Raw genomic sequence first — 57671 nt, 5'->3', positions numbered from 1 at the left:
GGCCGACAAGGCGCTCAAGCGCGCGCTCCAGATCACTCCGGACAACGACCAGGCACTGGCCGGCCAGGCCGCGCTGGCCGCCGCCCGGCACCAGTTCGCTCAGGCGCTCACCTACGCGGACCGGGCTCTCCAGCAGAACCCGTACAACGCGGGCGCCCTGTCCTCCCGTATCGATGCCCTGGTCGAACTCGGCCGCTACGCCGACGCGGCGAAGGCGGCCGACCTGGCCGACCAACGCAAGCCGGGCGTACCGGTGTTCACCCGGTACGCGTATGTGCGGGAGCTGCGGGGTGATGTGAAGACGGCCCGGCAGGTGCTGGAACAGGCGCTGTCCACGGCCACCTCGAAGGGCGACATCGCCTATGTGGCCGCGCAGCTCGGTCTGCTCGCCTGGAACCAGGGCGACTACAAGAGCGCGCTCGACTACTACGCCCGCGCGCTGGCCGCCGACGAGAACTACCTCCCCGCGTTGGAGGGCCGGGCCCGCGCCCAGGCGGCGAGCGGCGACCGGGCCGCCGCCATCAAGGGCATGGAACTGGTCGTCTCCCGCTACCCCCTGCCCCAGCCCCTGGTCGAACTCGGTGAGTTGTACGAGGACCGGGGCGCCGAGGGCGACAAGGCGAAGGCCGAGGACCAGTACGCGCTCGTCGAGGCCTGGATCGCGCTCGCCCGCGCCAACGGCGTCAACGCCGACCTCGACACCGCCCTCGCCGCCGCCGACCACGGTGACAAGGCCGAGGCGCTGAAGGCCGCCCGCGCCGAGTGGGCCCGCCGCCACACCGTGCACACGGCGGACGCGCTGGCCTGGGCGCTGCACGTGAACGGCAAGGACAAGGAAGCGCTGCCGTACGCCCGCCGGGCCACCGCCACCGGCTACCGCAACGCCTCCTTCATCTACCACCTGGGCATGATCGAGCTGGCGAACGGCGACAGGCCGGCCGGCCGGGCCGCCCTTGCCAAGGCCCTCAAGCTCAACCCCGGCTTCTCCCCGCTGGGCGCCCGTACGGCCCGTAAGGCGCTGGAGGCCTCGAAGTGAACCTCCGCCGCGCCGCCGCGGTCTTCGTCATGGCCGCCGGCCTCACGCTCCTGCCGGCCACGGCCGCGAGCGCCCACCCGCTCGGCAACTTCACCGTCAACAAGTACGACGGTCTCGTCGCCGCCCCCGGACAGCTCCGCGTCGACCATGTCGAGGACCTTGCCGAGATCCCGGCGACCCAGGCCAAGCCCGACCTGAAGCGGCTGGGCACGGCCAAATGGGCCGAGCGGCGCTGCGCGACCGCGGCGGACGGCAGCAGGCTCACCGTCGACGGCAGGGCGACCACGCTCACCGTCGCGACCAGCCACGCCGAACTGCGTCCCGGCCAGGCCGGTCTGAACACCCTCCGCGTGGAGTGCCGCCTCACCGCGCCGCTCCCCGAGGGCAGCACGGCCACCCTCTCCTTCCACAGCGCGGGCACCGACACCGGTCCCGGCTGGCGGGAGATCACGGCTCGCGGCGACCGGATGACGCTGACGAGAACGGACGTGCCGAAGACGTCCGTCTCCCACGAACTCACCAGCTACCCCAAGGACCTGCTCTCCTCCCCGGCGGACACCACGACCGCCGCCGTCCGCGTACGGCCGGGCGGGCCGGCCCTCGCCGAGGAACGGCAGGACGCCCCGGGCGCCGCGATCCTCCCCCGGGGCGTCGACCACTGGACCCAGGCCCTCACCGACCTGGTCGCCCGCAACCACCTCAGCGTCGGCTTCGCGGCTCTCGCGCTGTTCATCGCGATCGGCCTCGGCGCGATGCACGCGCTGGCGCCGGGCCACGGCAAGACGCTGATGGCGGCGACAGCGGCGGCCCGCGGCGGCCGCGCCCGCCTCCGCGACGTCCTCCCGCTGGCCGCGTCGGTCACGGTCACCCACACGCTGGGCGTGGTGGCCCTGGGCGTCCTGGTCACGGCGGGCTCGGCGGCCACCCCGTCGGTGATCGCCTGGCTGGGCATCGCGAGCGGCCTGATGGTCCTGGCGGCGGGCGCCAACCTGACCCGGAGGGCGTGGCGGAACCGGGCCCACGAGCAGGCGCACGCCCACGGCCATCACCACGAGCACGACCATCAGCACGAGGTGGCCGAGAAGCGAGAGCTCGCCTTGGTCGGAGCACCCGAGCAGGGCCATGTACACGCCCGCGCTCACGACCACGGCGACGACCACAGTCACGTACACGCCCTCACGCACGACCACGGCGACGTACACGCCCTCACGCACGGCCACGGCCACGGCCACGGCCACGGCCACGGCCACGGCCACGGCGATAGTCACGCACACGGTCACGGTCATGCGCACGACCACGACCACGGCCACACCCACAGCCACGCTGACGGCCCCAGCCACACCCACAGCCACGTTGAGGGCCACACCCACGCTGAGGGCCACGGCCATGGTCACGGCGCCCAGTCACCCGCATTCGCCGCCACGACGGCTGAGGCCGACGACCGGTCCGCACCCCTCACAGCCCGTCCGGCGCTTGAGGACGAGGCCGTTCGGGCCGAAGGGGGGTCCGGGGGCGCAGCCCCCGAGAGCGGCCACACCAACATGCCGCACAGCCACGGCGGGTTCACCCACACCCACGACACGGCCCCCACCCTCCGCGGCACCCTCCTCCTGGGCTTCGCAGGGGGCCTGGTCCCCAGCCCCTCCGCCGTGGTCGTGCTCGTCGGTGCCGCGGCCCTCGGGCAGGCCTGGTTCGGACTGCTCCTGGTCGTCGCCTACGGCGTCGGTCTCGCGCTGACCCTGACCGCCGCCGGATTCGCCGTCGTCAAGCTGGGTACGGGAATGACCCGGGTGTTGGACAAACGCCCTCGCTGGACCACCCATCCCATGGCCACACTGGTCCGCAGGACCACCCCGCTCGCCTCGGCGCTCGTGGTCGTGGCCCTGGGCGCCGGATTGGTGCTCAAGGGCGCCGCATCCGCACTGCTCTGAGTTACGTTTGTGATGAATAGCGCGAGCTGCCGTGGGGAGCACCCGTGACCGAAGAGCCGGGCCGTGAGCGAGTGATCGCGGGCCGCTACAGACTGTTGTCCCCGCTCGGCGAGGGCGGCATGGGCACCGTGTGGCGGGCCCGCGACGAGGTGCTGGGCCGCGAGGTCGCGGTCAAGGAGGTGCGGGCGCCGGCCGGGCTGCCCGGCCCCGACGTCGAGCGGATGTACGCCCGTCTGGAGCGCGAGGCCTGGGCCGCGGCCCGGGTCGCGAACCGCAATGTGGTGACGGTGTACGACGTGGCGATGGAGGGCGGACGGCCCTGGATCGTCATGGAGTTGATCCGCGGGGTGTCCCTCGCCGACGTACTGGACACCGAGGGCCCGATGTCCCCGCAGCGGGCCGCCGGCATCGGCGCCGAGGTGCTGTCCGCGCTGCGGGCCGCGCACGCCGCCGGCGTGCTGCACCGGGATGTGAAGCCGGCCAACGTGCTGCTGTCGAACGACGGACGGGTGGTGCTCACCGACTTCGGGATCGCCACCGTCGAGGGCAGTTCGGCGCTGACCATGACCGGAGAGGTGATCGGCTCACCCGAGTTCCTCGCCCCGGAACGGGCGTTGGGGCGCGCGTTCGGCCCCGAGTCGGACCTCTGGTCGCTCGGGGTGCTGCTGTACGCGGCGGTGGAGGGCACCTCCCCGTTCCGGCTGGACACCCCGCTGAACACGCTGCGTGCCGTGGTGGACGAGGAACTGCCGCCGCCGTACCGGGCGGGGCCGCTCGCGCCCGTCATCGAGGGGCTGCTCCGCAAGAACCCGGCCGACCGGCTGTCGGCCGATCAGGCCGAGCAGGACCTGCGGTCGGTCGCGGCGGGCGGTACCCCCGCTGTCGGGGGCCCGCCCGGCACCGCCGCCACCGTGCCGGTCCCGGGGCGGTACGATGCTCCGACCCGCGTCGCCCACCAGGCTCAGCCTCCGTCTCCCACACCGCCGTTGCCCACTACCACCCCCACGGACACCCGGCCGCCCGTGTCCGACCGCGACGGCAACCGCAGGGCCGGTACCGTGCTGGTCATCGGGCTGGTGCTGGTCGTCCTCGCGCTCGGCGGGCTGACGTACGCCCTCCTCAACCGTGACAACGGCGATGACGGCGACAACAACGCCGGCGCCGGACAGTCGGCCAGTAACCTCAACTCCCCGGCGCCCAGTAAGAGCAGCAAGGCGGAGTCCAGGACCCCGTCGCCGTCCGCGAGCAGCAGCGCGCCCGCGCAGAGTGTGAAGGTCGGCGTGGCCGGATCCCGCACCGACTACTCGGGGAGCTGTCCGCCGTCGACCGCGCAGGCCCCCTCCTTCACGGCGACGTTCACGGTCGCGAGCGTGCCCGCGGAGGTGCAGTACCGCTGGGTGCTGAAGAAGGGGTCGCTCGACGACCAGGGGTGGAAGACGCTGTCCTTCCCGGACGGCGGCGGGAAGACCCGGCAGACCGGGGTGACCGTGACGACCTGGTCCGACAGCGGGACGCTGAAGGACGCGATCGCCGTCGAGGTGCGCAGCCCGGTGACGGGCACGTCCAACTCGGTGCCGTTCTCGGTGACCTGTACGAAAACGACGGAGACCCCGACCGGCGGGGCCTCCTCTTCGCCTTCACCTTCGAGTTCGTACTGAGTTCCGGCAAGCCGCCGCTGACGTACCGAAGGTCACGCGTTGCTGGTCATGACCGGCAGATAACCGCCGGAGTGGCCGCCCGCGGTGGGGTGGTACGACTCGCCGATGTCCAGCCAGTTGACGCTGTGCAGCCAGGAGCTGCCTGAGCAGATCTCGTGGCCGGAGAACGTGGTGCGGACGTCGCCGAAGACGAAGCCGTGGTCGGCGGCGCGCTTGGCGATCGCGGTGTCGATGTAGTCGGCGGCGTTGTTGATGGCGGAGCGCTTGGCCGCGGAGAGGCCGAGGCAGGTGGTGCCCAGCTTGTAGAAGCGGGGGTAGCCGATGACGACGACCTTGGCGTTGGGGGCCTTGGCACTGATCGCGTCGTACACGTTGTCGAGCTTGCCGGGGAGTGTGGAGTCCACGTAGGACTCGGCGTTGCTGATCCGGGACAGGCAGGTGCTGTCGGAGCTGAGCACACAGGTCGTCATGACGTCGGCGAAGCCCGCGTCGTTGCCGCCGATGGTGATCGAGACCAGGGCGGTCGAGGAGCTGAGCGAGCCCAGCTGGCCGGAGAGCACGTCGTCCGTGGTCGCGCCCGAGCAGGCGAGGAACGAGAACGAGGACGGACTGTGGGCGGCGTTCCACAGGTACGGGTAGGCGTTCGTGCTGCGGTCGCAGCTGCCGCTCGAGCTGATGTAGCTGCCGGCGCCGACACCGGACGAGTACGAGTCGCCGAGCGCCACATAGCCCCCGGTCGCGGCCTGGGCTTCGGTTGCGGCCCCGGCGAGAGCGAGACCGGTGGCGAGGAGGAGTGAAGTCACGTATGCCGTAATTCGGGAACGTCTCATGGAACCTCCCTTTAGCAGGATCTCTGCCACAACTGTCGTACCAACTACGCGTGTTGACGGGAAGTGTCCATGCCAAAACTTTTCGGGGCCTCAACCAGTCCTCACCGGACCGATCCTGTGAGTTACCGGTGCGTTTGATTGCGTGTCCATGACAGCTCCGTGACAGGTCGTCAACTCCCTTGTCCTTTGCCTCGGGAAAACTGATTCTTTACTCGGTCCGGGAGCGGAACGCGACGCTCCAGGGCCGTGTGCGCGAAGCCGCGCGCACACCCCCACATCCGCGCGCGTCTGACCCGGACGCGCGCTGCCTGGAGGAGGACTCCCTCGTAATGGCACATCTGCGTACCCAGAAGCTGCGGTTCGCCGCCGTCACCACCGTGGCGGCCGCCGCCCTCGTCGGCGGACTCACCGCACTCCCCGCCCAGGCCGCACCCGCCACCGGCAGGGTGCTGCACGCCGGCTCCCCCACGGCCGTCAAGGGCAGCTACATCGTCACCCTGAAGAACAGCGCCGGCTTCAAGGCCTCCTCGACCGAGGGCAAGGGCCTGATCAAGGAGTACGGCGGCACGGTCCGCAAGACGTTCGGCAAGGCGCTGAACGGCTACTCCGCCAAGCTCTCGGCGACCCAGGCCGCGAGACTCGCCGCCGACCCGTCGGTGGCCGCGGTCGAGCAGGACCAGACGGTCCACCTCACCGACACCACCCAGTCCAGTGCCCCCTGGGGCCTGGACCGCATCGACCAGGCGAGCCTTCCGCTGTCCGGCACCTACACCTACCCGGACACCGCGGGCAGTGGAGTGACCGCCTATGTGATCGACACCGGTGTGCGCATCACCCACACCCAGATCAGCGGACGTGCGTCCTACGGCTATGACGCGGTCGACGGTGACACCACCGCCTCCGACGGCAACGGCCACGGCACCCATGTGGCGACCACCATCGCCGGCTCGACCTACGGTGTGGCCAAGAAGGCCAACATCGTGGCGGTGCGGGTGCTGGACAACAGCGGCTCGGGCACCACGGCCGGCGTGATCGCGGGCATCGACTGGGTGACCTCGAACCACACCACCCCGGCGGTCGCCAACATGTCGCTGGGAGGCTCGGCCTCCACCTCACTCGACACCGCGGTCGCCAACTCCATAGCCAGCGGGGTGACCTACGCGATCGCGGCCGGCAACAGCAGCGCCAACGCCTCCTCGTACTCCCCGGCCCGGGTCGCGACCGCGATCACGGTCGGCGCCACCACCAGCTCCGACGCCAAGGCCAGCTACTCCAACTACGGCTCTGTCCTGGACATCTTCGCGCCCGGTTCCTCGATCCTGGCGGGCTACAACACCAGCGACACCGCCACCGCCACCCTGTCGGGCACCTCGATGGCCACCCCGCACGTGGCGGGGGCGGCAGCCGTATACCTCGCGGGCCACACCTCGGCCACCCCGGCCCAGGTCGCCACGGCACTGGTCAACGGAGCGACGTCCAACGTGCTCACCAGCGTGGGCACCGGCTCGCCGAACAAGCTCCTGAAGGTCGTGTCGTAGAGAAATCCGAACGACTTGTTCCCCGGAGACAACAGGTGTCTCCGGGGAACGGTCATGTCCGGAGACCCGCTTGACGCCCCCCGTTCTCCTGCGCGACATTGAAGCCCGGCATCCGACGCCTTGGGGGGCAAAGTCGGCCATGCAGACCATACGACTCAAGACACCATCGCCAGCGGGCGACGAACGGGCACGGCCAGGACCGGGGAGGGACCTGGGACCGCTGCTCGCGGGCGCCGCGACCGCCGTCGCCGGTACCGGCGCGCTGCTCGCGCTGACCGACTCGGGCTCGCCCCTGCGCGGCCCGTTCACGCTGCTCTTCCTGATCGCCGCGCCGGCCGCGGCGATCGGTCTGGCGCTGCGCGGGCTCGATCCGTTCGCCCGGGTGCTCACCGCACTGGCGGGCGCGGTCGCCCTGGACATGCTGATCGCACAGGGCATGCTCGCCACCCACCACTGGTCCTGGCGCGGCGGAGTCGTCGCCGTGACCGCGTTCAGCGTTCTGCTGCTTCTGCTGGTACGGCTGCGACCAGTGGAACGAATTCTCAAACGGACATCCCGACGGACCGGGAAAATCCGTTCGAGTTGAAGAACAAGGTCGGCCAAAGTTTCGTAACGGCCAAACCAACAAAAACGTGAGGCTCACTTCCAGGCCTTGCCATACTGGTCCAATCATCAATACCGTCGTACATCTCACCCGCATCGGATCGTCAGCAAGCGGCTCTAGGGGAGGGCTCAAGGACCGCGATGTTCCGGGGCGGGGCGCGGTAGGGGGGTGCCGTGCTCGGTGACCGCAATGACCACCGTCGTTTCGAGTGTGACCACTGTTGTTTCCGAGCCGTGCCGCGCGACCGGCTGCCGTTTTCCGGCAGACCGGCCAGCTTTGCCAGCTCACCTGCGGATACGGAGATCCGTTTTCCGTGCCACGGGTGAGAACCCCCCTTTCGAACCGGACACAGAAGCGGGCCGCCCAGGGGCGGGCGGTCCACCGGACGAGAGGGACAAGACTCATGAGTTCTGTTCTGCGCCAGCCGGCCTCGGACCAAGATCCGTTAATGGCTGCCGAATACCGACCGATCTCCTCTCACCTGGCGATCACACCGCCGGTGAGCGTGGTGATCCCCGCCATGAATGAGGCGGAGAATCTCCCGTACGTCTTCAAGACACTTCCCGGCTGGATACACGAAGTGGTTCTTGTGGACGGCAATTCCACCGACGACACCGTGGAAGTGGCCCGCGAGTTGTGGCCCGGCGTGAAAGTCGTCGAACAGAGCGGCAAGGGCAAGGGGGATGCCCTGATCACCGGGTTCGAGGCGTGCACCGGCGACATCATCGTCATGGTGGACGCGGACGGCTCGGCCGACGGCCACGAGATCGTGTCGTACGTCTCCGCCCTGGTCTCGGGCGCCGACTTCGCCAAGGGCTCACGCTTCGCCAACGGCGGCGGCACGGACGACATGACCTTCATCCGCAAGCTCGGCAACTGGGCGCTGTGCACGATCGTCAACCGCAAGTTCGGCGCCCGCTACACCGACCTCTGCTACGGGTACAACGCCTTCTGGCGGCACTGCCTCGACAAGATCGACCTCGACTGCACCGGCTTCGAGATCGAGACTCTGATCAACGTCCGGGTGGTCAAGGCGGGCCTGAAGGTGCAGGAGATACCCAGCTACGAGTACCTCCGCATCCACGGCACCAGCAACCTGCGCGCCGTGCGGGACGGGTTCCGGGTCCTCAAGGTGATCCTCGGGGAACGCTCCAACCGGCGTGCGCTGCGCCGGCGGGTGCGGCACTCCCCGATGCTCACCACGGGCCGGGGAGAGTCGTCTTGAGCGATCCCGACATCTCCGTCGTGATCTGCGTGTACACCGAGGACCGCTGGGAGGACATCCTCGCGGCGGTCTCCTCGGTGCGCGCCCAGTCGTATCCGGCGCTGGAGACCCTGCTGGTCGTCGACCACAACCCGGCGCTCCTGGAACGGCTCACGAAGGAGTACAAGGAGGCCACTCAGGTGCGGGTGCTCGCCAACGCGGGCCCCCGCGGCCTGTCCGCGGGCCGCAACACCGGTATCGCCTGCTCCTACGGCGAGGTGATCGCCTTCCTCGACGACGACGCCGTGGCCGAACGGGACTGGCTGCGCCGCTTCGCCGAGGGGTACACCGACCCGAAGGTGATGGCGGTCGGTGGCCGGACCATGCCCGTCTGGGCGTCCGGGCGCCGACCGGACTGGTTCCCGGAGGAGTTCGACTGGGTCGTCGGCTGCACCTACCGGGGCCTGCCACCGGGCCGGGTCCGGGTCCGCAACGTCCTCGGCGGAAACGCTTCTTTCCGGCGTACGGCCTTCGACGCGGCGGGCGGCTTCGCCACCGGCATCGGACGCGACGGCGACAAGCGCCCGCTGGGCTGCGAGGAGACCGAGCTGTGCATCCGGCTCAGCCGGGCCCGCCCGGACGCCGTGCTGCTCATCGACGACCGCGCGGTGATCCACCACCGGGTACCGGAAGCCCGTGAGCACTTCGGTTACTTCCGCACCCGCGCCTACGCCGAGGGCCTCTCCAAGGCCCTGGTCGCCCGGAGTGTGGGCGCCGGCAGGGGACTCGAGTCCGAACGCCGGTACACCACACGCGTGCTGCCCGCGGGGGTCGCTCGTGGCCTGCGGGACGCACTCCTGGCCCGGCCGGGGGGCGCCGGCCGGGCCGGGGCGATCGTCACCGGGGTACTGACGGCGGCGGGCGGCTACGTGGTGGGGAGCGTGCGGGCGCGGCGGGGCGGGGCGACCTTCACCGTCGCCGCGATCGAGGGGGATCTCATGACTGAGACGGAGGGGGGACCTCATGGCTGAGGCGCCGGTGCCGATCCTCATGTACCACTCGGTCGCGACCGCGCCGAACGAGGCCACCCGCGCGCTGTCGGTGGCCCCGGAGGCGTTCGCCGAGCAGATGGCACTCATCGGCGACCTGGGCCTGACCCCCGTCAGCACGGCCGACCTGGCCGCGGGCTGGCGATCCGGCGGCCCGCTCCCCGACCGGCCCGTCCTGATCACCTTCGACGACGGCTACGAGGGCGTGCACCGGCACGCGCTGCCCGTCCTCGCCAAGCACGGTTTCGCGTCCACCCTGTTCGTCTCGACGGGCTGGATCAGGGGCGCGTACGACACCGGAGGCGGCCTGGACGCCATGCTCGACTGGGACCAGGTGCGCGAACTCGCCGACGCCGGCTGCGAGATCGGCGGCCACAGCCACACCCATCCGCAGCTCGACCAGCTGGCCGACGACCGGCTGCGCGAGGAGCTGGTGCGGTGCCGGGAGATCGTCACCGAGCAACTGGGCACCGATCCGGCCTCGTTCGCCTACCCGTACGGCTACTCCAGCCGCCGGGTCCGGCAGGCCGTACGGGACACCGGGTACGCCCAGGCGCTCGCCGTCGAGAACGGCCTCGCCCGCCGCCGCCAGGGTCCGTACGCGCTGCACCGCGTCACCGTACGCCGCAGCACGGACGCCACGGAGTTCGCACAACTGCTCGAAGGCCGTGCGATCGCCCGCACCTTCGCCAAGGACCGTGCCCTCACCAAGGGGTACGCCGTTCTCCGCAGAGCCCGCCAGGTCCGCCGGAAGGCCATCCGTTCCCGTGTCTGACACGACGACCACCACAACCGAGGCCACGACCCACGACACCGCGGCGCCCGAGCAGTCGGGGCGCCGCCTTCGGCTGCCCGGCAGAGGCAGCTCGTCCGGCGGCAGCCCGCTCTTCCGGAACGCCTACGCGCTCATGCTCAACACCGGCATCTCCGCCGTGCTGGGCCTGGGCTTCTGGCTGGCGGCGGCCCGCTACTACTCCGAGTCGGCGGTCGGCCAGGGCTCCGCCGCGATCGCGGCCATGAAGTTCCTCGCCGGGCTGACCGCGGTCACCCTGACCGGCGCGCTGGCCCGCTTCATCCCGGTGGCCGGACGCCGTACCGGACAGCTCATCTTCCGTACCTACGTGGGCAGTTCGCTGATCGTGGCGATGGCGGCCGGCGTCTTCCTGATGACGCTCGGGGTGTGGGGGCCGTCGTACCGCTTCCTGCACGGGCCGGTCAACGGGCTCGGGTTCGTCGTGGCGGTGATCGCCTGGAACGTGCTCACGCTCCAGGACGGCGTGCTGACCGGACTGCGCAACGCGCCCTGGGTACCGGTGGGCAACACCCTGTTCTCGGCGGTCAAGCTGGGTCTGCTCGTCGCCTTCTCGGTGGCGATCCCACTGACCGGTGTCTTCGTCTCCTGGGTCGCCGCCATCGCCACCTCGGTGGTGCCGCTCGGCTGGCTGGTGTTCCGGCGCCTGGTGCCCCGGCACATCAAGGCGACCGAGGAGCACGCCAAGCCGCCCACACTGAAGGAGATCGGCAGGTTCCTGGCCGGCGACTACACCGGCTCGCTGTTCTCCCTCGCCGTGGTCTACCTGATCCCGGTGATCATCGCCTCCCAGGTCAGCTCCGAGGACAACGCGTACTTCTACATCACCACCACCATCGGCGGCACCACCAACCTGCTCGCCATCAACATGGGCGCCTCGCTGACCGTCGAGGGCTCGCACGACCCGGCCCGGCTGGCCGCCAACACCCGGGCCGCGCTGAAGCGGATGGCCCGGATCATGATCCCCATCTGCTCGCTGCTGTTCTTCGGGGCGCCCTGGATCCTCGGGGTGTTCGGCGCCGGCTACGCGGACGCGGCGACCCCGCTGCTGCGCTGGTTCGCGGTCGGCGCGCTGCTCAGGGTCGTGATGGAGACGTACTTCGCGGTGCTGCGCGCGCAGAGCCGCACGTCCGGACTGGCCTGGCTGCAGGGCCTGCTGTGTGTGCTGGTGCTCGGGCTGACCCTGCTGCTCCTGCCCCGGATGGGGCTGACCGGCGCGGGCGTGGCCGAGATCTCCAGCCTCGCGGTGATCGTGACGATCGCGGCGCCCAAGCTGTGGCGGACCCTCCGGGCGGCCCCGGCCGACGTCCCGGAGGACGCGGCACCGGACGGGGACCTCGCCGACCTGGGGGCTCGCGAGGTCCCGCCCGCCACCGCGGCACCGCGCAGGCGGGGTCCGGCCTGGGCGCTGGACTCCGACACCCTCGCCCTCGGCATCCATGTGGACTTCGACCATGTGGAGCGGCGGCCGGACGTCCGCCCGGGGCCGGGAACCCCGCCCACGGGCACGCCCGTCGTCCTCCCGGACGACCGGCCCACCCGGGCGCTGCGGCCACCGCGGAACCTGGGGCTGCCGGTGGAGGAGAGGGAGCCGGGCGCGGAGGCCTCGCTCGGGCCGGCCGAGGCCTCGCTGCTGAAGGAGGCGGAGGTCGACGCGCCGTTCGGGGAGGCGGTCGTACCACAAGAACCGGCAGAGGAACGGGAAGAGGTGCCGGCCGAACCTCCGGCGGAGCCCGCGCCGTCGCTGCGGGAACGGCTGGTCCCGACCCGCCAGGGAGTCGTCCTCGGCTGTCTTCTGATCGCCGCCCTCCTGCTCTACTGGGTGCCGGCCGCCCGGCTCGACGACGCCGACCTGGACCGGATGGGCGGGCTCGGGCTGATCTCGGTGCTGCCGCTGCCGACGCTGGTCGGGGCGGCGCTGCTGGTCACGGTGTTCGCCGCGCTGCTCTGGCTGCGCCGGGAGCACAAGGCGCTCCTCCTGGTCACCCTGGTGGCGACGGTCGTGTCGCTGCACGCGCTGCCCGCCGTGATCGAGACGGAACCCCGCTTCCCGACGGCCTGGCAGCACCTCGGGTTCATCGACTACATCGACCGCACCGGGTCGGCCGTACCGGACCTGGACGCCCGCTGGAGCTGGCCGGGCTTCTTCGCGGCGGCCGCGTTCATCGGCCGGGCGTGCGGGGTCACGGACTTCACCGAGGTCATCCGCTGGTGGCCGACGTTCGTGCAACTCGCCTATCTGGCCCCGATGTTCCTGCTCGTACGGTCGCTGCGGGCGAGCTGGCGGGCGAAGTGGACCGGCATCTGGATCTTCGTGCTGTGCGGCTGGGTCGGCCAGGACTACTTCTCCCCGCAGGGTTTCACGTACCTCCTCTATCTGATGTTCGTGGCGATCCTGCTCGTCTGGTTCCGCGCCCCGCATGTCGTCTGGACGAGGTTCCGTCCGGGCGAGGCGGAGGTCGAGCCGACCGACCGACGCCAGCAGGCCGTGCTGCTGATGGTGCTGATCGGCCTGTACGCGGCGACCGTCCCGGCGCACCAGCTGACCCCGTTCGTGATGCTGGGCGTGCTGGCGGCCCTGGTCCTGATCGGCAGGTCCGAACTGCGCGGCCTGCCCCTCCTGTTCGGGGTGGTCGCGGCCGTCTGGCTGGGCTTCATGGCCGAGCCGTACTGGTCGGGTCACTTCAACGACCTGTTCGGCGGGGTCGGCGGGGTCGGCAGCAATGTCTCGACCTCGGTCTCCGGCCGTATCCAGGGCGGCAGTTCGACCCACAAGCTGGTCCTGTACGTCCGGGTCCTGCTGGCCGGCAGCATGATGGCCTTCGCCGTCTGGGGCTGGTGGCGCCGCCGCTTCCACAGGTACCGCGAGCGGTCCCTGCTGGTCCTGACCTTCGTCCCGTTCCTGGGCTTCGGCATGCAGTCGTACGGCGGCGAGATGGCCCTGCGGGTCTTCATGTTCGCCCTGCCGGGCGCGGCCCTGCTGACGGCTCTCGCCCTGTTCCCGCGTACCGGCGCCACGGCGAAGGAGCGCGAGAAGGACCGGGTCAGCCTGGCTCCGGTGGCCGCGCTGCTGGCGGGGCTGCTGCTCATGGGCGGCTTCCTGGTGGCCCGCTGGGGCAACGAGTCCTTCGAGCGGGTCCGGCCCGGCGAGGTCGCCGCGATGGACTATGTCTACGCCCATGACAAGCCGACCGTACGGCTGCTGTGGCTGAGCAACGACACCGTCAACGACGTGACCCCGGCGATTCCGTGGGGCGCGAAGGACATGGAGCGGGTCGACTACGTGCCGACACTGGCGCCGACCGACCCGGTGCTGGTGTCAGGGCTGGTCAAGGGGTTGAAGGACGCCGGCCCGAACTCGTATCTGATGATCAACAGGAGTCAGGTCGTCTCTCTCCAGATGGACGCCGGTTACTCGGCGACCTGGGAGAGCCGGCTCATCCAGAACCTGGACGACCGGCAGGATCTGACGAAGGTCCTGGTCAACGACGACGTGACCATGTACAGGCTGCGGACGCAGCCCGCGGGCGCGGTGGCGAATCCGGATCCGGGGCCGATCGGGCCGCGGATCACCTGGACGCCGTGGTCGGTGGTCGGCGGTCTCGCCGCGGTGGTCCTGATCCTGCTGCTGACGGCACGCGAGGTGGTCCGGGTCGCGGTCCGGCCGGGGGTACGTCAGCTGCGGTGGCTGCAGGGCAGCTTCTGGTTCTCGCTGCCCCTGCTCGCGGTGCTGCTGGCGTCGCTGGCGCAGCGGTTCCTGACGCTCAAGTAGGAGAGGTGAAGTGGCTCACCGGGCTCTCCGGGTTCACCCGGCGCATCCGGCTCACCCGGGTCACTCGGGTCATCCGGCTCACCTGGTTAGCCACTTCACCTCGTACCCCTTCAGGTCGAACCGCTTCCCGTCCACCTGAGCGCTGATCGTCCGGCCGAGGGTGTTGACGACGAGCACGGTCCTGTCGCTGGCGAGGACGCGCACGTTGGGCGCGTCGTCCTTGGCGACGGAGACGGTCTCGTACCGGGTCCCCGGCGGGAACGCCTTCCCGAACCTCGACACCAGGTCGTACATGGGGAGTTGCCGTCCCCCGCCGGCGCTGTCGGTCGTGGTCCACAGACAGCCGGCGCAGTCGCCGCCCTTCTCGTCCTCCGGGTTCCAGTAGAAGCCGGAGTCGGCGCCGCCCCTGACCATGGCGATCATGCCGGTGGCCTGGACGGCGACCCGGTGCGGTTCGGTCCAGCCGTCGCGTTCGTCGCTGCCGTCGGCGGGCTCGACGTAGTACTCGGCCCACCACAGCGGCAGGTCGTGCGTCTGCTTCCGTACCCACTCGCTCACGTACGTCAGTTTCTCGGTGGCCGCGAACTCGTCGGGCAGCAGGTCGTCGTCGTTGGTGTAGCTGGACCCGTCGACGACCACGAAGTCGGCGCCCGCCTTGTGGGTGTTCCAGTAGTCGAAGGCGTCGATCACCCGCTGGTCCATGACTCCCCAGGGGCCCTTGAGGGTGGGTGAGGCGTTCTCGGTCTGGCGCGGGTCGAAGCTGTCCATGACCAGATATGGCCCGCCGACCATGATGTCCTTGTTCACGGCCTTCAACGCCTTGTAGACGAGGTTGTAGAGCCGGGTGTAGCCCTCGTAGTCCCAGCGGGCCTCGTCGTTGTTCCAGAAGCCCTTGAACTCGTTCCAGACGAGGAAGTGCCGTACGTCGGGATAGCGCCTGGCGACGGTCGCGGCGAGGTTCGCGTAGTCCTGGTAGTGGTCGGGGGTGGGGGCGGTCTCCAGGGCGGCCTGGCTCCAGTCGGTGTTGTTCACCCCGGCCTTGCCGCCCTTCATCCAGTCCGGCGAGCAGCACAGGGTGATCACCGGGGTGCCGCCCGACCTGCGCATGAAGTCGACCCGGCGGTCCAGGGCGCCGAAGTCGTAACGGCCCCTCACCGGCTCGGGGTTGTCGGCGCCCCAGCCCATGACGGCCTGGTCCTGGGGCAGCCCGCCGCCCTCGGCCAGCAGGTTCTCGACCCGGTCGGTGGCGGCCGTACTGCCCTCGTCGGCGCTGTACTGGGTGTGGGTGAAGCCCCAGCCCACGTAGGGCTCGGTCGTGGCCGGCGGGGTGGCCGGGGTGCCGTGCACCTTGTCGCCGTCGCGGGTCGTGCCCGCGGTGCCGCCACCGCCCCCGGGCAGCGTGTTGATCAGTGTCACGATCAGGGCGAGAGCGGCCACGCCCACACCGAGCAGGGCGGTGAGCCGCCACCGCCGAGCCCCCGAATTCCACTCATGACGTCCCATCAAGGACAACAGTAATGGCGGAAATCGCCCCGGGGGCAGGTATCGGGGAGCGACAGCTGTGTAACAGGGCCAGGGGGGCACTCCGGATACTCCGGAAGCTCGGCGCACACCCGACACTCTGCGCCCACTTCGGAAAACGGGTGCGCGGCGGGCCCCGGTGTCGGATCATGGCGGCATGTCTGCCAAGCCGCACGAGTCGCTGCCGATCCGGCTCAACGTCGACGACTCCGACTCACCGTCCGACGTCGTCGACGCGCTGTTCCTCGGCCGCTTCGCGACGGGCGAGCAGCCGTACTCGCACGCGGCCAACATCGACCGGGTGCGCTCCGGGGCGACCCTGCTGCCGAAGGAGGCGCGGGTGCTGCGGGTGGCCCGCGACGACGACCGCAGCGCGACGCTGGCGGAGGGCGACGGCTGGACGCTGCTGGTCTCCCGCTGGAACCGGGGCGCGGACGTCACCGTCACCGCGACCACCGCCGAACTGGCCGCGAAGGTACTGAACGAGACGACGGACGGCGCGGCGGACGAGCCGGAGCCCCAGCCGGACAACGTGACCATGGGGTTCTGGTACGTCTCCCCCCGGCGCGGCCCGCACCGCACCACCCGGCAGATCTCCGCCGGTACCTGGGACGAGGTCCGTGCCAACTACACGGCACCGGTGGCGGACGCGATGGACCGTCTGATGAAGACGACGCCCGAGGACATCGCCGGCCGTCTCCTGCTGCTGCACGGGCCGCCGGGCACCGGCAAGACCTCCGCCCTGCGCACGCTGGCCCGTTCCTGGCGGGACTGGTGCCAGGTGGACTGCGTCCTCGACCCCGAACGCCTCTTCTCCGACGTCGGCTATCTGATGGACATCGCGATCGGCGAGGAGGACGGCGCCGGCAAGGGCCGCTGGCGGCTGCTCCTCCTCGAGGACTGCGACGAGCTGATCCGCGGCGAGGCCAAGCACACGGCGGGCCAGGCCCTGTCGCGGCTGCTGAACCTCACCGACGGGCTGCTCGGCCAGGGCCGCAACGTCCTGGTGGGCGTCACCACCAACGAGGACCTGGAGCGCCTGCACCCCGCCGTGGTCCGCCCCGGCCGCTGTCTCGCCCGTATCGAGGTGGGCGCGCTGACCCGCCCCGAGGCGGTGAACTGGCTCGGCACGGAAGAGGGCGTGGCCCGCGAGGGAGCGACCCTGGCGGAGCTGTACGCACTACGCCGGGGCACGACGCCGACGTCGGTACCGGGCGCACGGGAGGACGCGGACGCGGGGCTGTACCTGTAGTGCTTTGATGGGGGTATGCCCCTGTTCATCGGGACCTCGGGCTGGCAGTACAAGGACTGGCGGAACGTCCTGTACCCGGCCGACGTGCCCATGCGCCGATGGCTGGAGGAGTACGCGGCGCACTTCACGACCGTCGAGCTGAACAACGCGTTCTACCGCCTGCCGAGCCGCGAGAACTTCGCATCCTGGCGGGACCGGGTCCCCGCGGACTTCGTGATCGCGGTCAAGGCGAGCCGCTATCTCACGCACATCAGACGCCTGAAGGATCCCGCCGAGCCGGTCGACCGCCTGATGACCCACGCGGCGGGCCTCGGCGACCGGCTGGGCCCGGTCCTTCTCCAGCTCCCGCCGACCCTCAAGGCCGACCCGGCCCTGCTGGACGCCTGTCTGGCGTGCTTCCCGCGCGGTACGAGGGTGGCGGTGGAACCCCGCCACGACTCCTGGTGGACGCGGGAGACCCGCGAGGTCCTGGAATCCCGGAGCGCGGCCCTGTGCTGGTCGGACATCCAGGCCCACCCCATGACCCCGCTGTGGCGCACCACCGACTGGGCCTACGTCCGCTTCCACGAGGGCCGGGCCGCCCCCTGGCCCCGCTACGGCCGCCGCTCCCTGGAAACCTGGGCCGACCGCATCGCCACGGCGTATCCCAAGAAGGCCGACGTCTACACGTACTTCAACAACGACCCGGGCGGAGCGGCGGTGCGGGACGCGGCGGCGTTCGCGAGGGTCGCGGAAAGGGCGGAGTTGCCGGTGACGAGAACGCCGCAGCTGAACACGACCGGCTGACGCCAGGCTGCGTCTCTTTTCTCCGCCGCAACGGCGATCGGCCGCCACGGCGCCTCTCGGCGGTGCCGAGCCCCGCCCTGCCGAAGCCCGAAACCTCCTACTCCCCGTAAGCCGCCCGCAGGGCGTCCCGCACCGCGGCCAGCGCCGCCTTCTCCCCCAACCCCAGCCGGCGCACCCGCTCCGCGTACGCCTGTGCGGCCGACGACGCCTCGCGCTCGGCGGCCGACCCGGCGGCAGCGACGAACGTTCCGTTGCGCCCCCGCGTCTCGATCACCCCGTCCGTCTCCAGCGCCCGGTACGCCTTGGCCACCGTGTTCACCGCCAGCCCCAGCGACTCGGCCAGCCCCCGTACCGTCGGCAGCCGGTACCCCACCGGCAGCACCCCGCTCCGCGCCTGCCCGGAAATCTGCGCCCTTACCTGCTCGTACGGCGGCGCGCTGTCATCGATGTGGATCTTCAGAGTCACGGCCCGATTCTCCCGTATCCGCCGGAAAATGAGAGGCATCCCGCACTCGCCCCCGCATAGCGTGCGCCCCATGACAGTGACCGTGCGCGATCTGCGCCCCGACGCCCGGTCGGATGCCGAAGGCTTCGCCCGAGTCCGGCAGCTGGCCCTCCCCTACATGCTGTTCACCCCGGAGTCCCTGGTCCACGACCTGACGCACACCCACCCCGACGCCCGCTTCCGCCAGCTGATCGCGGAGGAGGACGGTGAGATCATCGGCACGGCCCAGGTCGGCCTCGCCCACGAGAGCGCCGAGCCGGGCCAGGGCGTCGCCAACGTGTACGTGCATCCGGAGCGCACCGGCCGGGGCGCCGGCACCCTCCTCGTCCGTACGGCGGAGGCACACCTGTCGGACGCCGGCGCGACCACGTCGTACGCCTGGGTGCTGGACGCCCCGCCCCACCGGGCCTTCGCCGAGCACCGCGGTTACAGGGCGAGCCGCTCCGCCCACTTCCTGCGCCTCGACCTCGCACACGGCGCACTCCCCCCGCTCCGGACCCCACCCCCCGGCGTCGAGCTCCGTACGGCCGCCGACTTCGCCGACGACCCGCGTCCGCTCTTCGCCCTCGACGCGGAGACGATGCGGGACGAACCCAGCGACATCGACACCGAGTTCGCCGACTACGAGGCCTGGCTGGACGGGACCTGGCGGCATCCGCTGTTCAGCCACCAGCTGACCTCGGTCGTCCTGGTGGACGGCCGGCCGGCGGCGTTCAGCGCGGCGCGCACCGACGGCGGCACCCGCTATGGCACCGTCATGACCGGCACGGCCCGTGCCTTCCGTGGCCGGGGCCTGGCCAAGCTCGCCAAGAACGACTCCCTGCACCGCGCCCGCGCCGCCGGCTGCACGGAGGCGTTCACGGGCAACGACAGCGGCAACGGCCCGATGCTGGCGATCAACAAGTGGTTCGGGTACGACATCTGCGCGACGGAGGTCAGATATGTCCGCGAACTCGGCTGAGCCGACGGCCACGGTGGACGTCGTCCTGGTCAAGGCGGGCCGCACGAAGATCCGTTACCCCGCCGAGCTGCTGCACGACGACGGCACCCGGATCGCCGTACGCGCGCCGTGGGCCGGTGACGTGGCCCGTGACTTCGGCTTCGTCCGCTTCGAACAGGGCGATGTCTTCACCGAGTTCTACTGGCGCGACCGCTGGTACGCGGTCAAGGAGGTCCGCGCCGCCGACGGCACGCTGAAGGGCTGGTACTGCGACATCACCCGTCCGGCGACGCTCACCGGCGGCGAGCTGGTCGTCGAGGACCTCGACCTGGACCTGTGGCGGTCCGCCGACGGCACGGACGTCCGCCGGCTGGACGAGGACGAGTTCGCCGAGAGCGGGCTGGCGGCACGGGACCCGGCGGCCGCCGCGGCCGCCGTCGCCGCGCTCGACACGCTGGAGACGCTGGCCCGCGAGCCGGACTTCACCGCCCTGCTGTCCTGAGGCGCCCCTCACATGTCCTGAGGCATCCCCTCACACCGTCGCCACCACCGCGTACCGCTCGTCGTCCACCTCCTTGCCCCACAGCACCGCCCGCGCCGACAGCCGCTCCACCCGCACGTCCGCGGCGAGCGGCGCCAGGAGGCCGGTGAGCCGGTCGGCGGATATACCGACCGGGGTCACGGTCCCCCACACCCCCTCCACCAGCACGAACCGCCCTCCGGGGCGCAGGAGGCCGCGCCAGTGCCGCAGCACGCGTGCGGGGTCGGGCAGCGCCCACAGCACATGCCGTACGAGCACGGCGTCGAAAAGCCGCTCGCCCACCGGTGGTGCCGCCGCGTCACCGAGGAGGAACACCGCGTCACGGCCGGCGAGCTTGGCGCGGGCCCGCTCCACCATCGCCGGGGAGCTGTCGACCCCGGTGACGTGATGGCCCTGCTCGGCGGCGAGGAGGGCCAGGCTGCCGGTACCGCAGCCGAGGTCCAGGAGGTCGGCGGGGCGTCCGGGCAGCCACGTCCGGAGCCGCTCCGCCCAGGCCGCGCGTACCTCGGGCGAGCGCAGCCCATGATCCGGCTCGGCGTCGAAGGTGGCGGCCTGCGCATCCCAGTCGACACTCGCCGCAACTGTCCGGTCACTCTCGTTCGTCATGCCCCCAGCGTGACACCCACCACTGACACTCGGTCCGTGTGACAGCGACCACTGACAGACCCGCACCGATGAGGAACTCTCGCCCAAAGGGTCTACCTCCGTGACACCACGGATCTCGGTAGGCACTGAAGGAGGCAGCCATGCGCCGCACAACCGTGCAGAAGCCCCTGAAGAAGACGGACAGCCGCCGGATCCGCAAGGAGGCCGACGAGCGCCCCGCCGGACGCCCTGAGGTGCGCAAGGACATCGCACGCACCTGGTGGCCGGACGGCTGACCACGCCGGCTCCCCCGCGCGTTCTTCAGCCCGGCCGCCTGCGGTAGTGGACGCGGTCGTACGGCGCGTCCACGCACCGCCCGACGACCTCGTAGCCGCACTTCGGGCAGAACTCCTGGTTCTCCCGCATCAGCGCGTTCGTGCAGAGTCTGACCTCGGGCAGGCCGAGGGCACGTGCGCATGCGTCCACGAACTCCAGCAGCCGCCGTCCCCCCTGCCCGCGGCCCCATTCGCCATGTGGTCCGCCTCCATGGGCTGCGGCACCACCGCTACGCGCGCGATGTAGTGGTGGTACGCCATGTCCGTCACGGCCTTCACAGCCGTTGCGTCGGCGGACCGGGCGGGCCGGATCCCGTCGTTCGCCATGGCGGGAACGCCGGCTTCCTCAGCTCAGCCTGAGCACTCCCTTAAGGCGACCATAAGGATCTCCTCCGCCCCCTCCCAGCAGGCGATTTCACGGTTTCTTGGGGCTAGCTTTCTGATCGCCCCCACGGGATCCGGCCGGGCGGTACCGAGCCCTCCCCGAGGACCGTTCCGAGGAGTTTCCGCATGTTCGCAGCACGCCGTGAGGCCGGGGCTGGTCCCGCATGACTCCGGGGCCTGACCGGCGGCTCAGGCCGGACAGGCCCCGGCGGCGTTCAGTTGGGCGGGCCGCTCAGCTGAACGCCGACGCACAGCTGGTGGCGGTGGCGTGTGCCGGGTCGAGCGCGTTGGCCACCTCGTGGAAGGCGATCCGGTCGAAGAGCCCGATCGCCACGTGCTCGGAGAGGTCGAGCGAGCAGAGGTCCTGGAGCAGCACGTTGTGGACGTCGGAGCCGCTCAGGTACTGGCTCTGCCAGGGGGTGGCCACCTCGTCGTACTTGGTGGCGATGACCGTGTAGTGCACGCCGGGGACGGTGTCGCCGCCCGCGTTGAGCTTGGTGAGGAAGGCGGAGCCGGGGATCTGGTCGGCGAGTCCGGCGGTGGTGGCCTTGATCAGGTCCGCGGCACCGGGGAAGTACGGCAGCAGGTTGGTGAGGCCGCTGAGGGTGGCGCCGTGGTTGTCGGGGGCGAGGCCGACGAGGGCGTTCACCTTGGCGGCGCCGCCGAGGAACCTGAGGTAGTAGCGGGGCATCATGCCGCCCTGGGAGTGGCCGACGAGGTCGGCCTTGGCGGCGCCGGTCGCGCTCAGCACCTTGTCGACGTAGGCGGAGAGTTGCTCTGCCGACTTGTCGATGGGGCCGAGGCCGTAGAAGAGCGGGACGCCGGACAGCTGGCCGTAGTCGAGGGAGAAGACGCAGTATCCGCGGTCCTCCAGGTACGGGGCGAGGGAGAGCCAGTTGTCGACGGAGTTGCCCAGTGTGCCGTGGACCAGGATCACGGGGCGGGGGTGGGCGGCGGAGGGGCGGCAGGAGTAGTCGTTCCAGCCGGTGCTGGGGGCGCTCGACGCGTGGGCGGTGGCGGCGGGGACGGTGGCGACGGCGGCGGCGAAGAGAAGTGCGGTCAGGGGTCTGAGCACTCGTTTCCAGGGCAGCATCGTGTGATCTCCTTGCGGCTCAAGGGAGTTGCGACGGCCTTACGCCCTGTGATCCGGATCACGAGGATGCTGTTCACTCATCAAGTTACGGACGAGTAGTGCAACCGTGAAGTTACGCGTCGGTAAAACTTCCGGGTAACCGGTCGCGCGCCACCTGCCTGACGGGGTGTCACCAGCTGGGCCTGAGGGGACCATAGGGCGCAATACGCGCCAGATCACTCCACAACACGCACGCCTGGTCCCAGATGGCGGCGAAACGGAAGATCACTTTTCCGCAGTCGGAGAGGTGTCATCCCGAGCAAGGCGAGCACAGACGGCCGAGCAGGCCCGCAAGGCGCCTTTCGAGGCGCGGTCCCGGCAGGGGTTGAGAGCCCGGCCGAAATGCCGCTGGTTCCGGTACGGCGGGTGCCGTACCGGAACCAGCGGGACGAGCGGCGACGTCAGGTGGTGACCTCCTCGCCGTTCGCGTTCCAGGCCCGGGTGAACCCTGGTACGTCCGAGGACGCGAACACGGTCACCATGCCCGGCACGTACTCGACATGGCCACCGACCTGGTCATCGGGCGCGGGCGGGAACGCCACGTCGAGGTGGTCTCCCGAGGACAGTTCGTACTCCATGCCCGAAGGCTCGAACTGTACGGTGAGCGGCCCCTCGTAGGCACTGATTCGGATACGCATCGGCTACCAGTTCTCCAGGATGTACCGCATCAGGTCGGCGCGCGGTCCGGCGCTGGGGTTCTGCGGGGTCACGGTGCGGACCTTGTCGTAGTAGTTGTACACGGTCTGGATCTCGTCCTCGGTCCAGCCGGCCGCCTTGAGCTTGGCGATGTGCTCAGACGTCATCAGGGCATAGTTCTCGGTCTTGTTCGCCCACAGGACGCCCTTGCCGAGGCCTCCGACCGTGGTGCCTCGCGCCTTGGCGATGGCGTCCACCGCCTCGAACTCCGTACGGACCGCCGCCGCGGTCTTCGCCGTGCGCTCCACGCCGGCCGCCGCGTCGGCGGCCATGCCCGCGTTGCGGGCGGCGGAGACCGCCTCGTCGAGGCCGGAGCCGATGACCGCCGCCGCCCGGATGGACCGGACGAACTTCGCGGCCACGCCGATCACACGCCGCCACGCACGTACCCCTTGCAGATCTGGAGATCTCGCCGGAGCAGACCTCACACAGGGTGACATGGACTGCGAACCGCCACCTGCCCACCCCGCCCTGAGCCACTGAAGCACTGCGGCGCAAGGCAGCCGCAGGGTGATTTCACCCAACTGCCCCGCCAGGCCGGAGAGCTGACAGGACGGCGCCCGCTCGGGACGCCACCCCTCCCTCAAGAATCGCTGATGTGTTCGAATCGAGTGTCGCCTACCTGGGCTGATGAGGTTAGAGTAATCGAACGAGCGTACGATGAACATATCGGGCGTACGACTAAAAAGGGGCGGAGTGATGGAGGTGCGGCATGACGGGCTTCGCCCATCTGCACGTCGCGTCCGGTTACTCCGCCCGCTACGGCGCCTCCCATCCCGAACAGCTCGTCCGGCGGGCGGCGGACCGGGGCATGTCCGCGCTCGCGCTCACCGACCGGGACACCGTCACCGGAGCTGTTCGATTCGCACAGGCCTGTGCGAAGGAGGGGGTCAGGCCGGTCTTCGGCATCGATCTGGCCGTGGAGGCCCTCGCGCCCCCGCCGCCCGGCCGGCGCCGCCGCACCCCGGCGCGCGGCGGCGCGCACGTGATCGAGCCGCCGTTGCGGTTCGTGCTGCTCGCGCAGAACCGGGCGGGCTGGGCCCGGCTGTGCCGGATCACGTCGGCCGCCCATGTCGGCGCCGTGTCCGGTACGCCGCCGGTGGTGCCGTGGGAGGCGCTGCGCGAGTACGGCGGCCCCGGCCTGACCGTGCTGCTCGGACCGCTCTCGGAACCGGTGCGGGCACTGTCGGTGGGCCGCGAGGACGTGGCCATGAAGCTGCTGGCGCCCTGGCAGGACCTCTTCGGGAAGGGTGTTCGATTGGAAGCCGTCGCGCAGAAACGTTCCGGCACCGGTCCGGGATCCCTGCGCCTGGCCGCCCGCACCCTCGCCCTGGCCGACCGCACCGGCACCACCGCCGTGCTCTCCAACGCCGTCCGCTACGCCGACCCCGACCAGCACCGCCTCGCCGACGTCCTGGACGCCGCCCGGCTGCTGCGCCCGATCGACCGGCGCCGGCTGGACAGCGGAGAGCGCTGGCTCAAGGACGAGCGAGGAATGGAGACCGTCGCCCGCATGATCGTCGAATGCGCCGGAGGAGACATCAGTCGGGCTCGCAGGCTGATGGCGGACACCGCCGCCACCGCGGACACGTGCACCGTCGACCCGGTGGCGGACCTCGGTCTCGGCACCCCGCACCTCCCCGAACCGGCGCTCTTCGGTGCCGAGCCCGGAGCCGGCGGCGCGGCCCGGCTGCTCCGCCTGCGCAGCGAGGCCGGCCTGGCCCGGCGCGGCCTCGACCGCGACCAGGAGGCGCTCGCCCGGCTGGACGAGGAGCTCGCCGTCATCTCCCACTGGAACTACGACGCGTACTTCCTCGCCGTCGGCCAGGTCGTCGCCGACATCCGGGCCAAGGGCATCCGGGTCGCCGCCCGCGGCTCCGGCGCAGGTTCCCTGGTCTGCCACGCCCTGGACATCGCCACCGCCAACCCGCTCGACCACCGCCTGCTGTTCGAACGCTTTCTGAGCAGGCGCCGGGCGTCCCTGCCCGACATCGACATCGACGTGGAATCCGCCCGCCGGCTGGAGTGCTACGACACGATCTTCGAACGGTTCGGCAAGGAGCGGGTCGCGGTCACCGCGATGCCCGAGACCTACCGCGCGCGCAGGGCGCTCAGGGACACCGGCCTCGCGCTCGGCATCGCCCCGGCCGAGATCGACCGGATCGCCAAGAGCTTCCCGCACCTGCGCGCCGCCGACATCACCGGCGCCCTCGCCGAACTGCCCGAGCTACGACAGCTGGCCACCGAGGCACACCGTTACGGCCCCCTGTGGGAGCTCGCCGAGGGCCTCGACTCCCTGGTCCACGGCATGGCCATGCATCCCTGCGGCGTGGTCATCAGCGACGCCACCCTCCTGGACCGGCTGCCGGTGCAGCCCACCCCGCAGGGCGACTACCCCATGGCCATGGCCGCGAAGGAGGAGATCGAGGCGCTGGGCAACATCAAACTCGACGTCCTGGGCGTGCGGATGCAGTCCGCGATGGCCCACGCCGTCACCGAGATCGAACGCACCACCGGCAGCAGAATTGATCTGGACGACCCCGAACAGGTACCGCTCGACGACGTCTTCGCGTTCAAGCTCATCCAGGCCAGCCAGACCCTGGGCCTGTTCCAGCTGGAGTCCCCCGGCCTTCTCTACTGTCTGAGCCACTGTCGGTTTTTGGCTCGGAGGAAGCATGGAGGAGCCCGCAGGCTCATGGGCTGTCGAGTTCTACGATCTCAGCCGGGACTTCCCTGTTCCCGCAGGCGACGTGGATCTGGGGCAGCTGGGCGACGTACACAAGAGAGCACGCGAGAATGGTGCGCGGGACGGCACGCCGATCGTGTGGTCGACGCGCCACGGAACGGACCCGTGGATCAACCTGTTCTTCCGAGCTGACGAGATCGTATCCAAGCAACGGACCACGTGGCGCCGGTACGCCTACGCACTCGTCGTATGGCTGAACTTTCTGGAGCAGCGAGGACGGCTCTGGCACGAGGCGAGCAAACGCGACTACACGGACTTCAAGCACTGGCGGATGACGGATTCCCGCAACTATTGGCGGGTGGAGGGGACGTCGTTCGACACCGATCGGGCGGGAGTGAAGAGGTTCTACGCGTGGGCCTCAGGTGAGTACGAGGTCTTTAACCCGATCCCGTCGCAGTCCGTCCAATCTGGCGGTACTGAGCCTGGAACGGGGCGCCGGGATCCTAGCCGTCCTGGTGGCACTCCTCGACGTCAGGTGAAGTGGCTGCTGCGGAAGGCTCTCGAGCAGTGGCGGGATGTGGGGCTGAGGGGCTACGGGTTCGACGGCCTCCGCCCGGCTAGCTGGCACGGCTTCAACGAAGACCGCAACACCGCGTTCGTCGAGGGGCTGTGGGGTACAGGACTGCGGCTGGAGGAGTGGGCAAGCGTTCTGGACGTCGAGTTGCCGGCGACTCCTGTGGCGAGCCGGTATCCGAAGGCGTGGCTGGCGAAGTCCTGTGCCAAAGGCCGCCGCTATGGGCGTCACTACCGGATTCCCCGGGCGGTCTTGAAGGCCGTGGCAGGCTACATGGACCCCCTGGAGGGTTCTCGCGCGGAAGCGATCGGGCGGGCGCGGCGGGCCGGTCGGTACGAGCGTGTTCCGGGTCTTCTGATCGTGATGGGGCACAATCCGCGTACGCGGACACTGCGAGTACGTACCCCACGCGGGGGCTCCACGACGATCTCCCTCGATGTGCTCGAACCGGTCGAGAGGCTCCGCCTGTTCCGGGAGACGCGAGACGGGCTGGAGCCGCTGGCGGTCTGGCTGAGCAATGACGGCATGCCGCATCGGGCCCACAGCTGGGAGAACACGTTTGCCACCGCCAACTCCCGCGTGGCTGAGGCGTGGGCGCGGTCGCGGTGGCCGGGGTTCGATGACCTTGACGAGGAGGATCGCAAGAGGCGTGCAGCCCAGTGCCCTCTGTGGGTGCGGCCGCACATGCTGCGGCACTCCTACGCGCTGGTCTGGTACTCGATCCTGAGCGCCGTGTGGGAGCAGCGCCTACGAGGATTCACCGAGGCCGAGAAGCATGCGTTCCGGGAGCAGTTCGGCGACATCTGGTACCAACTGGCGACGATGCTCGGGCATCGCAACCCGCAGACCACCCGGGACTGGTACCTGGCGCCATTCACGGCTTTGGAAGTCGACTACCTGATGGCGTTGATCGACGGTGACCAACGGGAAGCCGTCGACATCCTGTTGGGGAGGATCGCAGCAGACAGCGAATTGGTCCTTTCCCCCGTTCGAGCTGACCTGGAACTCCTAGACGATCCGGAGGATGGCGAGTGAGTCGGGGAGGCCGTAAGGCGAGTCTTCCGCCTGGCGACTGGCAGCCGCCGGAGCGGCTTTCCATCACAGAGGACGAGTGCAGTGTCTTCTTCGTTGAGGAGAAGGGGCGGTTCAGTAAGGTCTACGATTTCAGGAATCTGAGGGTCAATACCGGAATTCAGCAATGGCTGGCCAGGTCCTTCGCGCGGGCCACCGGGCCGAATTCCGGAGTCAAGCGGTTCATGGCAGCTGAAGGCCTCTGGGGTGAAGTGCAGCGCTTCGCTGGGCATCTCGGAAAACTGAATCCGCCGGTGCACCAGCCCGTGCACATCACTGCTGCACACATTAAGGAGAGCTTCCTCGCCGTGCCGCTGGGCTCCAGGAAGACCCATGTCCATCGGATGCGTGCGATCTTCCGAGCAGACCGGGAGTTGTCGGCCGAGGCGCGGAACGCAATCTTGCATGGGCGGTTGCCCGCATACGAATCGAAGGTACAGCCGTACAACCTAGATGAGTATCAGGAACTCATGACTGCGGTCCGCCATGACATCCGCGTGGCACGCGACCGTATCTATGAAGGGCGAGAACTTCTCTCTGCATACCGCCGGGGCGAACTCGGCTTGCCCAACCGCCGAAACCATATCGAGAAGGCCGGGCGCGTACTGGACATCCTTGACCGGACTGGCGACTTGCCTCGACGTGTGACGCCATCGGCGCCACAAGGCGGTATCCCCGCCTGGGTAGGGGCATTGGGCGGCGCTCACGATCTCGTTTCCCGGCTGACATTGACGCGCACTGAGACGGCGGCATTCTGTTTGATGCTTGTCGACCTGACCAGTGAGAACTTCGGCACGATCGGAGAATGGCCGGCGGCACACTTCCGGCCTGACGGTGATCTTGGTGGGCCCGCCCTGGCTCTGGTGGACGGGGTCAAGCCGCGTCGCGGGCCGTCGTTGGAGTTCATGGTGACGCCGCTGGAGGATCTGCCTCCGTCGCTTGCCGACGTGTTGCAGACAGAGGATCACGACAAGCACTTGTTCCGCTCGCCTTTGCGTGTCTATCAACTCCTCCTGGATCTAACGGAATTCGTCCGACGTCACAGTGATGGCACCCACGCCATCTGCTATCCGAATGTCCGGGCCCAGGAAGGTTTGGCATGGGCGCATGGTACGTCTCGGAATAATCTCGTGACCTGGGCACTCAGACATGGGTTCCGTCCAGCGAAGAAGGACGAAAACGGGAAGGTTCCGGTCAGTGATTCGCCGGATGAGGTGTCCCGTGACGTGAATGAACAAGCTGTTGTGAGTGCGAATATGGGGCTGTCGGTCAATGTGCACCGGCTCCGGCGTACCGTGCTGGAGCGCCGGGGAAAGCCCGTGGCGCACACCAGGGAGACGTTCCACAACTATCTGAGGACAAGCCGGCCCGCGGTCGAGCGCGGACGCGTGGTGATGCGTGAGGCGCTGGAGGAGGAAGTTGCCAAGGCCCGGAACGTTCAGGAGATTCCGGTTCTGACGGAGGAGTTCCTCGCTCGTGCGGCCGAGGACCCCGAGCGGGCCGCGGCCGATGTGGGACTCGACACAGAGGCTTTCGCCCGACTCATCTCGGGTGAGCAGGACGCGGTGCTGGTGGGCTGTACGGATCCGGAGAACAGCCCGGTCACCGGACCCGGGAAGCCATGCGGTGCGTCGTTCCTCGACGATTGCCTGCGGTGTGAGAACGCGCGTGCTCTGCCCCACCAACTGGCGGTCCAGGTCGAGACTCACAGTCGACTCAAACACTTGGAACGGGATCTCGATCCGCGTCTGTGGTCCCACCGCCATGCCGAGACGTTCGCCCGTCTGTCCAATCTGTTGGGGCAGTACACCGCTGTCGAGCGCGCCGACGCCCGTGAGCGCGTCACCAACGCCGAGCGGAGGCTCGTCGATGACCTCATCAACGGAAGGCTGGACCTGCGATGACTACCGTGTCGACGTCCGGGCCAGCGGCCGGAGTGGCCCTCCTACCTGGTCCGGACACTCTGGTCCTGGCGCATCGGCCGCTCCGCGACTCAACGGACACTGCTGCGCTCTCCCGGTTCGGGGACCCGGTGTGGTATCTGGGACCGGGACTGCTCGATGATCAGCTGTGCCCGGTCAGCGAGAACTGGAAACGGCTGATCCCCGCCGCCTTGCAGGAGGGCTTCAAGACGTGCGCCTGGATCGCCCTGAACACCAACTGGCCGGCGCAGTTGCAGCCAGGACTGATCGACGAACAGCCCGAGGTCCTCACCGTCCACAAGTGGCTCATGTCCATGTCGGTCTTCGCCGCGTGGCTGGACTGCCGCGATGTTACGCGCCTGTGTGATGTCAGCAGCCGGGACCTGGGGATCTACAAGAGCCACGTACTGGATCTGAACAGCTCGACCGAGGAAAAGAAGCGCCTGCTGCACGCGGTCCGGGTCGTCTGGGGCTACCGGGATTCGCTGCCCGAGGAGCACCGCCTCCCGTGTCGCAGGCCATGGGGAGCCGCCTCGACGGATGACCTGGTCGGAGTCAAACGAAATCGGGGCCCGTACAACAAGACGCCACGCATCGCCCCTGCCACCATGGAGGCCTTGCTGGCATGGGCACTTCGGATGATCGAGCACTTCGGGCCCGATATCTGCAATGCAGCCCACGAAGCACGCCTGCTCCTGGACGGGCAGCATCCGGCAACGCTGACAGCGCGTGCCACGTTCGGCCGCAGCTCATTGAAGCATCGCCTGGTGCCCTACGTGTTGGAACTGCGGCGCACGGGCAGAGGGCTGCCCGGCACTCGGCGTCGCGAGCGGCACGGCGGTCAACTTGGAGTCGACCACGAGCACGTCGCCCGCATGGTGGCTTCCAGCGGCCCAAGGGTAAAGAGGCACGACAGCCTGTTGCTGTCTATGGCCGAGGAGCACGAGCTGGAACTGGAAGATGACGCCTACTTCCTCGGCCCAATTACCGGAATGTTTCAGGGCGCTCCATGGCGCGACCGACCGATTGGCATGCGGGAGGTCAACCAGTTGGTGCGGCTCCTGGCGGCCGCATGCTTTGTCGTGGTCTGCTACCTCTCCGGCATGCGCAGTGGGGAAGTCCTGCAGCTCCGTCGCGGATGTCTGCGCGAGGACGAACACGGCGGGTTTGTTCTCGTCGGCCGACGCAGCAAAGGCTCTGACCACGAGCCCGCCCCCGATGGGGAGGAGACCAAGGAACGGCCGTGGGCTGTGGTTCGCGCGGTCGTTCCGGCCATGCAGATGCTGGAATCGCTCTCCGACGCCGAGCTGCTGTTCCCGCCAAGTCGGCAACGCACCACCACGGTCCGCTCGCGCCGGAAACAGTCGAAGCCGTCGGGCACGACGAACGACGACGTCCGCGAGTTCATGGACTGGGTGAACGCGCGGTTCTCCGGCGCGTACGGGCCGGCCATCCCGCCGGACCCGACCAAGGACGTGCACGCGGCACGTTTCCGCCGTACGCTCGCCTACTTCGTGGTGCGCCGCCCGGGCGGCCTCGCCGCGGCACAGGCGCAATACGGACACGTGAGAGCGAAGGTGACGCTCGGCTACGCCGGCGACGCAGACACCAGCTGGATGGAGGACCTCGCCGTCGAGGAGCTGGAGATGGTCAGCGAGCAGGTGGACGAGGACCTTCGAGCACTCGACGAAGGCGAACACGTCAGCGGACCCTCCGCGCAGGAGTACCGGCGCAGAGTACGGAAGGCCGCGGCCGTCTTCACGGGCCGCGTCGTCAACCAGGCTGACAACGCCCAACGCCTGCTGACCAGCAAGCATCCCGACATCCACCACGGGCTGGGAATGACTTGCGTCTGGCGACACGAGACCGCGGCGTGCCGGGAGGAGCGAGAAGCAGCCGGGCTGGAAGCGAACGGGCCGGACGAACAGCTCTGCCGCACCACATGCACCAACCTCGCCTACACCGACCGCGACATCGAGAGCAAGAAGCCGGAATGCGCCCGGTGGGAGGCCGCCGCATCCGATCGACTGTCGCCGAAACCCCTGAGGGACCGTGCGGCAGCGAAGGCTGCTCCGATGCGTGCAGTGATCGCGGAACATGAGCAGGGTCGGCGTGCGAGCCGCAGGGAAGAACCGATGGAGGTGCAAGCAGATGGGGCGCAGACCACGTGACCGGGACAAGGACGCCACTGCGATCAAGGCCGCCGCTGAGCGGCTGCTGGCCGGCACACCGCTGCGCTCGGTCTCGGGCAAGCTGACCGCCACCGAACTGATCGCCGAATGCGGCCTGCGCCGTGACGTGGTCTATCCACAACACCAGCATCTAGTCGACGAGTTCCGGCTCAGGGCCAAGGCACAAGGCAGAGTACCCACAGTTGCCCAGGAACTCGCCGAGCGGCATGAGGCCGCGCTCAAGGAGCTGAAGCGGACGAAGCAACAGCTGGCAGCAGAACAGCAGTTGACCGCATTCCTGCGGCGCACCACCGTGGAGCTGTCGATCGAGGTGGAGAACCTCCGCCGTGAGCAGGAGGACGCCGCCGATGCCACGGTGGTGCACATGCCGCGGCCGCGCGGCCCACGCCGCAGGTTCTCGCCCACGGATCCAGGCAGCTGAGCCACGCCGATGAGGCGGCGGTCATGGCGTTCCAGCCGTACTGGCAACCAGCACTGGGCGGATGCCGGCTCAGGTGACAGGGGTCGTTGCAACACCGCCGCTCCGTAGCGGGAGTAGGTGATCGTTGAAGGCTTCCGTAACGAGCCAGGGACCAGGGGATAACGGTGACCACCGAAATCCTCCTGTGGACGCTTCCACGCGACGTCGACCAATGGTCACCGCAGGATGCGACGACCTCCTCGGCAGCATCGCACGCGAGGTCGGCCTGGCGGACGTCTCACGCGACACGTATGTCCGAGCGGCAGAATGTCTCGGAGACGACTGCGGTAGGTGGCGAGGCGATGGACCGTGCCGCCTGCGACCAGGTACCCCTTGTGCGTTCAGCAGGTGATGCCGACTTCGGTGGAGGCACGGCATCTGGGAGAGGAGGCCGCAGGAACTGTAGGCCTTTTCTGCGATCATGCGGTCGGGCCTGCAGTGGGCCGACCCGGGGCCGCTGTAGAGAACCTGGATACGCCGCCTTGCAGCGGCCAGTTGTAGCGCTGAACGCGGTGCAGCAGGCCTGCAGTGGCTCTGCTCATGAGAACTCGTGAGCAGAGCCACTGCATAGTACAGAGAGCTGAAGAGGCTGGGGCAATCAGGCAGGCGATGAGGTACAACGGACATCGCTGGGAACTCCGGGGCTGATGGTTGCCTTTTTGCGGGTTCCCACCGTGGGTATCCTTTCTCGTGCCCAGTAGCCAGGGGGAGCGGCAGTATGGGAAAGCCTGTGCACAGCGCTGCGGCCAGCGCGCTGGGCTACCAGCACCAGACCTGGTGGGCGCTACTGGAGCTGCTGAGGGCCAACCATGCGCGTCCCGACGCGGCGATCTGCCTAGAGCTTCATGACGACATCGCGTGGGAGCAAGCCGGATCGGCAACGGAACTCCTGCAGGTCAAACATCACCAGAAAAGCGACCGACAGCTCACGGACGCCTCTCCCGACGTGTGGCTGACCCTGAAGAACTGGCTCGACACGGTCGTGCCTTGTGACGTCGATGGGCCTGCACTGGTGCTCGTCTCCACCCAACAGGCCAAGCCCGGCAGCGCGATGGCGGCACTCCGCCCTCACGCGCGCAGCGAACAGGTAGCCCTGAGCGCGCTGGAACGCGCCGCCCTGCATGAGGCCTCTGGACGTATCCAGGAGGCTCGTGAGCAGTTCCTCGCCTTGGGGCAGGCGGACCGGGCCGCGTTCGTCTCACGGATCACAGTGATGGACTCATCGCCGCACATCGAGGACGTCCCCGCTCTCGTCCGCGCAGAACTACGCTGGAACCTGCCGCCCGGGCACGAGGACCTCTTCCTGGGCATGGTGTGGCAGTGGTGGGACGAACAAGCACTGGCACTGCTGCAAAAGCGCAGACGAGCCGTGGACATCGGAATGGCCCGTGCGGCCATCGCTGGCCTGCGCGACCAGTTCACTCGCGTCCTGCTTCCCACCGTCGCTGCCCGCGAAGAGACCGGCGACGACGCCCTCATCACCGCCTACGCCGATAACCCCTTCGTCCACCAGATGAAGTGGGTGGGTTACCCGCCGGTGAACCTTCGGCACTCGGTCATCGACTATCACCGAGCGCAGACCCAAGCCATCCGCTGGATCGCCGAAGAACTCGTCGCAGCGGACGAACTTACCGCGCTCAGCCGCGACCTCGTCGACGAGTGGGAGACCGAGTTCGAGTGGATGCAGATCGAACTCGCCGCCACGACAGACGAAGCAACTAGACAACGAGCAGGAGCCCGGCTCCTCAGAGACCTTTCCCAGCGCAACGGCCCCTGCCTGCAGAATAGATACCACGAGGCGTTCTTCGTCCGCGGCCAGCGTCACGAGCTCGCCGACATGGGACGCGTGGGATGGCACCCCGAATTCCGAGACCGTATGCGCACCCTTCAGGCACGATCATGACCACACCACCGTCCGGGCAGATCCGGGACCCTGCAGCAGCAACCGCCTGGAACGAACCAGCGGCCCTCGTTACCGCCATGCTCAACCCGGCGCTGATCGCCACCCTCCTGTCCACCGCCGCCGACGCCTACACATATCGGCAGACATCGGGCATGCCGTGGGCCTTGTCCTTCATCGCTGCCCCCATGGCACTGCACCAAGGCACACGAAGCGCGCTGCCCGCCAGCACCCGTACCCACCTGTCCACCTGGGTGAGCCGCCACCCCGTGCTATGGGCTGGCTTCCCCCGTCGCGCCAAGGTCATGGTGGCACCGGTGCGGGCAGGATTGCGATTCGCACTCCGCCACAACGTACTTGAACTGCATCACGACTGCCTCAAACAAGCCACCCAGCCGCGCACCGAGCCGCCTGAGAACACCGAGATGCATGACATCCTGCGCAGCGCCCGCCTGATCGGTGCCTGGATGGCCGATAACGAGACAGCCGCCATTTTCGCCGGACTCGGAGTGGAACCCTGATCGCATGCAACTGCTCGCGCTGATCCTCTACAACGCCGACGGTGGCCGCCGCCTGGTCCCCTTCAGGACAGGAGCGCTTAACGTCGTCACCGGGCAGTCCGCATCAGGCAAAAGCACGCTGCTTGATATCTTCGAATACTGCACAGGACGCAAGACTGTCACCTTCCCGATCGGTCCTATGACCGACTCTGTCTCCTGGTACGCCGCCCTGTTCCAGCTGGAAAGCACACGCGCCTTCGTTGCCCGCCCTGCCCCGGGGCCAGGCAAGAAGACCGCCGAACAAGTCATGCTGAAATTCGGTCCCGGTCTTGAGCCACCGCCGTACTCCGACCTCGCCCCGAACACCGACCGCTACACACTGCGCCAGCGACTGGGCCGGTTCATCGGTATCGACGAGAACCACAGCACCACGCCCCGCCGCCGCGGTCCCTCCGCCGTCGGCGCCCACCTGGGCCACGCAGCGATGCTGTGCCTGCAGGGCCAGAATGAGATCGCCGACAGCAATCACCTCTTCCACCGGCAAAGCGATTGGAACGTCGCGTCAGCCCTCAAAGAGACACTGCCCTACTTTCTCGGTGTAGCCCCCCACGACCAGGCACGTAAGCACGCGCAACTCAACGCTGCACGCAGTCGTCTCACACAAGCAAAGAAAGACCTCGCTCAGGCCCAGGACCCAGACGGCATCGCCCACATCACCCTGGCTGCCCTCTGGCGCGAAGCTCACACACTCAATCTGGTTCCGGCACCAGTCCCCCCCGACGACTACGTGCAGGCCATGCAGACGCTCCAGGACGCCGTCCTCGCACCTGTTACCGAGCCAGCCCATCCTCTTGAGGAAGACCAGCGAAAGCTCGATCTTGAACAGACCTGCGCCGACCTGCGCGAGCAGCTCAGGGGCCTCTCCGCAGACCGGCGCCTGCTCCTGGCCGAAACCGTCGCAGCAGACGACTACGCCACCTCCGCACACATCCCACGAGACCGACTGGCAAGCCTCGACCTCGTTACTCACTCCCGGGACGACGACGCGAGTACCTGCGCACTGTGCGGCTCCGTCCTGCCCCAACCAGACCCGACGATTGACGCGCTCAGGAACAGCCTCGACCGCCTTCAGTACCAAATCAACGATATCGACGCCATGCGCCCGGCCCGACGCGCCGCCCTGGAAGGACTCCACCAACAAGCCACCCGGCTGCGCAGTCAGCTCCGTGCGGCCGAACACGCTCTGCAGACACTCACACAGGAGGACCACACCAACGGGCACCTCCCACACGGAGCCCGTATCGACTTCGCCCGCGGACGCATCCACGGCATGCTCACCGCCCTACAGCACACCACGGGAGCTGACCTGGCACGACTGACCCAAGCACGAGACACGGCGCAAGCCGCCGTAGATGCCCTCGTGGTTGAACTCGACCCCCGCGCAGTACACGAGGAACTCCTCGCCCGGCTCGGTCCGGTCAACCGTGACATGACTCTCTGGGCCCATCAACTACAGCTTGAGCACTGCAACCAAGGTGTGTACCTCAACCCGACCAAACTGACAGTCGAGTTCGGCACCCGAGCCGGCAGACTCCCGCTCTCACGACTGGGCAGCGGGAGCAACTGGGTTGGTTACCACGTCCTGGCTCACCTGGCGCTGCATCGCTACTTCGTGCGCCAGCGCAGACCAGTTCCGCGCATCCTGTTCCTCGACCAGCCCTCACAAGTCTGGTTTCCCCGCACCAGCCAAGACGGCGACAACCGCACTGATATGGACAGACCCGCGGCACAAGAGCTGTTCAAACTGATCCACGAAGTGGTCAAAGACCTGGCCCCCGACCTGCAGGTCATCGTCTGCGACCACGTGGACTTCCCGACGACGTGGTTCCAAGAAGCCGTCGTACACCGATGGCACCACAGCGAAAAGCTCGTTCCGGCGCACTGGGCCGACCTGGCAGGCTCCCCGCAATGAGGATCGCCCGCTGCGGGAGGTGCTGACTAGCTGACCAGCATCGGTTGACGTGGTTTCAGGTTCACTGGTTGGGCTGTTGCCTGGTTGTCACCGGCACCGTGTCCCGTGCTACGACCACCTGCGCAACCTGGCCATCGGCACCCTCCGGATCGCCGGTCACGTCAACATCGCCGCAGGCATCCGCCACCATGCCCGCGGCACTGCCCGCCCACTCGCCATCCTCGGCATCACGCGTGGACACTTCGCCTGAACCACGCCTGAGGAAACGGCAATTAATCGGAACGAGTATTCGAATAAGGCAACCGCCGTGTGGACCGTCTCCTACTCTGCTCCCGGCAACGGGGCGAGCGTCTCCACGCTCATCACCACGGTGCACCAGTAGTTCGCCGACGGCCGCGCCAGCACAGCGCTGGACGGTCGATCGGCACTTGGACCTGACGGCCCGTGGTCTGCAGTCGGAGGCGCACTGATTGGTGGCAGGTGGGATTGAGCACAGCGTTAAGAGGGCGCGGAAGTGTCAGTCGTCATCGATCTCTTCGGTGATCCAATCCTGGGGTACGAGAGCCTCGCCGTTGCTGCGACGCCAACGTGCTTCGACCGAGCTGCGGAAGGGCTCGTCGTCCAGGTCCGCGTGCTCCATCACGATCACCTGGAAGTCGCCGTCGAGAGCGTCGACCGTGTTCTGGATGGTCCTGTAGAGGTTGAGCAAGGCGGTTCTGTCGGGTCCGGCCAAGGCGGTGCCGTCTGGGGCGTCTTCAGGGAAGTAGACCTGGGACGGTTGGTCGAGGATGAGGAAGCGGGGTACGGGATTGCGCTGTTCGGAGAACCACTCGTGCATGCTGAGCAGGGTGGCGACGTGGTAGCCGAGCCAGTTCTCGCCGCCGCCCATGTCGGCCAGGCGGACCGGTCCGCGGGTGGTGTCCGCGACGACGGTCAGCCCTCGTGGGTCAAGGCGGATGGGTGACTCTTTGTGTTCGAGGTCCAGGGCGACGGCCTTGCCCTTGATCTTCGTATTGATCAGGGAGACGAAGCTGTTGAGCCGGTCGTCTCGTGCTCCGGCTCCGATGGTCTCCTCAAGTTCTGCGATCTTCGTTCGGAATTCTTCGCGCCGGTCCACGACTTGAGGCCCTTGGACATGACGTCCGGCTGTCTCCAGGAAAAGGCTGATGCGGCCCTGCACGAGCACAGCACGTCGCGAGGCGTCCGTCTGGCCTTGAGCAGCGCGCTGGCCGGCGGTCAGCGTATCGAGTTGTTCCTGATTGCGGCCCAGAGCGCTGCGGATCTCGTGCAGTGTGCCTTCTTCTGCTGCGATGAGGGCGTTGATTTCGGGGGTGTCGCTGCCGATGACGGTCATGTCGGCGTCGAGGCGGCCGAGGTCGCGGTTGATGACCTCCGCGATCTGGCTCAACTGCGGCTGGTGGCTGTCGCACACCGGGCAACGTGGCTCCTGGTCTGCCGTGTTGGCTGGTGTGAAGAGGTTGAGTGTGGCCAGGCGGGCGTGCTGCTCTGCCGCTTGCTCGAGAAATTCACTATTCTCCCGAGCGGCTCGCTTCAGGTTGGCGATACGGGCGCGAGCCCGTCCGTGCCGCTCACGCAGCTCTCGACGCTGCTCCACGAGAACGGCGACCGGATCGTCACCGGCATCAGGCGTCTGCGTGGGGGCGCCCTCGACGATAGCGCGGCGCAGATGCTCCGACGCCCGCTCTGCCGTCATTTCCTCCCGCGACAGCGGTTCCAGCAGACCTGCCTCGACTGCTTCGGTCACCAAGGCCAGTGCCTGCCCGGACGCCGGCGAGAGGCTGCGGGCAGCAGCCATCGCCGCCTCCATCTGCGCGAGTTCCTGCCGCAGCAGACGCAGCCGGTTTTCCAGCAGCGCCTGTTCGGGATCGACGGCACCGAGGAAGTAGGGGATCATCGCCCGGATCGTCGCCGGAAGGAACTCCTCGCCCTGCGAGTGGAACAGCAGGTCCGGATTGGCGACCTCGTTCTGTTTCTGCAGGCAGAAGAAGAGCGCATGGCGCACCGACGGCGGGATCGGGGTAGCGCTGCGCACGGCCGGAATCCGCACCGTCCGGTCGATACCGGCGAACTCCGACAGGACATCCTTGGCGATGTCGAGCGGGGTGGAGAAGGTCAGCTCGGAGCGCTGCGGCGGCGGGGCGTCAAGGGTTTGGGAGACGACGCACATCGTGGTCGCGGTGGCAGCCTTGCCCGCCGGGGCCGGCCGTGCGACGAACAGCTGCTGTTGGTCCTTGACCAGAGTGACGGCGAAGACCTGGACGAAGTTGCGCAGGGCCGCGCCCTTGATGACGTAGTCCTTGCTCGCCAGGCAGTAGTCGACGATGTTGAGCAGAGCGCTCTTCCCGCGCCGCGAGTCGCCGGTGATGATGTTGAGCTTGCCGGTCTTAAAGGGGACGGTGCGGATGTGGCCGTCTTCGTTGTAGATCGAGATGGCGCTGATCTGGAACGTCACGGCCGGACTCCTAGCAGTGTCATGACGGTACTGAGGCTGCCCGTGCTGGGTAGCCAGCGCCCCAGCAGGTGGGCCGCTTTCTGGATGGCCTGGACTTCGTCCGTGGCGCCGTTGATCGTTTTCATGAGCCGTCCAGGCGCCACAGTGAGCTGGCCTTCCTCGTCGCAGTGCAGGCTGTCGCTCTGCAGGGCCAGGAGCAGGCCTGGGCGGACCACGGCGGCCAGGGCGGTGGCGTTCTGTGACATGGTCACTTTGACGCCCTTGTTCTCCTCTAGCCATCGGGTCAGCCCGCTGTTGAGAGTTTTCGGCAGTGTGCGGCGTACGGCTGGCTGCAGTGCCATTACGGCGGACAAGACCGCTACCGCGATAGGGCATGGACGGCTGTATTGGACTTCGTGGCCCTGGACGGCGCGGCAGGTGACAAGTGCGGTGAACGCCGGATTGTACAGGGCGCGTTCTTCCCGGCTGAATTGAGTGAGGGTGTTCACGCCTGCGTTGCTCCTGCGGGCTCCAGGACGGCCATGAGCCGTGTCATGAAATCGATGTGCCAGCCCACCTGTAGATCGTTGGCGAGGATGTGAAAGGAGCCCTTGGAGACGAACGGCTCGTCGCATCCGATGCGGATGCGTGGCCGTGCCTCGCGCGTGGCCCACCGGTAGATTTCCTTGGCGGCCGCCACCTTCTCCGCTTCCGTCGCCGCGGCTCCGAGATCGTCTTCCATCTCCGCGAAGAGGTCCTGCCATTCCTCGATGAGCCTGCGCTCGTACTTGCTGATCTCACCGGGCAGCAACAGATTGTCGTCCGACCACCGGGAGCGCTGGGTGAAGGCACGGATGTAGTCGCGCACCGCGATGCCGACTCTGGTCTTGCCGATGTCAATCAGATCCAGCTGGCGGACGAAGGTCATGTTCGCGTAGTCCGACGGATCGGGTTCGAGGACGGCGATGTCCTCGTCGATGGGCAGATTCTCCGGGCGGAACTGATTGCGGAGATCGGTGAAAATCTGGTCGAACTCGTCGCCCGAGATCGCATCCATCTCATCCGTGCGCAGCTGTCGGATCGTGCGCTGGTAGAACCAGCCCTCCAGACGCTGCAGGAATGGTTTGGCGTAGGCATGCCCCACAGCGGAGACGACTCGCTCCAACAACAGATGCTCCACCTCGTCGACATCCGGAGCATTGCCGATGACCTGTATTCGGGCCAGCATGTCGCGCCGCTCGTCAGCCGAGAGCTTGTCGAAGGCCTCGTACGCCTTCTTGTTGTCCTTGCTGGTGGAAGCCTTCCGAGTCGCCTCCAGCGCCTTGAGCGCTCGACTCTCGTCCCTGACACCGGAGGCGACAGGCTGCAGGAGATAGCCGGCGGAATCGGCCGTCAAGTCGGCGGTGGTCAGGAGGAACAGGTCCGTCTCGTCCAGGTCCAGCTGATTGTTGGTGATCCCGTGCGCCCAGATCCGCAGGGTCTTCCACAGGTCCGTGCTGTAGTCCGACATGGTGACACCGGCGGCCCGGTGCTTGAGCTGGTACAGGACCCTGCCGCCTTCGACGACTTCCTCGACATCGTCACCGGCTTCGATGGCGATGCCCCAGTCCAGCCCGCGGCCGTGCTGGTCGACGCAGGAATGAAGGGCTTTACGGAGCTGGTATACGTAGCCAACCGCGGACGCCGATGCCTCGAACGGGGCGGTCGTGTCCGCCATCTGTACCCCCAGGTCTCACCAGACTCATGCACGCGCCACTGATCTTTACATGACGCACATATCGCCCGACACCCTTTCGCCAAGAGGGCCGGTGAATCATCGAGCTCCGCGTCGCCAGAGAGGGACGGAGGATCTCGGCGGAGGACGAGGAGGAGTGAGGAGGAGAGCGCTGCCGAGGAGTTAGAGGCTCAGGTGGTTGAGGTGTGCTGTCCCGCAGCTCTACTGCGTCGGAGACGAAGGCAGTGAAGCAATGGTTGTGGCCGGAAGGGACACCACCCACCACCGGTCGACTACCTCCGCTGACGTGTGATCGGTGCTGAGCGCCAGTCTGCTGTGATGCCGGACGCTCGTCGGCCGACTTCATCGGCCAAGAAAGGCGTTCGGGCAGGAAGGGCGCTGCGTGTCGAAAAATAGCCTTGGCTGAGGCATGCAGTATTGCCTGACTTGCGGCGGTCATGGACTCTAGAAGGCTTGCCAGGGTGGCAGGCGTTTGGGGGATGCAATGGCCCGCCCGGCGGTACGCGATGGCAGCGATCCCAAGGCCATCCGCGACACTCGCGTGTTGGTCGACTGTCTGCAGGAACTGGTGCGAGGCGCCTACCGGCCCGTCAGGAACTGTGCCAAGTACTCGGAGGTGGTGTGGTTCGCGGACGTTCCCGAAGGGCTCGTCCGCCGTTCCCAGGACGCCGACTCCCGGATCATGGTGGTCAAGCACCGTCCGCCGCTTGAAGCGCCACGGGTGCCTGCGATTCTGCACGGCCGCGTGTCGGTCGAGGCCGCTGCCACTGCTGCTATGGAGCCCCCCCAGCTGATCGACGACCCGTCGACAGATGGCGAACAAGCCGAAGCCCCCGCTGGCGAAGCCGAGATCCTCAAGGCGTTGGACATCGGTACGTCGGAGGTGCGCAAGGCGTACGAGGCCTGGGCCGGCCGATGGAGGCGATGGGCGCAGGAAGAGCTGGCGGCCGAGCCGCAGCGTCGTCTGCATCAGCAGCTGTACAGGATGGCCAAGAAGATCCAGCAGGACAGTGACACGTTCGAAGTCGTCCTGGCGGTGGGACTCTTGCAGCTGGGGGCCGAGCGCGTGTCGGCCCGGGTGCGCAGGCACATCGTCACGGCCCCCGTCACGCTTACGGTCGATCCGAATTCGGTCAACATCACGGTGTCCCTGGTGCCGGGGCTGTCCAGCCGTCTGGAAGACACGGAGTTCCTCAGCGAGTCCGACGGCTACACCTCGGAGCTGCTGAGGGTCGTGCGTTCCGATGTCGATGATGTCGCCTTCCATCCGTTGTCGGGCCGGGCGATGGAGGCCTTGCGCTCGTGGTCGCAGCGAGCCTTCGGAGTCGAACGAACGCTTCCATTCGACGCGGGAAGGGAGCACCCCGACCTCACTGCGGACCCGCAGGCGCGCTCGCTGCATCACGCGCCGGCGCTCATCCTCCGCGAGCACGGCCAGCGCTCGGTGCTGGGCTTCTTCGAGGGCATCGCCCGAGCCTTGAAACGCCCGGGAACGCAAGCTCCTTTGGGGCTGGCGCAGCTGCTGTACGACCTCGAACCGGAAGAGCGTATGGCCTGGTGGAGCAGGAGCGACCTCGTGCCTCCGGCACTGGGCCCGAACCCGCTGTTCCCTATGGTCACCAATGCGGCCCAGCTGGATGTCCTGGACCGGCTGCAGCACGACACCAGTGTGGTGGTCCAGGGACCGCCGGGGACCGGAAAGACCCATACGATCAGCAACCTGATCGCAGCGCTTCTCGCAGACGGGAAGCGGGTCCTGGTCACCAGCGAGAAGGGCCAGGCCTTGAAGGTCCTCCGGGACCAGCTTCCCGCCAGGCTGCGCAGCATGTGCGTCATCCAGCGTGATCATTGGCAGGGCGGCAGCTCCGATCTGCGCCAGTCGCTTGGCGCTCTGGCCCACCTGAGCGCGACCACGAATCCCGACAGGCTCCAGCAGCGCATTGAGGGCCAGCAGACCCAGCGCCACCAGCTCATGGCGGAACAGACCAAGCTGCGGGAGCGCCTGCGGGCAGTGCGAGAAGTCGAGTGGTACGAGCACCCTGAGATCGCGCCGGGATACCGCGGTCGGCTCGACGAGATCGTGCAGGCAGTCGAGCGCGGCACAGTCGAATACCAGTGGCTGCCGTCTCTGCCTGCCCAGCCGGAGCAGCTGCCGCCTCTGACCACGGACGAGGCGCAGCGGCTTTGGCTGCTGGTCACCATGCACGGCCCGGGAATCCTCGACGCACACATCCACTACTGCCCCGATCCCGCCACCCTGCCGAACCCCACGGATGTCGCCGACCGCATCAGCGAACTGGGAGTGGCTGAAGAAGTTCTTGGCCCGGAGCCCGTCGCGCCACTGGCCCAGACGCTGGCCGACCACAGCGACGCAGAACTCATCCTTCTGGAAACGCTGATCGACCAAGCCCAGCAGGCCCTGCAGAGTGTGGGACTGTCCGCGGATCCCGCGTCATGGCACGAAGGGATGTGGTCAACCCGTGCACTTCAGGACGGCATCGCACGCCGATGGCAGCAAATGTGGGACAGCATCCGAAACGCCTCACAGCGTGCCCAGCAGACCCAGCAGGAGATAGCGGCCGCTTCCTTCCCCGAGGTGGAAATTCCGCAGCTTTCCGAAAGCGGGGAGAAAGAACTTCTGATTAGCGGCCGCAACGTGGAGCAGTACGTCCTGCAGGGCGGGCAGTTGAACAAGCGCTGGCCCCGGCCGGCCGTTCTCAAGCAAGCCCGTGTCCTGCTGGAACAGTGCCGTGTCGAAGGCATGGCCCCCGCCGGCCAAGAGCAGATCGCCGCGTTGGTGCGCCATCTGGAGATGCGCGCCCATGCCCGTACCCTGCGCGGCCGATGGGCAGGCGTCGGATCGACCGTCGGACAGGACACGGCAGAGTTGCTGGTGTCCGAACTCCTGGACCGAGCAGCTGTCTTGCAGGCCGTCGACACGTGTGTCGAGGTCATCCGCCAAGTTCACGCCACCCTGTTGGCCAGCGGCATCCCGGCATCGGTCACTACCTCCGAACAATGGCGGGACATCCGCCACGTCACGGCGCGGGCCCGGCAGCTGCTGCAGGTCAGGACGGCAAGCCGGCAGCTCGACGAGCTCCTCGCCGGCCTTCCTCAGCCACAGCCCCACGCGGTTGCGGAACTCCAGCATGCGGCTGATGCGGCAGCCACCCGCGACGCGCAGGCTTACGCACTGGCCGTGGACGCACTGGCGGCGGCGTACCAGCGCGAGGCGGACCGGCGCGAGACTGGCAAGCTCTTCCAGCGCCTGAGCGAAGCCCACCCCGAGCTGGCACAGGCATTCGCTGCCGATCCTCTCGCTGCGCACTGGCGCGCCCGGTTCACCGCCTTGCCCCAAGCCTGGGCATGGCGGCAGGCACAGGACTTCCTCGACACGTTCCTGCTTCCCGGACGTGAAGAGCAGTTGGAAGGGGAGCTGGCACAGGTCGAGGCCCGACTCAACGACCTGGTCGAACAACTCGTCTGCGACCGTGCGGCCCTCCACTGCGTAAGCCGGATGACCACGAAGCACAAGCAAGCCCTGGCCGCCTACGCCAGCGCCATCGCCAACGCCGGTCAGGGAACAACGGAGTACGGCAAACGCCATCAACGCCACGCACGCTCAGCCATGCAGACAGCCCAGGGTTCGGTACCCGCGTGGATCATGCCGCTGAGGCAGGTAGCGGAAACGATCAGCCCGGAACCGGACTCCTTCGACGTCGTGATCGTCGACGAAGCAAGCCAGGTCGGTCTGAACGGACTGCTGCTGCTCTGGCTCGCCCCGCGGATCATCGTCGTCGGAGACGACCGCCAGTGCGCGCCCTCCTACACCGGCAGCAAGCACGACCGGATCACCCAGATCTTCGACGAACGCATGGCCGCACTGGAACCCTGGCAGCGCGAAGGTTTCGACCCCAAATCCAACCTGTATGAACTGCTGTCATCCCGGTTCACCGAGGTGATCCGCCTCACCGAGCACTTCCGCTGCATGCCCGAGATCATCAAGTGGTCCTCGATGCAGTTCTACCCTGACAACCAGCTCATCCTGCTGCGTCAGCACGGCTCGGACCGGCTCCCCCCGCTGAAAGTGGTCCACGTGCCCGAGGGCCACTGCGAAGGACGCAGGGACAAGCTGATCAATCGGCCAGAAGCAGAAGCGGTCGTCGACCAACTCCACCGCCTCACCCAGGATCCCTCCTACGCCGACCGCACCATGGGCGTCATCATCCTGCGCCAGGGCGACCAGACCCGGCTCGTGCAAGACCTCGTCGACCAGCGCATCGACATGCCCGCCCGAGAACGACACAACATCCAGGTCGGCACCCCCGAAGAATTCCAAGGCGACCAACGCGACGTCATCCTGCTGTCGATGGTCGTCGACGGCCGCAACGTCATCGCCGCGACCGGCCGCCACCACGAACGACGCTTCAACGTGGCCGCCAGCCGAGCCCGCGACCAGATGTGGCTCTTCCACTCCATGACCGCCGACCAGCTCAGCAGCAAGGACCTGCGGCACTCCCTGCTCACCTACATGCAAAGCCCGCCCCCGCCCTACACCCACGCCCACCAGCCGGCAAACGTCAGCCCAGACCAACTCTGTGCCCCCTTCCAGTCGCTCTTCGAACAGCGCGTCTTCCTGCGCATCAAGGAACGCGGCTACGACGTGGTGCCACAGTGGGAAGTCAACGGCAAATACATCGACCTCGTCGTCACTGGAGACCACGGGCGCCTCGCCGTCGAATGCGACGGAAGCCCCTACCACTCCACCAAGCAGCAGATCCACGACGACGCCGAGCGGGAACGAGAACTGCGCCGCGCCGGCTGGACGTTCTGGCGCGTACGCAGCAGCGCCTTCGCGCTCTCACCGGAAGAGGCCCTGGCTCCTTTGTGGAAACGCTTGACCGACCTGGGCATCCACCCGCGCACGACGCCGGAGACATCCACGGATCACACTGAATCTCACGCGTCATGGACACCGGTCGGACTGGCCGAAGCCGAACCCGACGACGAAGACATCGACCCCTACGACGGTGAGCTGGACGACGACAGCGAGGCAGCCTGACATGGAAAACTTCGACGACAGCACCCTCGACGAACTCGCCGCCATGGTTTGCGGCGATGAGCCCGGCATGAAACGACGACGTGGCTGGGAGCTGGCGCTCTTCCTCCGGCGGGCTGGCTGGGAAGACGTCCCCGATCACGACGGCAGTCCGCGCCAGCGCTGGGTCCTGGACCTCCTGCGCGAACGGAAAGAGGACGATGCCGGAGACATCGAACGCGTCGTCCTGCGCCTGGCCGACCGTCGCGAATATCAGCAGCAGCCCAGCGAATACGACGCTGTCCTCGAACGCCTTCAGGAAGTCCTGGCGCTGGAGGGCCGCCGCATCGACTACCGCAACGGCCAGCCCTTTCTCGTCGAGTACGACCCCGACGAGCCACCCCGCCTACAGCGGGTGGAACTCAAAGTAGCCATCACCGACATCGTCGACGACTCAGACCTGGCCCGCGCAGTTCAACTGCGCCTTGATGAGGCACACATCTGCCAAGAACACGGCGCCTACACCTCCGCGGTCATTATGCTCGGCAGCCTCCTCGAAGGCGTCCTGGTCCACGCAGCCGAAGCCAGGCCCGCAAACGTGCCCCTTCCCAAGCCACTACGCGCCGCCGGGTTACAGGATCTTGTCCAGCACGCCCATACCAACGGGTGGATCGACCAGGACGCCAAGATGGCCTCGGAGCTGCTCCGGACCTACCGCAACCTGGTCCACCCTCTTGCGGAGAAGCGAGCCAAGCACAGCGCGGACTTCGACACGGCCGATCTGTGCTGGTCGACCGTCAACGCTGTTCTCAACGATCTGGCGGCAAGCAACCAGAGGTGCTGAACAAAGGCGCTGCACGTGTCGGTACGTGATCAGGCAGGTATCGAGGGCCGAGGCAGACCTCGTGGATGTCGTCGTGTCGTTCCCAGCACATATGCGGGCGGCGAAAACGGTGCAGCCAGCCGATCGCAACTTCCACCGCCCCGCTGGGCTCTTCGACTGTGGGCAAGTCAGGCAGTACGGGCCTGGCGGAGGCACTCGGCGATGATGGGCTTGCCCAGGTAGCGTTCCACGTTGTGCGGGTTGAGCGCGCCGTTGTGGGCGACCACGTCGGTGACTCCGTCGGCGAGGTCGGCCAGGCCCTTGCCCCGTGGCACCACGTCCAACGGCGAGTACAGGTTTGTCCACCGGACACCTGCAGCCACGCCGAGCCGCTCGCCGGGGGTGTGCACGCCCTTGCGGACCGCGAGCCATCTCAGCGGGGACCCGAGAGTCACGAGGGTAGTCACCACAGGGTGGCCGTCGGCTTTCACCGGGATCTCACCCCGGCTGAGCATGTCGTAGAAGACGACGCTGCCCAGTGAATGGGCGAGGACCACCGTCGCCTCGGTCTCCACCAGGGTCTTCCGCACCGTTGCCCGGACGGCGGTGGCGGTTTCCGGCTTGTGGATGTACGTATGGGCCTCACGGACGAACCACAGCAGTCGATCAGTCACCCCCTTGCCTGCCACTTGGTCGACAGCACGTTTCCGGCGCGCGACGCGAGGCGTGAGCTGCTCCTCGCCGAGCGTTCCTTCGAACGATGTGTCGAGGGAGGCTTCCGCGGCAACGGCCTCTGGTGCGTATGCGGCCAACGCGTCCAGGACGAAGGCCTCCTCTTCCTCGTCCATTGGCACCCCGTCCGCGTCCTGCGGACCCAGCCGTACGAACCGGGTGACCGTCTTAGGGAAGACATCCCGGTACGACGGGACGGTGACGACCATTCCGTCGTGTCGGGACCACACCGGTGCCCTCGCCCCCGGGAGGGTCGGCGTCGAGACAAGCGCGTCTCGCCAGTCGTGACTGAGTTCCTCCGTCGTCGCGCCGGCACCCTGACGGATGCCGTGCACACCTACGATGCGCAGCAGACTCATGTGTTTCCCCTGTGCAGTGGCCACCGATGCGGCCTTCCCATACGCGCAGCCGACTCTGACTCCTGCGTCCGCATCGGCCTCAAGTGCGGTTGCGGATATGGTAGATCGGCCGTACGAGGCAGGTGGGGGTGGCGGTTGAACACGCAGGCCAGTGACGACCTGAGCGGGATCGCCCGCAGACGACTGGTCGTCGTGGCAGTCGATGGTTACCGGGACGAACGCGAGGGCTTCCGTGAGGCCATCGCGGAGCAGGTCAGCCGGATCACCACCTGGCTCGCTGACCCTGCCCTGGGTGAGGACCGGCGGTTCGAGGTGGTTCCGGTCGAGGATCCGCTGCATACTGTCGGAGACCTGCGGGACTTTCTGCGAGGGGTCAAGCTGTCGGAAGCCTCATATGAGGATGCCGTCGTTGTCTACATCACCGGCCATGGGCTGTGCCGTCAGGCCGGTCGCCACTACCTGACCCTGCCGAAGACGCGTCCTGAGCGGTTGCTGTCGACCGCCTTTCCCACCAGCGAGCTCATCACCGCGGTGCTGGACAGTGAGGCCGAGCACGTTCTGGTGCTGGTCGACTCTTGCCACTCCGGAGTGCTGCGCGCGGAACTGAGCACGCTGCTGCAGGACTTGTCCAAGGAACGTCGAAGGCACGTGGGGCTCGCTGTGGTCACCGCCGGCGACCATGAAGATCAACCACAGGTGGGATCCTTCACCCGGCGCGTCGCGCTCGCCTGGGAACGGATGAACGACGAGTCTGCTGGCTACGCCTCCTCGCACCTGTCCTTCGCTGAGTGGGAGCAGTTGCTGCACGAGGTCGGGCTGTCTGACGGCGTGGAGAAGGACCTGGTCGACGCCGAGTGGATCATGCCCCACTCGCTTCGGCACCAGCTGAGCGCATGTCTGCCCAACCCGCGCTACAAACCGTCTGGGACCGCTGTCGACCCCGCTCTGCGACAACTGGTCCTCGAACATGGAGATCTGGAGTTCTGGCGGGAGCGCGCCTCCGGACGGGTCAGCGGCGACGACGTGGGCTGGTACTTCAGCGGCCGTACCAAGCCCATGAGGCGCCTGGTCGACTTCCTCCGTGAGGGCGAGGGCGTGCTCATCGTCACGGGCGCCGCGGGATCGGGCAAGTCCGCGCTGCTGGCCCGGCTGGTCACCCTCACCGCTGCCGCCTTCGTCGAGGACGAGGCGTACGCCGCGCTCATCGCCCGTATCCCTGGTGACCTCCGGCCAGAGCCCGGCTCTATGGACGCGGCCGTACTGGCTCGCAACAAATCCTCACGGGCCGTGGTCGACGACCTCCTCATCGCGCTCGGCGGGACGCCTGCTTCCAAGGACACTCCACTACAGGCCCTTTTCGAACGAATGGTCGAGCGCGCGGCCGAGCTCTCCCGGCCGGTGACCGTCATCATCGACGCGCTGGACGAAGCCGAGGATCCGCTCGCCTGTGTAAGTGACGTCATTCTCCCGCTCGCCCGCCTCACCGCACCGGTCGGTGAGACCGCCGTCCGTCTCCTCCTCGGTATCCGCAGCTCACCCGTCATGTCCTACTCCTCCGGCGCCGACCTCCGCGACGAGCGGGCAGATGACCTGCTGCAACGCCTTACCGCCGCCCTCAAGGCCGAAGGTGCCGTGCCCGAGCCGCTGCGCACGGACGGCCCGGACTGCGAGGCCGACATCGCCGCGTACGCGGTCGCGTTGCTGAGCGGCCCCGAGGACAGCCCCTACAAGGAAGCCGACGACGAAGCCGTCGAAGCGACGGCCCGTGTGATCGCGAAAGCCGTCGCCCCCTCCTTCCTCGATGCACAAATCGCCACCGACCAGCTTCGGACGGCAGAAACCCGACAGGACCTCACCGAGGAAGGCTGGCTGCACCGACTCGCTGACGGCACCAGTAGCCTGTTGCGCGAAGATATAAGGGGCGTCTCCGCGGCAACTGGGGTCCCGGCTAGCCTGCTGGTCGCGGCGTTGCGTGCCACCGCGCTCGCCCAGGGGGCCGGCCTACCCTGGGGGGAGATCTGGCCTTCGGTCACCGCCGCGCTCGCAGCAAACCCACACGGCCCGGCCGGGCCGACTGAACCGGAACGACAGCCGGCGGCGCCCGACGGCGCACCCGAGAGCGCGGATGTGGCCGACCACGCCGTCCGCACGCTGCGGTCAAGTCGTTTGACTGGATACCTCGCCACCGCGAGCGAGGACGGGCGCACCGTCTATCGGCCCGTCCACCAGCGGCTCACCGACCTGCTCCAGGCTCAGCACCAGTGGCTGCTTCGTGCACCGGATGCGGCAAACCTGCGCCCCCCACGTCCGGCGACCGGTGATGCTGCAGAACTGGCCGCTGCCCATGCGACCGTCACCGGAGTCCTCGCGAGATTGGTGCGCCGGGCTCATCCACACCAGGCACATCCCTACATTCGGCGCCACTACCTGCATCACGCGGAAGCTGGCGACCTCCTGACCGACCGGCACGTTCCCGTCGAACTGCTCGCACAGGAGACCTCTGGCACCCTGCGCGCCCGGCTGTCTCTGCCGCTGCCCACCGGCGATCCTGAGCGGGGCGCACTCACAGCAGCCGCGCTGATCGAGCCGTACCTCGACGACAGCACAGACCCCCGCTCACGCCGCGACAGTATGCACTTCCATCAGAGCGTACGAGGCGAGACGCGGGACGCTGCCGATGAGCAGCGTGCCCTGGCCTTCCGCTGGGGCAGGTGGGCGGCGCAGGTAAACGTACTCGCCCCTGCGCAGAAGCTCACCCGAGCCCTGTGCGCGGTTCCCACTCTGGACCGACGCTGGCTCGTCGCGGTGGCCGATGTCTCCCAAGGAGTGTGCGTCTGGGACGCGAGCACGGGCCTGCCGACCGCGGACCTGGCCACTGACGGGCCGGTATTCAGGCTCCGCACCATCCGTGCGACCGGCGGCCGTACCTTCCTCATCACGCTCACGTCCTCCCGGATCGAGATCCATGACCCGGTCTCGGGACAGCTAGTGGCGCGACTCGTCGTCTCCGGGGCGCGTGACGTGCACGTCCTGGAAGACGGCCCCTCACTATGGAAACTGTTCATTCTCACACGGAGTGGCAGCATGGTATGGCGTCCCCACTCTGGGCAGACCACACCAGCTCTCGACGTTTCTTCCTATGAGCGTGAGGAGCCGCTGGAGTCGGCAGTCGTCCGACGGTCGAGCGGCCACACACTTGTCGCCCTCGCCGGAAGCACGGGCATCCGGTTGTGGGACCCGTTCTCCGGGCTGACGGCCGAGGAACCGTTCGGTCCCCGTAACCGTCAGATCCGGCTCGACACTTTGAGCCGGACCGGGCAGGACGACCTGCTCGTCGTGCAGATCCGCGGGATGTCCACCCAGATATGGGAGCCCTTCACCGCATCGCAGACGGCACGTATCCGGGAGACGGGCCACTCCCTGATTCAGGTACCCGGAGGCACCGACTTCGCCTACGCCACCAGAAACGACATCGTCGTACGCGACATGAATCTCGACGAAGTGCAACGCATCGCCGCCGATGTTTCCCGCATCGATGAGCTGACCGCATTGACGGGCCCTGCCGGGCCTCGCGTCGTTTCAGCCGCCCCCCAAGGCATCCGTATCTGGGACCTCGCCCCCACCGGCCGACCACGCGTCGATGACCTCTCCGACACGCCCTACCAGGCACCCGCACCACGCGGGTTCTTCCTTCACACTTGGCCACTGCGACGGATGGCGTACCCAGGCCCCGACGGCCTCAGGGACTGCGTCGTCGTCGGCACGCGCGACGGACTCGACGTGCATGATGCGACGACGGGACGGCTGCTGAAGCAGATCCCGATCCCTACCGCTCCTGTCACCGTCGTCGAAGCGCTCCCCTCTCCCCAGGGAGCCGCTCATGTCGCGGTCGCGGGCATTTCTGCGTCCGTCTGGGACCTGGTGTCAGGTGAATCCGTCGCATCACCCGACCCTGCGTCGCTTCCCTCTTTCTCCTCCCGCACGTGTGTCACCGTCACCGGCGACGGGCTGCCGGTCTTCGTCACCGCTCGTGGACGGAGCGAGCTGGTCACCACGACCCTGGAGCCGAACAGCGGCGCGACCTTCACTCACGTGGCGCCGGCCGACTTCAGGCGTGCTGGGGCGCCTGTGTTGATTCCTGTGCCGACGGCACATACGGTGACGGGTCCTGTGGTCGTGGTGGCTCACTGGCGAGCCATGCATCTCGTGGACGCAATGACCGGGCAATACCTCGCTCCATGGGTTCGGGGGAAGCCCGGAACGCCCTATCGAGTCGGATGTGCTGTGTCGCGGTCCGGCGATCTGCAGATCGCGGTGGCGAACGACAGGGAGATCGAAGTCTGGGATCTGACCGGCGGCACACAAGTCGCCGCTTGGCCCGCGCACGGAACCCTGGCTATGACCGGGCTCCATCTGACCGGTGGCCGAACGCTGCTGGTGTCCGGCAGCTCCAGCGGTGTCCGTATCTGGGACTCGACAACAGGCGAACTGCTCCACACCCTCCTCACCGGCGCGCCCGTCCAAGCGGTGATCACCGGGATAACCGAGGAGGGCCCCGTTCTTCACCTGCTCGGTCCAGCCGGCCTCGTCACACTGGCCGTCGATCCCCCGCTGCTGTGAGGACTACGGCGTCGCAGTTGGCCACCTGGTAGCGATTGCGGCACCAACTCGTAAAGCAGCGACCGAGAGGGTCTTCGGAGTCCTCTGCTATGCCGGTGGAGGGCGAGAGCCCATGCCGGCCCGGCGACGGGCAAGTGTGAGGGTTTCGGTTCGATCCTGCTTACAGCGCTAGCTGTACCAGTCGTTCGTGGCACAAGCGGTCAGTTCGCCAGAGCAGCTGGACATATAGCCCCCGGCCCGAAGCGCCGACGGGCGCGGTCCGCGGCGGCTTCAGCCGCGCGGGCGCGGGCATCGCCGGGGTCCAACAAGAGCTGGCGGTAGGCCCTGCCGGTCGGCAACAGGTCGTCTGCGCGGATCATGAAGGCGCGCACTCTCGCTCGCTGCAGTCCGAAGGCGGTCAACAGCCCCAGGGCAACCGCGGTGAGGGCGGGCGAGTGGTTGGTGGGTTCCGGCAGGGTGCGGGTACGTGTGGTGGAGCTGCGGTCGGCGTACCGCACCGTGAGGGTGAGTCGGCTCGCGATCTGGCTTTCGCCGCGCAGGCGTTGGCCGATCTGGTCGGCCAGTCCCAGAACTGCGCGGTGGTGCTGTGCCGGGTCGAGACAGTCTCGCTCCAGTATGAGATCGGCGACCAAGTGCGCTGCTGGTTCGGAGGGGGTGACCGGGCGGGGATCATGACCGCGGGCGCGCTCGGCCAACAACCGCGCCTGACCAACGCCGAGGAGCCGTTGCAGGGTCACCGAAGGCAGGTCGGTGATCTGGCCGATCGTGTGCAGGCCGTATCTGTGAAGCGTTTCCGCCGTGGTGCGCCCGACCCCGGGCAGCGCGGTGACGGGCCGCGGGTACAGCCAGTCGGCCACGCGATCAGCGGGGACCCAGGTGGTCTCTCCCGGCGCGGATGCGTCGGCCGCCATGGCCGCCAGCATGCGGTTACTCGCGAGCCCGGCGCTGCTGTCAACGCCATAGAGAGCCTTCAACCTGAGCTTCGCCAACTGAACGACGTCATAAGCGGACAGGTCGAAATATCTGATGGCCGACGTCAGGTCGAGCTGGACGGCGTTGGGCGGAATGGCCTGGACATGAGGCGTGACACCAGACATCACTTCCATTACATCGTTGTACTGAAGCCCGTTCAGCGCGGCGTGCAGGTGGAGGTGAGCAATGTGCCGCTGCCGTGTAGTCATCCTGCGCTCCCCGGACTGGTGTAGCCGAACTTCTTCAGGTCGGCTGAGCGGGTGCCGGCTGGCTGGAGGTCGGCGTAGGGATGCAACCGGGCGCCGGTGGTGCCGTTGGCCAGGGTCCGCTGCGACTGGGCCGGGGTCGGGTTTGGGCGGCTCTCGCCGAGGAGGGCGAGTGCGGCCTCGGGGCCGTTGTCGCGGCGGGCAGCGGCGATCTCGTCCAGGTCCCAGGCCATGGTGCCGACGACGGTGCGGCGGGTGCCGCGCACCTGGACCGTGCCGCGCACCAGCAGCAGCCCGCTGTGGAAGACGGTGTGCGCGCAGGCCGGGTGGGAGTCCTCGAAGAAGGCCAGGTCGACCAAGCCGGAGCCGTCCTCCAGGGTGACGAAGATGATGCGCTTGCCGCTGGCGATGGGCGGGGTCTGGGTGGAGGCCCGTACGCCGGCGACCAGGACCTGCTGGCCGGCGCGCAGTCCGGCCAGGTGGGCCGCGTCGGTCGCTCCGATCTCGCGCAGGAGGCGGTGGTGGTGCTCCATCAGGTGCTTGGAGACGTCGATGCCGAGGGTGCGCAGCTCGGCGCTGAGGGCTTCGCGTCCGGTCAGTTCCGGCAGGCCGCTCGGCTCCGCCCCGCCCACGGGGCCCGCTTCGATGGGCAGTTGGCCTTTGCCGGCGGATCGGGTGCGGGAGGCCCGGTGGAGTTCGGCGATCTGGAGCAGCAGGTCGCGGCGCGTGAGGCGGCCGTCGTGGAGGGAGTTCAGGGCACCTATTTCGGCGAGGCGTTCGGCAGTGGGTCTGCTGGGGCGGGCTCGCTGCCAGAAGTCGGAGAGGGATCCGTAGGGCTGGCCTTGTTCGATTCGTGCGCACTCGTCCTCGCTGATGCCGTGTACCGCGGAGAGGGCAAGCCGTACGCCCCGCTCTCCGTCGGTCTTCTCCACGGTGTGTTTCACCTGGGAGTGGTTGATGTCGACGGGCAGGACTTGTACACCGCGGCGACGGGCGTCGGAGACGAGGACGCGCTTGGGCCACATCCCGGGGTCGTGTTCGAGCAGGCCGGCCAGCAGGTATGCCGGGTGGTGTGCCTTGAGCCAGGCGCTCTGGAGGGCGGGTACGGCGAAGGCGACCGCGTGGGCGCGGCAGAAGCCGTAGGCGCCGAAGGCCTCGACGGTCTTCCAGACCTCGTCCCGGACGGCCGCACTGTAGCCACGCGCGCGTGCCAGGCCGTGGAACCAGTCCCTGATCGCGGGCAGCCGGTCCTTGTCGCCGAGCGCCCGCCGGGCGATCTCCGCGAGGGCCAGGTCGCAGCCGGTCATCACATGCAGCGTCTCGATGATCTGTTCGTGCCAGATGGTCACGCCGTAGGTGTCGGCGAGCACCGGTTCCAGGTCCGGGTGGGCGTACGACGGAGTGCCGCCATGACGTGCGGCGATGTACCGCTCGGGCATGCCCCCGGCGACCGGTCCGGGACGGAAGAGACTGATGTCGGCGATGACGTCCTGTGGGTCGCGCGGCTGCAGCCTGGACAAAAGGTCTTGCTGGCCAGCTGACTCCAATTGAAATACGCCCAGGGTCTGGCTCTCCTGGATGAGCTTGAACGCGAAGACGTCGTCGAGCGGTACCTGCTTGGGGTCGTCCAGGTCGATGTGGTTACCGGTCGTCCGTTCGATCTCGGCGACGGCGTGGGCCATCGCGGACTGCATGCGCACGCCCAGAACGTCGAGTTTGATGTTGCCCAGGTCCTCGATCTCCTCCTTCGCGGCCATGGCCATGGGGTAGTCGCCCTGCGGGGTGGGCTGGACCGGCAGCCGGTCCAGGAGCGTCGCGTCGCTGATGACCACGCCGCAGGGGTGCATGGCCATGCCGTGGACCAGGGAGTCGAGGCCCTCCGCGAGTTCCCACAGAGGTCCGTACCGGTGTGCCTCGGCGGCCAGCTGCCGCAGTTCGGGCAGCTCGGCGAGCGCGCCCGTGATGTCGGAGGCCCGCAGATGCGGGAAGCTCTTGGCGATCCGGTCGACGTCCGCGGGCGCGATGCCGAGGGCGAGGCCGGTGTCGCGCAGGGCGCGGCGGGCCCGGTAGGTCTCGGGCATCGCGGTGACCGCCACCCGCTCCTTGCCGAACCGGTCGAAGATCGTGTCGTAGCACTCCAGGCGCCGGGCGGACTCCACGTCGATGTCGATGTCGGGCAGCGATGCCCGGCGCACGCTGAGGAAGCGTTCGAACAACAGACGGTGGTCGAGCGGGTTCGCGGTGGCGATGCCCAGCGCGTGGCAGACCATCGAACCGGCGCCCGAGCCGCGGGCCGCGACCCTGATGCCCTTGGCTCGGATGTCGGCCACGACCTGGCCGACGGCAAGGAAGTACGAGTCGTAGTCCAGCGCGGAAATCACCTTGAGTTCCTCGTCCAGCCGGTCGAGCGCCGCTCGGTCGCGGTCCAGGCCCCGCCGGGCCATCCCGGCCTCGCACTGCCAGCGCAGCAGTTGTGTCGCTCCCCCCGCTCCGGGCTCGGCGCCGAAGAGCGAGGGTTCCGGGAAATGCCGCGTACCCAGCCCCAGGTCCGCTCCGGGGTCGACGGCGCACAGGGCCGCGGTGGCGGCGGTGTCCGCCACCAGGCGGCGTGCCCGCCGGGCGTCGGCTCCGGCGCATTGGGCAACCAGGTGCGCGACGGCCGTCATCGCCTTCTCGTCCTTGAGCCAGCGCTGTCCGCTGTCCAGGCGGCGCCGGTCGATGGGCCGCAGCAGCCGGGCGGCGTCCAGGACGTCGGCGAGGCGGTGCTGGTCGGGGTCGGCGTAGCGGACGGCGTTGGAGAGCACGGCGATGGTGTGGGTGCGGTCGGCCAGCGCCAGGGTGCGGGCAGCCAGGCGGAGGGATCCAGGACCGATGGAGAAACGTTTATGCACTACGGCTTCCAGCCTGACCCCACTCCCGAAGATCTCCCGCCACGGCGCCAGCAGCTTCATCGCGACGTCTTCCCGCCCGGCCGCCAAGGCTCGTACCGGCTCCGAGAGCGGCCCGAGCAGCACGGTCAGACCGGGACCGCCGTATGCGCGCAGCGCCTCCCACGGCACCACCACCGGTGCCGCGCCGGACGCGGTGCCGACGTGGGCGGCCGACGTGATGCGGCACAGCCGTGCCCATCCGGCACGGTTCTGCGCGAGCAGCACGAACCGCAGGGGCGGCTCGACGACGTGCGCGCCACCGCGCGCCGGGGTGCGGCGTCGATGGGCGGGAGGTGGGGGCGCAAGGGCCTCCACCGCCAGGTCGACACCGAAGATCGGCCGCACTCCGGTTCCCGCGCATGCCTGCGCGAACCGGACGACACCGGTGACCGTGTCCCGGTCGGTGAGCGCGAGCGCCGTCACACCCCGCTCGGCCGCCCGCAGCACGAGATGCTCAGGATGGGCCGCGCCGTAGCGCTCGGAGTAACCGGACGCGACGTGCAGATGGGCGAAGCCCGCCATGCCGCACCTCCATCACTCCACCCCATTTCGACCTTTTTAGGTCGTATACCCGATACAGTCATCGTACTCTCGTTCGATTACTCTAACCTCATCAGCCCCGGTCAGCGACATAATTCGAACGCATCATCGATTCGACAGTGGCGGGAGCGGTAACCAGAACAGGTGCCGCGCCGTCACATCCCCAACCGGGCGGCATGGTTGGAGGAATCGCCCCAGTGGTGCGCACCGCGCTGCGGTCGCCGAGCGACTCAAAGCGGAGGGAGGTAACGTCATGTCGCGCAAACGACACTTTCCGTAACAGGGTGAGTGTCGGAACGGACGGGTCAGTCGGACCTCGCAGAGGCGTCGGATCGGTCGGCTGCCCGCTGACGCTGATCGCCCTTCGGTGGCAGTTCCCAGTACAGATCCCCTGAGGCGAGGGCTACGCTCCAGGAGATGAGAGATGTCGCCAACCGATCGAGTACAGGGAACAGGGCCGCAGGAGCGAGTCCACACTCACGCTCGGTCCGGTCCATCTCGGTACGCCCGCGACCGGTCGAGGAGTCCGTGTATGCCGCGAGGTATAGGGCGGTCAGCCGCAGAGGCGGATCGTCGGTGACCGTGTAGCCGTCTTTCGTCGCGCGCAGCGCCCAGTCGGCAGCGCGCCTGCGGTCTGGACGCGCGGGACGCTGAGCAAACAACACGTCGTCGAGGATCTGGGCGACCACTGTCCTGTCGGCGGAGCCCGGGGCGGGCGGCGTCCTGTGGAGCCACCGTGCCTGCTCCAGCTCACTCCACGGAAGCGGGTCGCGGGCGAGGCGAAGGCTACGCAGGACCCCAACCGGCAACCGGACCTGGCCCTGAGAATCCATGCGCAGTGCGCACTGCACGGCGAGCAGCCGGGCCGCAGCTCCGG

At 68.2% G+C, this 57671-nt stretch carries 38 protein-coding genes and 2 pseudogenes (2 of these 40 running past the window's edge); 25 read left to right on the top strand and 15 right to left on the bottom strand.

Annotation, left to right across the window (positions count from 1 at the left end):
• The 3 genes in view from ACZ5K7_RS23965 to ACZ5K7_RS23955 are tightly spaced (at most 44 nt apart) and all read left to right on the top strand, a layout consistent with a single transcriptional unit that may run on beyond the window.
• Window positions 1-1036, top strand: partial view of a tetratricopeptide repeat protein gene (locus ACZ5K7_RS23965; RefSeq protein WP_468915947.1) — the 3' portion only. 371 nt of this gene lie to the left of the window's left edge; only the last 1036 of its 1407 coding nucleotides appear in the window; its start codon lies off the left edge, out of view; its stop codon occupies window positions 1034-1036.
• Window positions 1037-1065: 29 nt separating this feature from the next.
• Window positions 1066-2967 (top strand): urease accessory protein UreH domain-containing protein, encoded by a 1902-nt coding sequence (locus tag ACZ5K7_RS23960; protein ID WP_468916109.1) that lies wholly within the window; start codon window positions 1066-1068, stop codon window positions 2965-2967.
• Between the two features lie 44 nt (window positions 2968-3011).
• Window positions 3012-4625, top strand: a complete 1614-nt coding sequence (locus tag ACZ5K7_RS23955) for a serine/threonine-protein kinase (RefSeq protein WP_468915945.1) — start codon at window positions 3012-3014, stop codon at window positions 4623-4625.
• A gap of 32 nt (window positions 4626-4657) precedes the next feature.
• Here ACZ5K7_RS23955 and ACZ5K7_RS23950 read toward each other — a convergent pair whose 3' ends face one another.
• Entirely contained in the window at window positions 4658-5455 is a 798-nt protein-coding gene (locus ACZ5K7_RS23950; protein ID WP_468915943.1) for an SGNH/GDSL hydrolase family protein, read from the bottom strand.
• A 329-nt stretch (window positions 5456-5784) separates the two neighbouring features.
• Between ACZ5K7_RS23950 and ACZ5K7_RS23945 the strand changes: the two genes are divergently transcribed.
• The 6 genes from ACZ5K7_RS23945 (at window position 5785) to ACZ5K7_RS23920 (ending at window position 14433) form a co-directional block, all read left to right on the top strand.
• The gene (locus ACZ5K7_RS23945; RefSeq protein ID WP_351699683.1) at window positions 5785-6993 is read left to right on the top strand and encodes a S8 family peptidase; all 1209 of its coding nucleotides are present in this window, start codon (window positions 5785-5787) and stop codon (window positions 6991-6993) included.
• A 139-nt stretch (window positions 6994-7132) separates the two neighbouring features.
• On the top strand, window positions 7133-7579 hold the full coding sequence (locus tag ACZ5K7_RS23940) for a hypothetical protein (RefSeq protein WP_351699681.1): 447 nt from the start codon (window positions 7133-7135) through the stop codon (window positions 7577-7579).
• Between the two features lie 421 nt (window positions 7580-8000).
• Window positions 8001-8822, top strand: coding sequence for a glycosyltransferase family 2 protein (locus ACZ5K7_RS23935; RefSeq protein ID WP_468915941.1), 822 nt, complete (start codon window positions 8001-8003; stop codon window positions 8820-8822).
• On the top strand, window positions 8819-9832 hold the full coding sequence (locus tag ACZ5K7_RS23930; RefSeq protein ID WP_351699677.1) for a glycosyltransferase family 2 protein: 1014 nt from the start codon (window positions 8819-8821) through the stop codon (window positions 9830-9832). The genes ACZ5K7_RS23935 and ACZ5K7_RS23930 overlap by 4 nt, the downstream gene beginning before the upstream one ends.
• Window positions 9825-10625 (top strand): polysaccharide deacetylase family protein, encoded by an 801-nt coding sequence (locus ACZ5K7_RS23925; protein WP_468915937.1) that lies wholly within the window; start codon window positions 9825-9827, stop codon window positions 10623-10625. The genes ACZ5K7_RS23930 and ACZ5K7_RS23925 overlap by 8 nt, the downstream gene beginning before the upstream one ends.
• Window positions 10618-14433, top strand: coding sequence for a lipopolysaccharide biosynthesis protein (locus tag ACZ5K7_RS23920; protein ID WP_468915934.1), 3816 nt, complete (start codon window positions 10618-10620; stop codon window positions 14431-14433). The genes ACZ5K7_RS23925 and ACZ5K7_RS23920 overlap by 8 nt, the downstream gene beginning before the upstream one ends.
• 78 nt (window positions 14434-14511) lie before the next feature.
• Here ACZ5K7_RS23920 and ACZ5K7_RS23915 read toward each other — a convergent pair whose 3' ends face one another.
• Complete coding sequence (locus ACZ5K7_RS23915; RefSeq protein ID WP_468915931.1) at window positions 14512-15936, bottom strand: GH39 family glycosyl hydrolase; 1425 nt, start codon at window positions 15934-15936, stop codon at window positions 14512-14514.
• Window positions 15937-16111: 175 nt separating this feature from the next.
• Here ACZ5K7_RS23915 and ACZ5K7_RS23910 point away from each other — a divergent pair, with 175 nt between their 5' ends.
• Complete coding sequence (locus ACZ5K7_RS23910; protein ID WP_351699668.1) at window positions 16112-17206, top strand: DUF5925 domain-containing protein; 1095 nt, start codon at window positions 16112-16114, stop codon at window positions 17204-17206.
• A 15-nt stretch (window positions 17207-17221) separates the two neighbouring features.
• Window positions 17222-17992, top strand: a complete 771-nt coding sequence (locus ACZ5K7_RS23905) for a DUF72 domain-containing protein (RefSeq protein ID WP_468915928.1) — start codon at window positions 17222-17224, stop codon at window positions 17990-17992.
• 97 nt (window positions 17993-18089) lie between these two features.
• On the opposite strand, the gene ACZ5K7_RS23900 is transcribed toward ACZ5K7_RS23905, so the two are convergent.
• Window positions 18090-18458 carry a GntR family transcriptional regulator gene (locus ACZ5K7_RS23900; RefSeq protein ID WP_351699662.1) on the bottom strand — a complete coding sequence of 123 codons (369 nt, stop codon included), beginning with the start codon at window positions 18456-18458 and terminating at the stop codon, window positions 18090-18092.
• A gap of 70 nt (window positions 18459-18528) precedes the next feature.
• Here ACZ5K7_RS23900 and ACZ5K7_RS23895 point away from each other — a divergent pair, with 70 nt between their 5' ends.
• Both ACZ5K7_RS23895 and ACZ5K7_RS23890 read left to right on the top strand, forming a co-directional pair.
• Window positions 18529-19458, top strand: coding sequence for a GNAT family N-acetyltransferase (locus ACZ5K7_RS23895; RefSeq protein WP_468915924.1), 930 nt, complete (start codon window positions 18529-18531; stop codon window positions 19456-19458).
• A complete protein-coding gene (locus tag ACZ5K7_RS23890) occupies window positions 19439-19939 on the top strand; it encodes a ribonuclease FAU-1 family protein (RefSeq protein ID WP_450972275.1) in 501 nt (166 codons plus the stop codon). The genes ACZ5K7_RS23895 and ACZ5K7_RS23890 overlap by 20 nt, the downstream gene beginning before the upstream one ends.
• A 30-nt stretch (window positions 19940-19969) precedes the next feature.
• Here ACZ5K7_RS23890 and ACZ5K7_RS23885 read toward each other — a convergent pair whose 3' ends face one another.
• Window positions 19970-20584, bottom strand: a complete 615-nt coding sequence (locus ACZ5K7_RS23885; RefSeq protein WP_468915921.1) for a class I SAM-dependent methyltransferase — start codon at window positions 20582-20584, stop codon at window positions 19970-19972.
• Window positions 20585-20724: 140 nt separating this feature from the next.
• On the opposite strand from ACZ5K7_RS23885, the gene ACZ5K7_RS23880 reads away from it, so the two are divergent.
• Complete coding sequence (locus tag ACZ5K7_RS23880; RefSeq protein ID WP_351699652.1) at window positions 20725-20859, top strand: hypothetical protein; 135 nt, start codon at window positions 20725-20727, stop codon at window positions 20857-20859.
• Between the two features lie 25 nt (window positions 20860-20884).
• On the opposite strand, the pseudogene ACZ5K7_RS23875 reads toward ACZ5K7_RS23880, so the two are convergent.
• The 4 genes and pseudogenes from ACZ5K7_RS23875 to ACZ5K7_RS23860 form a co-directional block, all read right to left on the bottom strand.
• Window positions 20885-21225: pseudogene (locus tag ACZ5K7_RS23875) on the bottom strand (GNAT family N-acetyltransferase).
• Between the two features lie 289 nt (window positions 21226-21514).
• Window positions 21515-22375 (bottom strand): esterase/lipase family protein, encoded by an 861-nt coding sequence (locus tag ACZ5K7_RS23870; protein ID WP_468915918.1) that lies wholly within the window; start codon window positions 22373-22375, stop codon window positions 21515-21517.
• A 440-nt stretch (window positions 22376-22815) separates the two neighbouring features.
• Complete coding sequence (locus tag ACZ5K7_RS23865; RefSeq protein ID WP_468915915.1) at window positions 22816-23052, bottom strand: hypothetical protein; 237 nt, start codon at window positions 23050-23052, stop codon at window positions 22816-22818.
• Window positions 23053-23055: 3 nt separating this feature from the next.
• Window positions 23056-23472, bottom strand: coding sequence for a hypothetical protein (locus ACZ5K7_RS23860; protein WP_468915913.1), 417 nt, complete (start codon window positions 23470-23472; stop codon window positions 23056-23058).
• Window positions 23473-23822: 350 nt separating this feature from the next.
• Here ACZ5K7_RS23860 and ACZ5K7_RS23855 point away from each other — a divergent pair.
• From ACZ5K7_RS23855 to ACZ5K7_RS23820, 8 genes and pseudogenes are all read left to right on the top strand, one after another.
• Window positions 23823-25739, top strand: a pseudogene (locus ACZ5K7_RS23855) (PHP domain-containing protein); the annotation flags it as partial.
• Window positions 25740-25932: 193 nt separating this feature from the next.
• Window positions 25933-27405 (top strand): site-specific integrase, encoded by a 1473-nt coding sequence (locus tag ACZ5K7_RS23850; RefSeq protein ID WP_468915910.1) that lies wholly within the window; start codon window positions 25933-25935, stop codon window positions 27403-27405.
• Window positions 27402-29345, top strand: coding sequence for a hypothetical protein (locus tag ACZ5K7_RS23845; RefSeq protein WP_468915908.1), 1944 nt, complete (start codon window positions 27402-27404; stop codon window positions 29343-29345). The genes ACZ5K7_RS23850 and ACZ5K7_RS23845 overlap by 4 nt, the downstream gene beginning before the upstream one ends.
• A gap of 128 nt (window positions 29346-29473) precedes the next feature.
• Window positions 29474-31534 (top strand): site-specific integrase, encoded by a 2061-nt coding sequence (locus tag ACZ5K7_RS23840; protein ID WP_468915905.1) that lies wholly within the window; start codon window positions 29474-29476, stop codon window positions 31532-31534.
• Window positions 31515-31976, top strand: coding sequence for a hypothetical protein (locus ACZ5K7_RS23835; RefSeq protein WP_468915902.1), 462 nt, complete (start codon window positions 31515-31517; stop codon window positions 31974-31976). Before ACZ5K7_RS23840 ends, ACZ5K7_RS23835 begins: the two co-directional genes overlap by 20 nt.
• Before the next feature lie 757 nt (window positions 31977-32733).
• Window positions 32734-33918, top strand: a complete 1185-nt coding sequence (locus ACZ5K7_RS23830) for an ABC-three component system protein (protein WP_468915899.1) — start codon at window positions 32734-32736, stop codon at window positions 33916-33918.
• Window positions 33915-34436, top strand: a complete 522-nt coding sequence (locus ACZ5K7_RS23825) for a three component ABC system middle component (protein WP_468915896.1) — start codon at window positions 33915-33917, stop codon at window positions 34434-34436. Before ACZ5K7_RS23830 ends, ACZ5K7_RS23825 begins: the two co-directional genes overlap by 4 nt.
• A 4-nt stretch (window positions 34437-34440) precedes the next feature.
• Window positions 34441-36387, top strand: a complete 1947-nt coding sequence (locus ACZ5K7_RS23820) for a DUF3732 domain-containing protein (RefSeq protein WP_468915892.1) — start codon at window positions 34441-34443, stop codon at window positions 36385-36387.
• A 517-nt stretch (window positions 36388-36904) separates the two neighbouring features.
• Here ACZ5K7_RS23820 and ACZ5K7_RS23815 read toward each other — a convergent pair.
• From ACZ5K7_RS23815 to ACZ5K7_RS23805, 3 genes are read right to left on the bottom strand one after another with little or no spacing between them, the layout of a single operon-like run.
• Window positions 36905-38860, bottom strand: coding sequence for a DUF3732 domain-containing protein (locus tag ACZ5K7_RS23815; protein WP_468915889.1), 1956 nt, complete (start codon window positions 38858-38860; stop codon window positions 36905-36907).
• The gene (locus tag ACZ5K7_RS23810) at window positions 38857-39348 is read right to left on the bottom strand and encodes a three component ABC system middle component (protein WP_468915886.1); all 492 of its coding nucleotides are present in this window, start codon (window positions 39346-39348) and stop codon (window positions 38857-38859) included. The genes ACZ5K7_RS23815 and ACZ5K7_RS23810 overlap by 4 nt, the downstream gene beginning before the upstream one ends.
• Window positions 39345-40556, bottom strand: a complete 1212-nt coding sequence (locus ACZ5K7_RS23805; protein ID WP_468915883.1) for an ABC-three component system protein — start codon at window positions 40554-40556, stop codon at window positions 39345-39347. The genes ACZ5K7_RS23810 and ACZ5K7_RS23805 overlap by 4 nt, the downstream gene beginning before the upstream one ends.
• A gap of 502 nt (window positions 40557-41058) precedes the next feature.
• Between ACZ5K7_RS23805 and ACZ5K7_RS23800 the strand changes: the two genes are divergently transcribed.
• Window positions 41059-45636, top strand: coding sequence for an AAA domain-containing protein (locus ACZ5K7_RS23800; RefSeq protein ID WP_468915880.1), 4578 nt, complete (start codon window positions 41059-41061; stop codon window positions 45634-45636).
• Between the two features lies 1 nt (window position 45637).
• Window positions 45638-46456, top strand: coding sequence for a hypothetical protein (locus ACZ5K7_RS23795; protein WP_468915877.1), 819 nt, complete (start codon window positions 45638-45640; stop codon window positions 46454-46456).
• 167 nt (window positions 46457-46623) lie between these two features.
• Here the strand turns inward: ACZ5K7_RS23795 and ACZ5K7_RS23790 are convergent, their stop codons facing one another.
• Window positions 46624-47526: a hypothetical protein gene (locus ACZ5K7_RS23790; RefSeq protein WP_468915874.1), complete on the bottom strand. Its 903-nt coding sequence runs from the start codon at window positions 47524-47526 to the stop codon at window positions 46624-46626.
• Between the two features lie 135 nt (window positions 47527-47661).
• On the opposite strand from ACZ5K7_RS23790, the gene ACZ5K7_RS23785 reads away from it, so the two are divergent.
• Window positions 47662-52146, top strand: coding sequence for an AAA family ATPase (locus ACZ5K7_RS23785; protein WP_468915872.1), 4485 nt, complete (start codon window positions 47662-47664; stop codon window positions 52144-52146).
• 200 nt (window positions 52147-52346) lie between these two features.
• Here ACZ5K7_RS23785 and ACZ5K7_RS23780 read toward each other — a convergent pair whose 3' ends face one another.
• The 3 genes from ACZ5K7_RS23780 to ACZ5K7_RS23770 all read right to left on the bottom strand — a co-directional run.
• Complete coding sequence (locus tag ACZ5K7_RS23780) at window positions 52347-53327, bottom strand: DNA polymerase Y family protein (RefSeq protein ID WP_468915870.1); 981 nt, start codon at window positions 53325-53327, stop codon at window positions 52347-52349.
• Window positions 53324-56776, bottom strand: a complete 3453-nt coding sequence (locus tag ACZ5K7_RS23775; RefSeq protein ID WP_468915867.1) for a DNA polymerase III subunit alpha — start codon at window positions 56774-56776, stop codon at window positions 53324-53326. The genes ACZ5K7_RS23780 and ACZ5K7_RS23775 overlap by 4 nt, the downstream gene beginning before the upstream one ends.
• Before the next feature lie 323 nt (window positions 56777-57099).
• Window positions 57100-57671, bottom strand: the 3' portion of a protein-coding gene (locus ACZ5K7_RS23770; RefSeq protein ID WP_468915864.1) for a hypothetical protein. 391 nt of this gene lie beyond the right edge of the window; the window shows 572 of its 963 coding nt (coding positions 392-963); its start codon lies off the right edge, out of view — the gene reads right to left on this strand; its stop codon occupies window positions 57100-57102.

This window comes from Streptomyces sp. NPDC031497, assembly GCF_055580905.1.
The sequence above is the reverse complement of the archived record's forward strand: the minus strand, read 5'-3'. Positions and strand labels throughout refer to the sequence as shown.

What these genes read in the sequence shown, in the direction of transcription:
- ACZ5K7_RS23960 (WP_468916109.1), top strand. Translation starts at nt 1,066, where the DNA reads ATGGCCGCCGGCCTCACGCTCCTGCCGGCCACGGCCGCGAGCGCCCAC.
- ACZ5K7_RS23905 (WP_468915928.1), top strand. Translation starts at nt 17,222, where the DNA reads ATGCCCCTGTTCATCGGGACCTCGGGCTGGCAGTACAAGGACTGGCGG.
- ACZ5K7_RS23830 (WP_468915899.1), top strand. Translation starts at nt 32,734, where the DNA reads ATGGGAAAGCCTGTGCACAGCGCTGCGGCCAGCGCGCTGGGCTACCAG.
- ACZ5K7_RS23800 (WP_468915880.1), top strand. Translation starts at nt 41,059, where the DNA reads ATGGCCCGCCCGGCGGTACGCGATGGCAGCGATCCCAAGGCCATCCGC.
- ACZ5K7_RS23835 (WP_468915902.1), top strand. Translation starts at nt 31,515, where the DNA reads ATGGGGCGCAGACCACGTGACCGGGACAAGGACGCCACTGCGATCAAG.
- ACZ5K7_RS23805 (WP_468915883.1), bottom strand. Translation starts at nt 40,556, where the DNA reads ATGGCGGACACGACCGCCCCGTTCGAGGCATCGGCGTCCGCGGTTGGC.
- ACZ5K7_RS23795 (WP_468915877.1), top strand. Translation starts at nt 45,638, where the DNA reads ATGGAAAACTTCGACGACAGCACCCTCGACGAACTCGCCGCCATGGTT.
- ACZ5K7_RS23880 (WP_351699652.1), top strand. Translation starts at nt 20,725, where the DNA reads ATGCGCCGCACAACCGTGCAGAAGCCCCTGAAGAAGACGGACAGCCGC.
- ACZ5K7_RS23885 (WP_468915921.1), bottom strand. Translation starts at nt 20,584, where the DNA reads ATGACGAACGAGAGTGACCGGACAGTTGCGGCGAGTGTCGACTGGGAT.
- ACZ5K7_RS23945 (WP_351699683.1), top strand. Translation starts at nt 5,785, where the DNA reads ATGGCACATCTGCGTACCCAGAAGCTGCGGTTCGCCGCCGTCACCACC.
- ACZ5K7_RS23895 (WP_468915924.1), top strand. Translation starts at nt 18,529, where the DNA reads ATGACAGTGACCGTGCGCGATCTGCGCCCCGACGCCCGGTCGGATGCC.
- ACZ5K7_RS23910 (WP_351699668.1), top strand. Translation starts at nt 16,112, where the DNA reads ATGTCTGCCAAGCCGCACGAGTCGCTGCCGATCCGGCTCAACGTCGAC.
- ACZ5K7_RS23890 (WP_450972275.1), top strand. Translation starts at nt 19,439, where the DNA reads ATGTCCGCGAACTCGGCTGAGCCGACGGCCACGGTGGACGTCGTCCTG.
- ACZ5K7_RS23775 (WP_468915867.1), bottom strand. Translation starts at nt 56,776, where the DNA reads ATGGCGGGCTTCGCCCATCTGCACGTCGCGTCCGGTTACTCCGAGCGC.
- ACZ5K7_RS23790 (WP_468915874.1), bottom strand. Translation starts at nt 47,526, where the DNA reads ATGAGTCTGCTGCGCATCGTAGGTGTGCACGGCATCCGTCAGGGTGCC.
- ACZ5K7_RS23950 (WP_468915943.1), bottom strand. Translation starts at nt 5,455, where the DNA reads ATGAGACGTTCCCGAATTACGGCATACGTGACTTCACTCCTCCTCGCC.
- ACZ5K7_RS23915 (WP_468915931.1), bottom strand. Translation starts at nt 15,936, where the DNA reads ATGGGACGTCATGAGTGGAATTCGGGGGCTCGGCGGTGGCGGCTCACC.
- ACZ5K7_RS23825 (WP_468915896.1), top strand. Translation starts at nt 33,915, where the DNA reads ATGACCACACCACCGTCCGGGCAGATCCGGGACCCTGCAGCAGCAACC.
- ACZ5K7_RS23870 (WP_468915918.1), bottom strand. Translation starts at nt 22,375, where the DNA reads ATGCTGCCCTGGAAACGAGTGCTCAGACCCCTGACCGCACTTCTCTTC.
- ACZ5K7_RS23935 (WP_468915941.1), top strand. Translation starts at nt 8,001, where the DNA reads ATGAGTTCTGTTCTGCGCCAGCCGGCCTCGGACCAAGATCCGTTAATG.
- ACZ5K7_RS23865 (WP_468915915.1), bottom strand. Translation starts at nt 23,052, where the DNA reads ATGCGTATCCGAATCAGTGCCTACGAGGGGCCGCTCACCGTACAGTTC.
- ACZ5K7_RS23780 (WP_468915870.1), bottom strand. Translation starts at nt 53,327, where the DNA reads ATGACTACACGGCAGCGGCACATTGCTCACCTCCACCTGCACGCCGCG.
- ACZ5K7_RS23820 (WP_468915892.1), top strand. Translation starts at nt 34,441, where the DNA reads ATGCAACTGCTCGCGCTGATCCTCTACAACGCCGACGGTGGCCGCCGC.
- ACZ5K7_RS23940 (WP_351699681.1), top strand. Translation starts at nt 7,133, where the DNA reads ATGCAGACCATACGACTCAAGACACCATCGCCAGCGGGCGACGAACGG.
- ACZ5K7_RS23925 (WP_468915937.1), top strand. Translation starts at nt 9,825, where the DNA reads ATGGCTGAGGCGCCGGTGCCGATCCTCATGTACCACTCGGTCGCGACC.